Source organism: Microbispora sp. CSR-4, assembly GCF_008033685.1.
Lineage (GTDB): Bacteria > Actinomycetota > Actinomycetes > Streptosporangiales > Streptosporangiaceae > Microbispora.
The window spans coordinates 1-57,671 of record NZ_VJVX01000014.1 but is presented as its reverse complement, the minus strand read 5'-3'; the positions used below and the strand labels follow the sequence as shown (position 1 = coordinate 57,671).

The following is a 57,671-nucleotide window of genomic DNA, read 5'->3' as shown; positions in this document are numbered from 1 at the left end:
TCCAGGCGCCGACCAGGCGGTGCTGCGCGCGCGAGTCGTCACCGGGCCTCGGCGCGGCCGTACGCTGCGGGGCGGCCGCCGCCGCGAGCCCCCGGACGGCGGAGGGCGTGGCGGTCGCGGTGCGCGCGGCCGTGAGGGACTCCGCGTGGACCGGCGCCATGGGAAGCGCCACGGTCACGCCGCTGACGGCGAGGGCGAGAGCGGCCATGGTCAACCGGTGCGCCGGCCGTGCCATCCGGGATCCTCCATCTGGGTGTCGCTGGGGGCGGTCCGTCGCGGCCACGCTTCCGATCGCTCCGCCGAGCCCGTTGATCGAAAAGCGTCCGCGAGGCCATACATTACGGCTGTTTGGCGATGACCGGGTGAGAAGTTGACCGTCAGGGGTAAGAGTCGGCAGCTCGTCCGCCTTGGACGGGACTTTTAGGTCATTATCGGGATCGATGCGACGGATGGTGCAGATATTCACTCTGCACTCATTCTTCCGTCATAGCGGGCCGGTTAGGCTCGGCTCGATGAATGCATACGAGCGTTGGATCGTTCTGGAAGGCGCGGCGAACGTACGGGACCTCGGCGGCCTGCCCACGGTGGACGGCGGGACCACGGCGCCCGGCCGGATCCTGCGGGCCGACAACCTGCAGGGCCTGACCGACAATGACGTGGCGTTGCTCGTGGGCGACCTCAAGCTGCGGCACGTGGTCGACCTGCGGTCGCACACCGAGGTACGCCTGGAGGGGCCCGGTCCGCTGACCCGCCTGCCGGAGGTCGGCATCCACCACCACAGCCTGTTCGCGGAGGGCGGGCACCTCACCGACGTCGAGGCCGACACGGTCGACGAGCGGGCACTGCCGTGGCAGGGCGAGCGGGCCGAGGAGGACCTGGCCGAGCTCCGCGTGACCGGCTACTACTACGGATATCTGCGGGACCGGCCCGACTCGGTGGTGGCCGCCCTGCGGGTGCTCGCCCGTGACGACGGCATGGCCGTGGTCCACTGCGCGGCGGGCAAGGACCGCACCGGAGTGGTCTGCGCCCTGGCGCTCGCCGTCGCGGGCGCCACCCGGGAGGCGATCATCGAGGACTACGTCGCCACCGGCGAACGGCTGGAGGGCATCCTCGCCCGGCTGCGCGCCAGCCGCACCTACCGCGAGGACCTCGACTCGAAGCCGGCCGACAGCCACCTGCCGCGGCCCGAATACATGGGGCAGTTCCTGGCGACGCTGGACGACCGGTTCGGCGGCCCTCTCGACTGGCTGCGCGCCCACGGCTGGACCGACGCCGACACCGAGGCCCTGCGCGGCCGGCTGCGCGACTGACGGCCGGCGCGGGCGGGTTCAGACGAGGGTCTCGCCGCCGTCCACGGTGATGACCTGGCCGGTGACGTGGTTGTTGGCCATGAGGAAGACGGCCGTGGCGGCGGCCTCCTCGGCGGTGCCGAAGCGGCCGAGGGGGACGGACGTCCCGGCGGCGGCGACCGCGTCGTCGGAGTCCAGCCCCGGCAGCGAACGCAGGAGCGGGGTGTCGATCCGGCCGTAGCGTACGGCGTTCACGCGCACCCGTGCGGGGGCGAGCTCCACGGCGAGTGCCCTGGTGAGGGTCTCCACGGCGCCGGCGGCCGACAGCGGGACGGTCATCCCGGGAGCGGGGCGGACCACGAGGATGCCCGAGCTGAACGTGAGCGAGCCGCCCGCGGGAAGCCGGGTCGCCGCCGCGCGGGCGACCGTGAAGGCCGTCTGAAGGGAGCCCGAGCCGAGGGTCGTGCGGATGTCGTCGGCCGAGAGGGCGGCCAGCGGGCCGGCGCCGCTGATGCCGCCCGCGGTGACGTACACGTGGTCGACCCGGCCCGCCCGGTCGAACGCCTCCGCGAGGGTCCGCTCGTCGCCGCCGTCACCGGTGACGCCCAGCACGGCGTCGTCCGGGCCCGAGCCTCGCACCCGGGAGGCGGCGGCCTCCAGCCGGTCGGGGTCGCGGCCGACCAGCACGACGCGGGCGCCGATCGACCGCAGCAGGACGGCCGCCGCCAGCCCGATGCCCGAGCTTCCGCCGACGAGGACGACGGTCGCGCCGGAGAGCGCGCCGGGCAGCGGCGACCGTACGGGGATGGGTGTCGCAGTGCTCATGGGAGAGCCTCTCGGTGAAATAAACCATCTGGTTGTTTTATTGCCGACCCCGATACTGCCGCTCGTACGGGGCGGAGTCAACCGGATGGTTTAATTCGTCCATGGCCTACGACGCGGAGGACACCAGACGGAGGATCTTCGACGCCGCCATCGCCGAGTTCGCCGAGCACGGGCTGGCCGGGGCCAGGGTGGACCGCATCGCGACGGCCGCCAAGGCCAACAAGCAGGCCATCTACCTCTATTACGGCAGCAAGGAGAAGCTGTTCGCCGCCGTCGTGCGGGCGAAGCTGGAGGAGGTCCGCGCCTCCGTCTCCGTCGACCCCGGCGCGGTGGCAGAGTCGGTCGGGCAGATGTTCGACTGGTATCGGGAGCACCCGGAGCTGATCAGGCTGCTGCTGTGGGAGGCGCTGGAGGTGCGCGACGAGCCCGGCGAGAGCGAGCGGGAGCGGCGCGACGCCTTCCGCGAGAAGGCCGGTCAGCTCGCCGACGCGGGCCCGGCCGGCCACCTTCCCGAGGATGCGCGGGTCCGCGCGGCCCAAGATCTGCTGTTCACCGTCATGGGCCTGATCTCGTGGAACTTTGCGGTGCCCCGGATGTGCCGCCTCGTCCTGGACGAGGAGACCGAGGAGGCCGCGTTCGCCCGGCGGCGCGAGACGGTGATCGAGGCCGTCCGCAGGCTCGCCGCCGCCCCGCCCGTCCCGGACGCCGCGGCGGCGCGGCCCGCGGAGTGAGCGGGCGCCACTCCCTCCCCAGGCGACTTCGCCTTGCCGGCTGCTATTCCTCCCGGCCGGGGAGGCCGACCACCTGGCCGCGGGTCGCCGACAGGACGGCGGCCTCCAGCACGGCGATCGCGTCCACGGCGTCGTCCGGCTCGACCGGCGGCGGCGCGCCGTCCCGCAGGCAGGCCACGACTCCCTCATAGAACCGCTGGTAGGCCCCGGGCTCGGTGGGCACCCGGCGGCAGTCGCCCTCGGCTCCGAGCGTGCCCCAGCGCTCCGGGGCCTCCGCCCCCCATCCGGCTCCCGTACCCTCACCCGGGCCGCCGCCTGGGCCGAAGCCGGCGGCGTCCGGCCGCTCGCCCGCCCGCAGGCGTTCCTCCTGGGGGTCCAGGCCCCACTTCACGTAGGACGCGCGGGAGCCGAGCACGCGGAACCTCGGGCCGAGGTCGGCGGCCACCGCGCTCATCCACAGGTGCGACCGGGTCCCGTTCCGGTGGGTCAGCGCCACGAACGCGTCGTCGTCGTTGCGCACCCCGTCCCGCCTGACGTCGGTCTCCGCGTACACGTGGGAGACCGGGCCGAACAACCGCAGCGCCTGGTCCACCAGATGGCTGCCGAGGTCGTAGAGGGTGCCGCCGACCTCCTCCGGCCCGCCCGACTCGCGCCAGCCGCCCTTGGGCACCGGCCGCCACCGCTCGAACCGCGACTCGAACCGGTGGACCTCGCCCAGCTCGGGCAGCACGCGGCGCAGCGTCAGGAAGTCGCCGTCCCAGCGCCTGTTCTGGAAGACCGTCAGCATCAGCCCGCGGTCGCGCGCGAGCCGTACGAGGTCGCGGGCCTCCGCGGCGGCGCCGGCCAGCGGCTTGTCCACGACCACGGGAAGCCCGGCCTTGATCGCCTCGGTCGCCAGGGGCACGTGGGTGCGGTTCGGCGACGCGATCACCACGAGATCGCAGCGGTCCCACAGGTCGTCCGCGGCGGGGACGACGGCCGCGCCGGGATGGCCGGCACGGACCCGCTCGGCCCTGGAGGGGTCGCGGGTGACGACGGCGGCGAGGCGCAGCCCCGGCGTGGCGGCGATCAGCGGCGCGTGGAAGAAGGATCCGGCCGGACCGAAACCGACCAGTCCGACGCGGATTTCGGGGAAATCTGAGGGCGGCATGAGGCGCGGGAGTCCTTCGAACGGTTCAAGCGCGGCGGAGGGGCGGCTCAGGCGTCGCCCTCGTCCCGTTCGGCGAGGAACGCCTCGAACTGGGCGGCGAGCTCGTCGCCCGTGGGCATCTTCACCTCCTCGGCCAGCAGGCTCTCCCGTTCGGCGCCCGACTGGAACGCGTCGTACTGCTGCTCCAGGCCGCGGATGGCCCCGGCGAGCTCCTCGGACGCCGCGATCTGCTCCTCGATCTCGACGTTGGTCTTGTCGGCCGCGTCCCTGAGCGTGTCCATGGGGAAGACCAGCCCGGTGCCGCGGGTGACGGCCTCCAGCGCCGCCACGGCGGCCTGCGGATACTCCGCCTGGGCGAGGTAGTGGGGCACGTGGACGGCGTAGCCGAGCGCGTCGTGGCCCTTCGTCCCGAGGCGGAACTCGATGAGCGCGGCGAGGCTCCCCGGCACGCGGACCTTGCCGAAGGGGCTGGTCTGCCCGTTCACGAGGTCGGGGCGGGTGGCGTGGGCCGTCAGGCCGAGCGGCCGGGTGTGCGGGACGCCCATCGGGATGCCGTGGACGGTCACCAGCTTGCCGATGTTGAGCCGGGTCACCAGCATGCCGACGGCCTCGGTGAACAGCTCCCACTCCCGGTCGGGCTCCGGCCCGCTCAGGATGAGGAACGGCGTGCCCGTGACGTCCTTGGTCAGGTAGACGACCAGCTCAGGGGTGTCGTAGTCGCTCCAGTGATCGGTGTCGAAGGTCATCGCCGGGCGGCGGGACCGATAGTCGATCAGCCGGTCCACGTCGAAGGTCGCGATGACCCGGTGCTCCAGTTCGGCGAGGAGGTGCCCCAGGGCGAGCCGTCCGGCGGCGCCGGCGTCGACGAACCCCTCGAAGTGGTAGAGCAGCACCGGATCGGTCAGCTCGGGCAGGTCCCCGTCGAGCCGATAGAGATCCGTGGGGTCGGACACGTGTCCCAGCCTTTCTCACGAAGTCTTTACCTACTGAACCTACGGGACCCCCGGTCGATTCCGGAGGGGTAGCGGCGACCTTACCGTTGGACCATGGGGAACAAGGAGCCGGACCCTGAGATGGAGGAGTTCGCCACCAGGCTCTTCGACCTCGCGAGGTCGGGGCGGACCGAGGCGCTGTGCGCGTACGTCGACGCGGGCGTGCCCGTCGACCTGCGCAACCAGAAGGGCGACACGCTGCTCATGCTGGCGGCCTACCACGGCCACGCCGCCACCGTACGCGCCCTGGTCGAGCGGGGCGCGGACCCCGACCTCGCCAACGACCGCGGGCAGACCCCGCTCGCCGGTGCGGTGTTCAAGAAGGAGCCCGAGGTCGTGCGGGCGCTGCTGGAGCTGGGAGCCGATCGCTACGCCGGGACGCCGTCGGCCGTCGACGCCGCCCGCATGTTCGGCGACGCGGAGATCGTCGCTCTCATCGAGGACTCGTCCGGCTGAATGGATCTGTCTGGTTAGATCTGTATGGCCGGTGTGTCCGTAATTATGGCAAGGCTGGCGCCGATCATCTGGTGGGACCATGCTTGTCGGATGGCTACTGCGAAAGCGGATTCCCTGAGAGGGAGCCCCCTCCGCCTTCCCTCGCTCACCTGCCCCTTCCCGAGTGCGGTGAACCCGCACGTCGACGAGGTGAACCGGGACACTCTGGCCTGGCTGGCCGCCTCCGGCATGATCGCCGACGACGACCAGTTCGAGCGTTTCCGGCTCGCTCGCTACGGATGGCTCGGCGCCCGGACCTACCCGTACGCCTCCCGGGAGCTGTGCCAGCTCGTCACCGACTGGTGCGTGTGGCTGTTCGCGTTCGACGACGCCTACTGTGAGTCGGACCGGCGGGCGGCCGAGATCGCCCGTGCCCTGCCCCAGCTCTACACCGTGGTCGAGGACAACGAGGGTGACGAACCCGTCGAGAACGTCTTCGCCCGCGCACTGCTCGACATCAAGACGCGGATCAGGAGGAACGGCACCCCCGACCAGCTCGACCGGTGGCGGGCGACGGTCAAGGACTACCTGTTCGCCCAGGTCTGGGAGGCCGCCAACCGGGAGGACGACGTCGTCCCGACGATCGACGACTACATCTTCATGCGCCGCAGGACCGGTGCGATGCTCACCGTCTTCGCGCTGATCGACGTGGCCGCGGAGGTCTGCCTCACCACCGACGAGTGGCGGCATCCGGTGGTGCACGAGATGACCGAGCACGCCAACGACGTGGTCGTCTGGGACAACGACCTCATCTCGTACGCCAAGGAGCGGGATGAGGCCAACATCCGCAACAACCTCGTCAGCGTGCTTGTCGGGCACACCGGGTGCACGGTCCAGGAGGCGATGGACCGGATCGGCGCGATGCGCGACGAGGCGGTCGCCGCGATGGCGGCGCTCGCCCCGGCCGCCGAGGCGCTCGGCTCGCCCGCCGTCAGCGCGTACGTGCGGGGCCTGCAGTATTGGATCAGCGGCAGCGTGGACTACTCGCTGACCAGCTCCCGGTATTTCGGCGCCTGGCAGTGATCACCGCCGATCGGCGGCCCGGTCAGCCGAGGTGGAAGTCGTCGAGGTCGTCCAGCGCGTACTCGACGAGGTCGCCGAGGCTGAACCGGGTCCCGACGGCGTACGCCTCGTCGTAGGCGGCGTCGCCGATCAGCTTCTTGCACTCCTTGACGCACTGCTCGTGCTCGGTCGTGAAGAACGGCGACCCGAACTGGGGCAGCCCGAAGGTCCGCCAGTTGGCCTGGGCCGCCCCGAGGAGGGTCGCCGTCCGTTCCGGCTCGCCGGCCTCCAGGTTCAGCGTGGCGAGGTTGTCCACGCACAGGACGATCCCGAGCACGTCGTGGAAGTGCCGCTTGATGCGCAGCGCCTCCTTGCACGCCACCAGCGCCTCGTCGCGCCTGCCGGTCGCGCGGTGAACGAGGGAGGAGACATACCAGGCGTAGGACCGCAGCCACAGCTCGCCGCGCTCCTGGCAGACCTGCAGGCAGTCGGCCAGCAGCGTCTCCGCCTCCTCATAGTCGCCCTGCGCGAACAACACCATGGACAGCTCGACGATCGCCGGCAGCAGGCCCGGGTTCAGCTCCCGGCCGCCGCGGTGGAACTCGATCGCGACACCGAGCAGCGCCGTCGCCTTCTTCGCGTCGCCCTGCAGCATGGCCGCGGTGCCCTGCATCTTGGTGGCCAGCAGCACCGCGCCCGAGTCGCCCACGCGCACCGCGTCGGTGCTGCACTGCTCGGCCGCCGAGAGCGCGCCCGCCATGTCGCCCTGGGCGCTGCGGATGTAGGCCAGCACCCACAGGGCCTTGCAGCGCTCCTTGCTGGGCGAGGGACTGGTCTTTAGCGCGCGCTCCAGGTAGACCACGCCCTCGCGGGCGAAGCCGCAGGCCACCCACAGGAACCACAGGGCCGACAGCAGCTCGAGGCCGACGCGTTCCTCACCCGGCGTCGAGAGGCAGTAGTCGAGCGCGACGCGGATGTTGTCGTGCTCCTGGCGCATCCGCGTGTACCAGTGCACCTGGCGCGGCCCCGACCACGAGTGCTCGCTGCGCTCGGCGAGCTGCAGGTAGTAGTCGCGGTGGCGCTGCCGCAGGTCCTGCGTCTCGCCGAGCTTGTCGAGCCACTCGCCGCCGTACTGCCGCAGCGTGTCGATCAGCCGGTAGCGCTGTCCGGCCGGGGTGGGGAAGCTCAGCAGGACCGACTTGTCGACCAGGCCGCCGATCACGTCGAGGACCTGCTCGGCCGGCAGCGCCTCGCCGGCGCAGACGCTGCGGGCCGCGTCGAGGTCGAAGTCGCCGGCGAACACCGACAGCCGCGCCCACAGCAGCCGCTCGGCCGGCTCGCACAGCTCATGGCTCCACCCGATCGCCGCGCGCAGCGTCTGATGCCGCGGCAGCGCCGTACGGCTGGCCCCGGCGAGCAGGCTGAACCGGTCGGCGAGCAGCGCGAGGATCTGCTCGACCGACAGCGTGCGCAGGCGTACGGCGGCCAACTCGATGGCCAGCGGGATTCCGTCGAGACGGCGGCACAGCTCGGCCACGGCCGAGACGTTGTCCTCGTCCACCACGAAGTCGGGCACGACGGCGGAGGCCCGGATGCCGAACAGCTCGACGGCCTCGTTGGTGAACGGATTCTCCGACGGGTTGTCGCCGGGCACCGTCAGCGGCGGCACGGCGGCCGTGTACTCGCCCGGCGCGTTGAGCGACCGCCTGCTCGTCGCGAGGATGCGCAGGTGCGGCGCGGTGTTGAGCAGGTTCTGGGTGAGCTGGGCGCAGGCGTCGACCAGGTGTTCGCAGGTGTCCAGGATGAGCAGGAGCTCCCGGTCGGCCAGCCACTCGGTGAGGGTGGCCGACCCCTCCCGCGGTGACTGGTCGGCGATGCCCAGCGCGGCCGTGATCGTGTGGTAGACCATCGCGGGGTCCTGCAGCCGGGCCAGGTCGACGTACCAGACGCCGTCCCTGAACTGGCGCCGCACCTGGTGCGCGAGGCGCAGCGCGGTGCGCGACTTGCCGACCCCGCCGATGCCCGTGACGGTGATCAGCCGGTGCTCCTGCAGCTTCTGTCGCAGCGACGCGAGCAGCCGTGTGCGCCCGACGAAGCTCGTCAGCTCCACGGGCAGGTTGCCCTCTTGCCGCCATCCTGCTGGCGTTGCCATGCCGCCTCACGGGGGGTTCGTCCGGCGTGCTCCCTGCTCCCGCATCGTACCTTTGCGTGCGGTTGGCTGTCCGGTGGTACGGGCGTGACGTTTGCCCGGCGATGTGGCGGCGTGATCTCTCTTCGGGGGAAGGAGTCCCAGCGCCGCCCGGCAATCGCCCAAGACTCCCCGTTGTCCGGCTCGCGGGGCTCATGGGGCGCATGGGGCTCAAGCGGCCGGCGTGGCTTCGCGGCTCCGGAAGCAGCCAGTAGCATTGGCTGCGTGAGTGTGCAGCATCCGGATGACATGCGTCCGGTGGACCTCTTCGACGAGGGGCTGCCGGTGCTGCCCGACCAGACGAGCGACGACACCGACCTCGGGTGGGGCGACTGGCGCTCCGACTCCGACGTCTCCCGCCTGCTGGAGGAACGCCCGCCTCACTGGGACTGAGGTCGCGTCAGGACCCCGTCGCCAGCTCGAACCAGACGGCCTTTCCCCCGTTCGTCGGGCGTACGCCCCAGGAGCGGGCCAGGGAATCGACGATCAGCAGCCCCCGGCCGCCCTCGGCGTCGTGCGGTGACTCGCCGCGCGCCCGCACCGGAACGCGGGCCTCGTCCTCGACCTCGCACCGCAGGACGCCGTCCCACAGCGTGAGCGTGAGGACCGGTTCTCCCCGCCCGTGCAGCAGGGCGTTGGCGACCAGTTCGCTGACGAGGAGTTCGGCCACCTCGGCCACCTCGCCTTCCGTGCATCCCGTCCAGTCCCGCAGCGTGGCGCGGACGAGATCGCGCGCCCGGCACGTGGAGGCCGGGACCGCGGGGAGGCGCCAGGAGGACCGGCGCGTCTGCGGCACGCCGTCGTCGTCCGCGCCGTTCCGCACGGCGCGGGGCCGTTCCCCGGGGAGAGCGCTGAACGGCTGCCGGACCGCGAGGGCGAGCATGGTCGTGCTCATGGGCTCACGCGGCCTGTGCGTAGCGGGCTCGGTGGGGGAGGAGGCTCCGGCCGTCGGGCAGCAGTTCGCCGGTGTCGTCGAACACCACGACGCCGTTGCAGAGCAGCCCCCATCCCTGCTCGGGGTGGAAGGCCACGAGGCGGGCGGCGTCGCGGTCGGGGGCGTACGCGGGCGGACACGGCGGGGTGTGCGGGCACATGCGTGTCACCTCGATCCTTCGCGGGCGGCGGACAGTTCACGAAAAGCCGGTTCGGGCTGGTGACCTCATGAAGCCGACGTTCCCGCTTCACGGCCACCCGCTCGCATTTCACACAATTGCGGATAAAAGTCCCATTGTCAGCGCTGGAAGCCCCCATTGCGTCTGGATGCCCTCCGGACTTCGGGATGGCGGCTACCTGCAATGACCCGGGCGTGCCCCGATGCGACCCTGGAGATGTGGCCCTGCGGTGTCTCATCGTCGATGACAGCGATCACTTCAAGGAGGCCGCCCGCCGGATGCTGGAGGCGGACGGCATCGCTGTCGTGGGCATGGCGGCCACCTCCGCCGAGGCCCTCCGGTGGTTCCGCAGGCTGCGGCCGGATCTCGTGCTGGTCGACATCGACCTGGGCGAGGAGAACGGATTCGACGTGGTCAGGCGGCTCTCGGAAGAGGCAGGGGGCCGTCGCCCCCGGATCATCCTGATCTCCACGTACGACGAGCAGGACTACGCCGACATGATCGCGGCCAGCCCGGCCGTCGCCTTCCTGTCCAAGCCGAGCCTCTCGGGCCGGGCCATCGACGAGATCCTCCGGAAGTCCAGCGCCTGACCGGGCCGCACCGGTCAGGCGGACTCGGTCTCTGGTCGCCGCCGGTGAGTGAGCACTCCCAGCGCCTGGGCCGCTCGGCCGGTCTTTCTCGCTTCGGGCGGCGTCAGCGGGCGTCGAGGAACGTGAGCACGGCGAGCACGCGGCGGTGGTCGTCCTCCGTCTCCGGCAGCCGCATCCTCGACATGATGCTGCGCACGTGCTTTTCCACCGTGCCCTCCGTGATCCACAGTTTGTGCGCGATTCCCGCGTTCGAGCGGCCCTCCGCCATGAGGGCGAGCACCTCGCGCTCACGCTGGGTGAGCTGCTCCAGCGGATCCTGCCGTCGGCGGGCGTTGATCAGTTCCGCCACGAGGCTGGGGTCGACGACCGAGCCGCCGTCGACGATGCGTCTCAGTGACGCGACGAACTCGGACACCGCGGTCACCCGGGTCTTGAGCAGATAGCCGATGCGATGGCCGGCCGCGAGCAGCTCCATCGCCTGATCGACCTCGACGTGCGCCGACAGCAGCAGGATGCCCACCTCGGGGAACTCCGTGCGAATGACCTTGGCCGCCTCGACGCCCTCCGTGGTGTGCCGCGGAGGCATCCGGATGTCGACGATCGCGAGGTCGGGGCGGCAGCGCCGGACGAGGGCGATCAGCTCGGGCGCGTTCCCCGCCTGGCCGGCGACCTCGAACCCCGATCGCTCCAGCAGGCTCGCCATTCCCTCGCGCAACAAAACGTCGTCGTCCGCCAGGACCACTCGTGCCGAGGCCTCGTCCACCGTTCCGCCGCCTTTCAGGCGCGGTCACGCCGCGTAGGGACCGCCTCGATCGTGCCGGCGATCGGGTGGTCCCGCCATCTGCGGCCGACCAGCGCCTATGTGGTACATATGGCCGCGTACCGTTGGGTTATGCGCGCGCGATTGCTGTCGTCGCTGCTTCGTATGAGACGTCCGCCTCTGGCGCTGGGCGTCGTCGTCGGAGTCGTATGCGTGACGGCGGAGACGCTTCTGGCCCTCCCGCTGGCCCGGATGGCCTCCACGAGTCCCTTGGGCCTAGTTTATCTCCCTGGAATTCTCCTGGTTTCGTACTTCTGGGGTCTGCCGTTCGGCGTGGTGACCGCGCTGGGGAGTGGTCTGGTCTACGACCTCTTCCTGATCCCCCCGACACACCGGATCACGCTCTTCACCAGCTGGTCGTGGATCGCGCTGGTGGTCTTCCTGGTGGTCGCGCTGCTGGTCAGCGGTGCCGCGGCGCTGCTGCGAGCGCTGCTCCTGGAAGCCGACGAGCGCCGCTGCGAGGCCGACGTCAGCGCCGGCACGGCCCGTCTCCTCCTGCGTGCCGACCATCTGTGCGCGGTGCTGCCGGTCGTGGCCCGGCGTCTGGCCCGGGACCTCGGTCTGCCGTCCCTGGCGGTCAAATTCGGGCCGGTCGGCGACGACCGGAGCCACACCACGCTGCCCCTCAGCGACGAGGGCACCCGGTTCGGCTCGCTCGTCGTGCCCGCGGGTCTGCCGGAGACGACGCTGCGCCGCCTGCGAGAACGCGTGGTGCCCTCGCTGGAGGCGGCGCTGGTGGCGGCGCGTCATCGTGAGGCCGCCGCCTGCGCCCTTGCGGCGAGCCGGGACGAGCTCGCCAGGGTCGCCGAGGAGCAGGCCGCGCTGCGCCGGGTCGCGACACTGGTCGCGCGCGGAGTCCGCCCGACAGAGATCTTCGGCGCGGTCGCCCGTGAGATGGGCCTGATCGTGAACGCGGACCACACGGCGATCGAACGCTACGAGCCTGACCGGACGGTCGTCCTGATGAGCTCCTGGAGCGCGTCGGACGGCGGGCCCCCGCCTCCCGTGGGCCTGCGCCGGCGGCTTCACGAGGAGGGCCTGTCGGCCCTCGTCCTGCGAACCGGGCAACCGGAAATGATCATGGTGGACGAGACCACGGCCGGCGAGCTGGGCAGGTGGGCCAGAGACGAGGAGAACGGCGTCGCGATCGGCGGCCCCATCGTCGTCGAGGGACGCCTGTGGGGCGTGATGATCACCTTCTTCCGTGGCCTGGAGCGGCGACCGGAGGGCGTGGAGGAACGCATGCGGGACTTCACCGAGCTGGTCGTGACGGCCATCTCCAACGCACTGGCCCGCGACGAGCTCGCCGCCTCACGCGCCCGTGTGGTCGCCGCCTCGGACGAGACCCGGCACCGGATCGAACGCGACCTCCACGACGGGGCACAGCAGCGCCTCGTCTCTCTGGGGTTGCAGGTGCGCATGGCCGAGGCCGCCGTGCCGCCGGAGCTGCCTGAGCTGAGGCAGCAACTGTCCCACACGGCCGAGGGCCTGACGTTGGTGCTGGAGGACCTGCGGGAGCTGTCGCGCGGCATCCACCCGGCGATCCTGTCCAAGGGCGGTCTCGGACCCGCGCTGAAAATGCTCGCGCGCCGCTCGGCCGTCCCCGTCGACCTGAGAGTGCGCGTCGCGGAACGCCTGCCGGAGCGGGTCGAGGTGGCCGTCTACTACATCGTCTCGGAGTCGCTGACCAACGTGGCCAAGCACGCGCGAGCCTCCCTGGTGGGCGTCGACGTCCAGGCGACGGCCGAAGGCGCCACGGTCGTGATCCGCGACGACGGGGCAGGCGGCGCGGACCCGGCCAAGGGCTCCGGGCTCATCGGTCTCAGCGACCGCGTCCAGGCGCTCGACGGGACCATTGAGATAACCAGCCCGATCGGCCACGGCACCACGCTGACCGCCGTCATCCCGATCCGCGACGGCTGACAGGCGACGGTCACGGCCTCGGGTGTCCGTCCGCGGCCGGATGGGCGAGAGGTTCGGCGAGCGGCAGGCGGACGACGAAGCGCGCGCCGCCCTCCGGCGCGTCCTCCACACTGATGGTCCCGCCGTGGGCCCGCACGATCTCGCGTGCGATGGCGAGGCCGAGGCCGGAACCGCCCCGGCTGCGGCATCGGGACTCGTCCAGGCGGGTGAACGGCTCGAAGATCTTCTCCCGATCCGCTTCGGCGATGCCGTCACCGTCATCGGACACCGAGATCTCCGCGTGGGCGCCCTCCTGGCGCACCTCCACCAGCACCTTGCTTCTGGCGTGGCGCTGCGCGTTGTCCAGCAGATTGCCCAGCAGGCGGTGGATCTCGTTGTCGACAGCGTTGATCACCATTCCGGGGACGAGTTGGAACAGCGTCGGCATCCGGGGCGCCCGGCCGGCGACCTGCGTCAGGACCAGCTCGGACAGGTCGGCGAGCTGCGTCCCCTGAGAGGGCTTCGTCCCCGCCTTCTGGAGCGCCAGCAGGTCGGAGACCACCGTCTGGAGGCGGTCCACGTCGCGCAGCGTGTGGACGACGAGCTCGGTGAGATCGGTCTCCTCGGGGTGCAGCCGGGCCTCCTCCAACTGGGCCCGCAGTCCGGCGAGAGGCGTGAGCAGTTCGTGGGACGCGTCGGCCATGAAACGGCGTTGCCGGTCGGCCGCCCGCTTCAGCTCGCTCCTGGCGTCGGCGAGCTCCCTCAGCACGCTCTCGGCGGCGTCGGCCGACAGGGAGATCGCGGTTTCGCCGTGCGAATCGTGGGTGCGGCCGGCCGGGTCGCCGACGGCTGGGTGAACGTGTCGGCACATGACGTTCATCGCGGTGTCGCCGGGTCGGGCGTGACCGTCGTCGCCGTGTGGTGTCCGGAGCGGGGCGGCGGCGCCGGCGCGGGGCGGCGCGGGGACGGTCCCGTCCGCCCGTGCAGGGAGGGCGGCGTGGCGCGGAGGTGCCGGGCCGGCGACATGACCGGTATCCGGAACGACGCGGTTCCCGCTGGTCGTACGACAATCTGCATCAGGCACCTCCGGCTACACAGTCGCGTTCCGCGGCAGCGGCGGTCTCGTACATCCGTCCGGGGTGCGCCGTGCCCTGTCGGCAGGCCGGCCCGGCGCGGGTGAGGGCGCCGTTGGGGCCTGTCACACCACCATGGCCCAGCCGGCCCAATGCTGTCTGCCGTGGCAGCCGCCATCGTGCCCTGCTGCCAGCCATGCCTGGGCATTCCGGCTAGCTGGAATGCCAGGCCGTACGCCGCCCGCGCGGCCGGAAGGCGGCGGTGAGCCCGGGTGCCGGTCAGGGCCGGTCAGGAGACGACGTCGCGGCGGCGGAAGCGGCGGAAGGCCAGAGCGATGAGGACCACCGAGTAGGTCACGGAGACCGCCACACCCTTGATCATGCCGCTGTAGTCGGGCTCCGGCGCGAGGGCGTCGAGCCACGCGGAGTTCCAGAAGGTCGGAAGGAACTCGCGCAGCGAGCCCAGCGCCTCGACCGCCTGCAGGATGCTGCTGACGATCACCAGGCCGACCGCGCCGCCGACCGCGCCGAGCGGGGAGTCGGTGCCGACCGACAGCAGGAAGGCGACCGCGGCGACCACCAGCTGGCTGACCAGGGCGTAGCCGATGACGATGGCGAACTTGGGCAGCACGTCGGCGGCGGGGATCACCTCGCCGGTTCCCGGCACGGTGATGTCGTTCCACCCGAAGGCCAGTGTGCCGGCGAGCAGGGCCATCAGCGGCAGCGCGGTCACCGCGGCGGCCGAATAGGCCAGCGCCACCACCAGCTTCTGGCGCAGCAGCCGGTCGCGGGGGACCGGCGCGGCCAGCAGGTAGCGCAGCGACGACCAGCTCGCCTCGCTCGCCACCGTGTCACCGCAGAACAGCGCCACGGCGACGACCAGCAGGAAGCTGGCCGACACCGACAGGGCGAACGCCGCGAAGTTGAGCCCGCCCGCCGTGGCCAGGTCCGACAGCCGCAGGCTGTTCTGGCCCCGCCCGGCCGGCCCGAACTGGAACGCCACCACGAGCACCCACGGCAGGGCGAGCAGCACGCCGAACATCGCCATGGTCCGGCGCCGCCGCAGTTGCCGTACGAACTCCACCCGCAGCGGCAGCGTGCGTCCCGGAGCGTAGCCGGGCGCCTGGCCTCCCAGGTCGTCCGCGCGCCGGTCCGATTCGTCCAGGGCGACCGGCGTGGCCCGTCCGCCGCCGGGGACGGGTCCGGTCGGGTCCGGGGCAGGTCGCTTCGCCGGGCTCAACGGCTCTCTCCGATCAGGTCGAGGAACACGTCCTCAAGGCGGGGGCCGGCGCCGTTGGCGGCCGGTGCGGCGCCGAGCAGGTCACCGACCGGCCCGGCCGACACCAGCCGTCCACGGTGCATGACGACCACGTGGGTGCAGGTCTGCTCGACCTCGGCGAGCAGGTGGCTGGAGACGATGACGGTGCGCCCTTGCTCGGCGTACGCCTTGAGCACCCGGCGCATCTCCGCGATCTGCGGCGGGTCGAGGCCGTTGGTCGGCTCGTCCAGCACGAGCAGGTCGGGGAGGCCGAGCATGGCCTGCGCGATGGCCAGGCGCTGGCGCATGCCCTGCGAATAGGTGCGCACCGCGCGCTCCAGGGCCGCGCCGAGCCCGGCGATCTCCAGGGCCTCCTCCATGTGGGCGTCCTGCGGCGGCCGTCCCGTGGCCTGCCAGTAGAGCTCCAGGTTGGCCCGGCCGGACAGGTGCGGCAGGAACCCCGGCCCTTCGACGAACGACCCGAGCCGTGACAGCACCGGCGCCCCCGGCCGCACCCGGGTGCCGAAGATCCGGATCTCGCCCTCGTCGGGGTGGATGAGACCCATCAGCATGCGCATGGTGGTGGTCTTGCCCGCGCCGTTCGGCCCGAGCAGGCCGAGCACCTGGCCCTTCTCGACCCGGAACGAGAGGCCGTCGACGGCCTTCTCGCCGTTGCGGTAGCGCTTGCCCAGCCCGCTGATCACCAAGGGCACCCCGGCCGACTCGGAGTCCGTCACCAGGTCGTCGCCGGCCTCGCCGCGGCGCCTGACCCTGCCGGTCAGCAGGAGCACGGCCGCGACCAGGATCGCGGCGAGCGGCATGGCCCACGTCCACCACGCGGGGCCGGTGGCGGGCGTCCGCAGCGCCGCGTCCACCGGCAGCTCCAGGGTGGGGGAGTCCAGCGCTACCTGATAGACGGCGGGGGCGGCGGGCGTGGCGTATCCGAGGTCGGTGGTGGACACCACCAGCCGCATCCGGTGCCCGGCGTCGAAGCGCCTGTCGATGGCCGGAAGCGTCACGGTGACCGGAGTGCCCGCCTCGCTCGCGGTGACCCGCAGCGGCGAGACCAGGCTCGACGGGAGCACCGGAAGCGACCCTCCGGAGACGTCGTAGAGCTTGGCGAACAGCGTGGCCTCGCCCGTGCCGTACACCTTGATCGTGACGGTCGGGCTGCCGGTGACCTGCGTGGGTTTCGTCAGCGGGGCGGATTCGAAGACGGCCGCCTGACCGGGCATGTCCAGCGCGAGCGACGCGCCGCCGCCGTTGCCGCCGAGCAGCCCGCCGAGGCCGGGGACCGCCGAGATCGAGGACGGCGATCCGCCCGCCGGGTTGGCGATCGGCTGCCGTGGGCCGTTGAGCGTGACCGTGGTGCGCTCCGTGCCCGCCACGCCGGGGTAGCGGCCCGCGGTGGCGTGGAGGAGCACGGGACGGCGTGTGCCCGGGTCGCGTCCGCCGTCCCTGGTCACGGTGAACGCCGCCGAGTCGCCCCCGCCCGCGGGGGCACCCTTGAGGTAGTGGTCGAACCAGCCGGTCGTGCGGTCGTACAGCCAGTCGGCCTCGCCGTCGCCGCCGTCGTGGCCGCCGTTGAACCAGGCGACCTCGACCGGGGCGCCGGTGGCGGCGACGGCGCGGGCGTTGGCGTCGGCGTGGGAGAGCGGGAACAGCGAGTCGCGCTCACCCTGGAGCAGCAGCGTCGGCACCTTGATCCGGCCGGGCACCGAGATCGGGCTCGACCGCCGCAGGAGATCGACCGCCTCCTTGGTGGCCCGGCCGGTCTCGGCGACCTTCTGGTACATGTCGCAGATCTGCGGCAGGAACCGCCCGCACTGGACCTGCTCGGCCCCCGGGATCCGCCCTGAGTCAGGGCCCCCGGACGCGTCGCCACCCGGCGATGTGGTCGGGCCGGCCGCCGGAGTGGCAGGTGTGGTCGCTCCCGGGCTCTGCGGGGTGTTGTTCTGCCCGGTGGTGTCCTGCCCGGTGGTGCCGCCCGCCGAGCCGGAGCCCGTGACCGCACCCGTGAGCCCGGCCAGGCCTCCCGCGCCGGCGCCGCCGTCCGGGGCCAGCCGTTCGGCGGCGGAGCTGAAGAAGATGCCGGCCCACATCTTCTTGAAGACGCCGTTGAGCGGGCCCTTGCCCGAGGCGTCGGGGAAGAGCGCGTCGGCGAGGTCGTACCAGGTGATCTGCGGGACGATCGCGTCGACGCGGTTGTCGTAGGCCGCGGTCATCAGCGCGATCGCCCCGCCGTACGAGCCGCCGGCGATCCCGACGCGCGGGTCGCCAGGGGCGTCGAGTCGCACTTCAGGTTGTTCGGCGAGCCAGTCGATCAGCTGCCGTACGTCCTTGACCTCGTAGTCGGGGGAGTTGAGTGCGATCTGCCCGGTCGAGCGGCCGAAGCCGCGGGCCGACCAGATCAGCACTGCGTAGCCCTGCTGCGAGAGCCGCCCCGCCTCCTCGCGCATGCCCTGCTTGCTGCCGCCGAAGCCGTGGGCGAGCAGCACAGCAGGAGCCCTGCCGCCGGAGGCCGGGGGATAGAAGGTGGCGTCGAGATCGACGCGCTGGTCGTCGGCTGGTCCGTCCATGACCGAAATGACCAGGTCACGCCCCTTCACCACGGGGTCGGAGGGCCACAGTGCCCACGTCACGCCTCCGGCCACCAGGATGACCAGCGTGACAACGATCGCGAGGGCACGCCGCCCACCCGGAAACGCCATGTCGCGATGCTACTTGTCTCCGCTGAGAGACCGCTGAGGAGCCGCCCCGCCTGTGGATAACCACCGCTACGGCGCACGCCGACGCGATCCGGGCACGAATCGTGATGATGCATCGGGGTAATCCCTGATTGCGCCCCACCATGGGGAACGGCATCATTTCGCGCGTGAATGGAACGCCGCTCAAGCAGATCCCCGCTCGCGCTATCGAGTGGGCTCTTCCGTACTGGACGCGGGGGGAGGCGGGCAGGCAGACGCCGCAGGACCTCTTCCGGGTGCTCTACCTGGGCTGGCTCGCGGCGTTCGTCCTCAAGGTGCTCGGATCGAGCTGGGACGTGTCGTGGCACTTCAAATGGCTGCGCGACGACCTGGCCCCGCCGCACCTGCTCAACACGGTCGGCACCGTGATCGCCGTGGCGCTGACGATCGTGCACTGGTACACCGGCTACGGGGTGGACCGCACGGCCTCCCGCCTGATCGTGTGGGGCACCGGGGTCTTCCTCATCGCCATCCCGCTCGACCTGATCAACCACCGGGTCAACGGCATCGACATCACCGCGTGGAGCCCCTCCCACGCGCTGCTGTACATCGGCACCGCGCTGATGCTCGCCGGAGCGATCCGCGGCTGGTACCTCGGTTCGGGTCGCTACGCCGAGATCAGCCGCAGACGGCGCACGCTGGTGCTGGGCGGCCTGTTCGCGTTCTTCCTGGAGAACGCGCACTTCCCCGAGCTGCAGCAGGAATACGGCGTGCTGGAGCTGGCGTCCTGGGACCGCGGGCAGCCGTACGCCGAGCCGACGCTGCTCGAGTTCGCGGCCAACCAGATGGGCAGGGCCGTCGACCGCGCCATGGTGCTCAAGTTCTCGCTGCCGATCCCGGACATCGTCTACGCGATGTACGCGGGGGTGCTGGGCGTCGCGATCCTGGTCTTCGCCCGTGTCATGGTCGGCCGCCGCTACACCGCCACCGCGATCGCCGGGGTGTACGTCGCCTACCGGTGCCTGATCTGGCCGCTGCTCGTCGGTGGCGGGTTCCCGCCCTCGACCGTCCCGTTCTTCTTCCTGCTCGCCGGGATCGGCGTCGACCTGGCCTTCCTGGTGCCGATCAAGCACATCCGGCCGCTCGTGGGCGCGGCGCTCGCCACCGCCGGTGTGTACGGCGGGCTGTTGGTGCAGGACCGGGTGCTCGAAGCCCCGCCGTACGCGGCGGAGGCCTGGCCGATCGGGCTCGTCGCGCTGGCCGTCGTGTGGTACGCGCTGGAGTGGTTCGCCGGCCGCAGGGGGCTGACGGCCGCCGCCGCGGAGGACCGGACCGCCGCGGAGGACCGGATCGCCGCGGAGAGCCGGACCGCCGGGGATGCTCGCCCCGGGGAGCCGGAGATCACGGCCGAGCCGGGCGCGCCGCGCCCCGCAGGGCCGGAAGCGACGTCTGAGACGACCTCCGCGTCCGCTGCGGTGTCCGAGCAGTCGGACGAGGTGACGCCCGCGTCCGCCGCCGTGTCCAAGCCGACGTCCTGATCATCCCCACCACGCGCTCACCCGCCTCTCCGAGAGCCGCTCCCTTGCCGGGGGGCGGCTCTCGGCGTCTCTGAGGGGGCCCGGCACGGCAATACGGCCAGCGAGCCGGGTGGTGCTGCCCGGCTGGCGGGACGGCAGGGCGGGCAGCCGGCCGGCGCTGGGGGCATGGCGGTGTGGCCCGGTCGGCGGGACGGGCAGGGGGGGGCGGCCTGGGTGCGGCGGTGCGGGACGGGCTGGTGCGGCCCGGCCGATGAGACGGGGCGGGCCGCCGACGGAGCGCGTGGGATCTTGGTGGGTCAGGTGACCGGCCGGGCGCGTGGGTCGTGGTGGGTCAGGCGACCGGGGTCTTGGTCAGCGTCACCGCGACGCCGTACGCGAGGCCCATCACGGTGAGTTCCAGGGCCGCCCAGGCCGCGAACGCGGTCGGGGCCTGACGCGTGATCGCGGGCAGCAGCCGCCAGCGGATGTTGCCCCCCAGCAGCGCGATCAGTGCGGTGAACACCGCCTTGGCGATCACGAGCCGGCCGTACCCTGTGGTGAACAGCGACGCGGGGAAACTCTCGCCGGGCGTGAGCAGAAGCTCCACCAGGCCGTTGAAGAACCCGGACAGCCCCACGACGACCAGTGCGTACGTCGCCAGCCGGGAGAACCGGGGCAGCGTGCGGGCGAGCAGGTCGCGATGGCGCGGCAGCAGGACGGCGAGCGCGACCAGGCCGCCCACCCAGGCGCAGGCCCCGATGACGTGCAGCTCCATCGAGACCATGCTGAGGTCGTGCCAGTACCAGTTCGAGGCGTGGCCGGTGACCGGGAGCGGCAGCAGCCCGAATCCGGCGACGAGCACCCGCAGCTCGGCGGGCACCTTCTCGCCGAACCGCACCGCGAGCATCCCCACGGCGGCGCTGGCCAGGGCGCACGACGCGCTCACGATCATGCCCTGACCCGCGCCGATGCCGTCTACGTACGCCGCCACGTCGGGAAACGCGCCGGGAGTGACTTCGGCGGCGCTGAGGACGGCCGACACCAGCGCGGCGGCACACCAGACCAGGGAGAACATCACGGCCCAGTGCCGGGCCCTGGCCGCGATCGGCTCGGTCCGGTCCGGGTCGTCGAAGCCGAGGAGCTTGGGGAGCAGGCTGAGCCCGATGGTCGCGGTGGCGGCCAGGTCGAGCACGAGCCGCACGACCGGCAGGCCATACTCCACGATCGTGCCGGGCATGGGCAGCCCCGGCACGTTTCCGGGCAGCGTGAGCCAGGTCGCGATCACGACCGCGAGCAGGGCTCCGGCGGTCAGCCCCGCCGCGGGGATCCGGGCGCGGGCATGCTCGGTGCCGGTGCCGGTGCCGCTTCCGGTGCCGGACCGGCCCGCCGAGACGTGGGGTTCCGAGGTCGTGGTCATGCGGCGCCGCCCGAGGCCGGGGAGCTTCCGGCGCCGGTCCCGGCGGCGGTGGAGCGCCCGGTGGCCGGGCCGTCCGCGCCGGAGTCCGCCGCCGACGTGCCGGCCGCCCCTGCCGCTGACCCGGGCGCGCCCGACGCCTCAGTGCCCGGAGCCTCAGTGCGCGACGGCTCTTCGCCTGACGGCTCGGCGCTCGACGGCTCTGTGCCGGAAGGGGCTGTGCCCGACGGCTGTCTACCTGACGGCCCGGCGCTCGACGGGGCTGTGCTGGACGGCTCTGTGCTGGACGGCTCTGTGCCGGAAGGGGCTGTGCCCGACGGGGCTGTGCTGGACGGTACTGTGTTCGACGAGTCCGGGATGCCCGCAGAGGCCGCTCGCGGCGTCCCGGCGGCCGGGGGAGCCGGGATCGTCCCGTCGCGCAGGCGACGGTCGTGCCGTACGAGCACGCGCGTGCACAGCGCCAGCAGGGCCGCGGTGATGGCCAGCAGCCCCCACACCCAGCTTCCGCTGCTCTGGCCGACCGTCCCCGTGCCGGTCGTCCCTGCGCCGGAGTTCGCCGTGCCGGTCGCGGAAGCGGCCGTCGGCGCGGTGACCGCGCCGGGGGCCGCGCCCCCGCCGGTCACGGTGAACTTCACGGCGCCGGTGACCGGGTGACCGTCGTTCGACACGATCCGGTAGCCGATCGCGTAGTCCCCCGACGGTGTGCCCGTGCGTACGCCGATGGAGACGTTCCTGCCGTCGACCGTGATCTCGCCCTGCTCGTAGTGCGCGCCGTCCGGCCCGGTGACGGCCATCCGCGCGAAGTCGCGGCGTACGGCCTGGTCGAAGGTGAGCGTCACGGTGGAGGGCATGGTGCCGAGGACCGCGCCGTCCTTGGGGTCGCTGCCGACGAGCACGTCGTGGGCCTGCGCGGGCGTCGCGATCAGCAGCACCGAGAGCAGGGCCAGCAGCGGCATGGCCAGCACCCGCAGGCGGCGGCGTGGTGCGGCGAGCGCGCCAGTGGGGCCGTGCGGTGCGGCGAGCACCCGTAGACGACGGCGACCGCCGTGCGTAGGTGGGGTGTCCTTGTCCATCCGGGCGACCTGGTCCACCTGCCTTGCCTTCCTTTTTGCCGGGCGCCGACCCAGCCATGGTCCCACTGATCGGGGCCCGCCCATGCCGCGAGGCCACCCGGCGACGGCTGCGGACCGTGCCGGGATGACCGTTTCGAGTGATCTTTCGGGTGGCGTACGCATTTCCCTGATTGAGTGGACGACGGCCGCATCGGCATTCGGCGCCGTGCCGACGTCCTGGCCACCGCCGCTGAGGAGGAGCTGATGACCCCCGACCGGACCGTGGGCGGATCCGGGCGCGACGAGGCGCCAGTGCGGCGCTCGCCGTGGCTGACGATCATCGTCATCTACCTCACCGGCGTGGTGGCGGCGATGAGCTACGGCAAGTTCTCCGCGGTCGGGCCGTCGATGGCCGATGAGCTCGGGCTGTCGCTGTCGCAACTGGGCTGGGCGATCTCGGCGGTGGTCGGGGTGGGCGCCGTCGCCGGGCTGCCGGCCGGCTATCTGGTCCGCCGGTTCGGCGCGGGCAGGTCGCTGATCGCCGCGCTGGCGCTGATGGTGGCGGCGAGCGCGCTGAGCACGGCCGCGGGGAGCTTCGGGTGGTTGCTGGCCGCCCGCGTCGCCGAAGGGGTCGGCTATCTCGTGGTCACCGTCGCCTGCCCGGCGCTGGTCCTCCACCTCGCCGAGGAACGGGACAGGGGATTGGCGCTGTCGATCTGGGCGACGTTCGTCCCGGTGGGCATCGGTGTGAGCACCCTCGTGGGCGGCGTCGCCGGCGAGGCGCTCGGCTGGCGCGGCTGGGTGCTGCTGATCGCGGGGCTGACGGTGCTGATGACGGTGGCCGTCCGGACGCGGCTGCCGCGGACGTCCGCGTCCGAGGCGGCCGCCGGGCCCGTGCCCGGTGCGCGGGCGCTGGCGTGGCCCGCCCTGCTCACCGCGTCTTTCTGCCTGATGGTGCTGGTGACGATGCCGGTGGTCGTGCTGCTGCCCACGCTCCTGATCGACGAGCACGCGAGCTCGGCGGGAGCCGCGGGCGCGCTGACCTCGGCGATCTCGTTCGTCGGCGTCCTCGGCGGGCTGTCGGTGGGAGTCCTGCTCCGGCGGGGCGTGCCGCTCGCCGTGCTCGCCCTGTCAGGGCTGCTGGTCGTGCCGGCCGCCTGGCTCGCCTACGGCGCGGACGCGCCGCTGGCCGCCGCGGCGACCGGCGCGGGGATCGTCTCCCTGGAGAACGGGCTGCTGGGCGCCTTCGCCTTCGCCGCGCTTCCCCTCGTGCTCGAACGCCTCGACCACGCCGACGTGGGCACCGGGATGGTGGCCCAGATGGGCAGCGTGGGCGCGCTCGTCGGGCCTCCGCTGTTCGGCCTCGTCGCCGGGGCCTCCGGGTTCGGCGCGGTCGTGCCGGTCGTCGCCGCCGGCATGCTGGCCTCGGTCGGCGGGATGCTGCTGGTGACCAGGCACGTCGCCCGTCGTGGCCGGGGTCTCGCCACGAAGGGATGCACGAAGGGATGAGCGCGTCGCGGGCGCGCGCGACGCCCGGCGGTCTCCCGATTCGTGATCGGACGAGACCGCCGGGGCGCCGGCTCCGGGCCGCGCCGGTGTCACCGGTCCGGTACGGCCCGGAGGCTGTGCCGTACGCCCGGGCGAGTCGCCTCGGGACGTCCGTACGTGGGTCAGAGCCTGGTCCGGAGGGCGGGGACGCCGGGCGGCTCCCAGCCCGCCAGGGCGGTGTGCGGCTGCCTGCGCCGGCAGGCCGTGCCGCCGTAGGTCACCCGGTCACCCGACGATGATCTCGACAAGCGCACAGCGATGCCTCCGCCGATCCTGCCTCCTGGGGTTCTGATCGGAACGTAAGCCGCCGGACCAGCCGCGTCAACGCTCTCTATAAAGAAACTTTCCTTTTAATCGACCCTTAAGGCGGGCTTGATCAAGACAGCAGCCAGCCGTACAGCCAGGCGAGGAGCGCGAGGCCGGTCAGGGCGGGGACGATCCGGGCGGCGGCGGCGTTCAGCCGGAACGCCTCGATGATCGACAGCGCTGTGGAGACCAGGGCCAGCAGGCCATACCAGGCCAGGGCGTGCGGCACCCCGATCGCGAACGACGTCCAGTCGCGGACCCCCGACAGGCTCAGCGCCGACAGCCCACCCAGCGCGACCCCCGCCAGGCCCGCGAGCGCGCTCAGCCCGCCGCCGCGCCTGCGCAGCAGGGAGACCAGGCCCGCGACGAGCTGGACGGCCGACACGAGCAGGAACGCCGCGGGGACCGCCAGCGGGATCGGCGACCGCGACAGCCGGTAGGCCGACGACGTGAGGAGCAGGTCGCCCGGACGCACGACGGGGTACGGCGCCGCGCCGGGGTCGCACACGGGCCGCGTCGCGGCCGGGTCGTCGAGGAACGCGGCGATGGTCTGGCGGCCGCAGGCACTCGACAGGAAGACGGCGTGCCCGGCCCCGGCGAACTCGGCGAACCGCGCGCCCGGCACCGCCGACACCGCCTTCTGCGCGGCCTCCGGCGGGGTGGTGGGGTCATACTGGCCGCCCAGGACCAGGACCGGCGGCGTCGCCCCCTCCGACGTGGCGCCTTCCGGCGACGCGCCCTCGGACGGCGTGTCCTCCGGTGCCGCCCCGTCCGATGACGTGTCTTCCGGCGTCGTCTCCTCTGATGATGCTGCCGGTGTCGCTCCGTCCGACGAGGCGGAGTTCGACGAGGCCGGGTTCGACGAGGCCGGGGTGGTGACCGACGTGTGCGAGGTCAGCAGGTCGGGTTCGGTCCGTGCGGCGGGCAGGCCCCAGGCGTCGCAGACCGCCTCGTCGACGACCCCTGTGAACAGCCGGGGGCTCCGCGCGTTCCGGAAGGTGTTGTACGGCGTCTCGTCCTGGCACTGGACGGCGTAGTAGAGGCCCCACTCGTACGAGGTCAGCGCGTCGCCGGCCGCGTCCACCAGAGGCTGCAGCAGCTCGGTGCGCCCGGAGGCGAGCCCGTCCACCAGGGCGGGCACGATCGCGGCCACGTCGGCCTCGTGCAGCGACTCGCCGAGGATCGTCGCGACGTCGTCCCCGTTGAGCTGCACCGTCAGCCGCTCCCGGGTGAGCGGGTCGCGGGTCTCGTACGTCGCGGGGTGCGCGTTGAGCGCCTTCACCACGGCGTCGAACCGGGCGGCGACTCCCAGCTTGGTCATCGTCGCCGAGAGCGCGGCGGACGACTCGTCGTACCAGCGGGAGCCCGAGGGAAGCAGCGAGTCGAGCACGATCCCTCGGGTGCCTTGCGGGTCGCGCTCCGCCGCCAGCAGCATCGGGCGGGTGGAGTAGCTGACGCCGAACAGGTACCAGCCCGGGTAGCCGAGCGCGGCTCGCAGGTCCACGACGTCGGCCGCGATCTCGGAGGTGTTGTAGCCGCGCAGGTCGACGTGCTCGGCCTCCAGGCGCGACTGGCAGGCCATCGCCTGCCGGGCGAGCGGGGCGGTCTCCGCCGACGCGGGCCCGGGCGTGCTCAGGGTGCCCACGACCCCGCGGACGATCTCGGGGCAGCTCAGCCTGGGCTCGGAGTAGCGCCCGCCGCGTTGTTCGAGGACGACCACGTCACGGCCGGGGAACATCCGGGTGAGGAACCCGGTGAGCTGGAGCGAGGCCGATCCCGGCCCGCCGCTCATGTAGACGACGGGGTCGGCCGCCTGGCCCGCGGCCGGTGACGCCCGGTGCACCGCGTAGCCGACCTTGATGGTTCTGCTGTTGGGGACGTCACGCCGCTCGGGGGCGAGAAGATATCCGCAGGTCGTGCCGGACGGCACGGCCACCGGGCAGGGCTGCTCCTCGACCGGCGGCTCCTCCGCCGCTCCGGCCGTCCGCCTGCCGGGATCCGCGGCCGCCAGGGTGGTCAGCCGCTCACCGGGAACGACCGATGCCAGGGTGGTCGACGATGCGCCCGGAACAGCCGACGCCGACGCGTGCTCCGCGCCTCGCTGTGGCGTGGTCCACGCCGAGGCCCGCGCCGTCCCGACCTGCGCCGTCCCGACCTGCGCCGTCCCGATCTGCGCCGTTCCGGCTCGCGCCGTCGCGGCACCGTCGCGGACCGGCGCCGCGAGGGCCGCCGACCCGGAACCTCCCAGAAGCATGAGCGCCGCGGCGAATGCCGTGACGGCCGCTCCACGCGAACTCCGCAACCGTCAGCCCCGTCCCGCGAACCCGGCGATATCCGCAGAAACCTTAGCGTGTTCGTCGGTCATCCCGCCCCCATTCGTCCAAGCCCTCCCATTTTGGACGATCATGGGGGCGTCTCGGCCTCACCGGGGCCGTGCGGTGCTCTCCCGGACCACCAGGTCGGTGGACAGCTCGACGCGGCGGGCCTCGGTGTTCTCGCCCCGGCCCATGGCGAGGACCATCCGCGCCGCCAGCGCGGCCATCTCCTCCAGGGGCTGGCGTACGGTGGTCAGCGGCGGCCACGCGGACCGGGACAGCGGCAGGTCGTCGAAGCCGACCACGCTGAGGTCCTCGGGCACCCGCAGGCCCCGCTGCCGGGCCGCCTCGAACACGCCGAACGCCTGCATGTCGCTGCCGGCGAAGATGGCGGTCGGGGGGTTGTCCAGCGACAGCAGCGCGTGACCGGCGTCGTGGCCCGAGTTGACCAGGAAGTCGCCGTAGCGGATGAGCTCGGGGTCGATGGACACCCCGGCGGTCTCCAGCGCGGCGCGGTAGCCGTCGATCCTGGCCCGGCTGCACAACATGTCGGGCGGTCCGCCGATCATGCCGATCCGGGTGTGGCCGAGGTCGAGAAGGTGGCGCGTGGCCGCGAGGCCGCCGTGCCAGTTGGTCGCGCCGACCGACGCCACGCCGGGCGGCGGCTCGCCCTCGGGGTCGACGACGACGAAGGGGATCGATCGGGCGCTGAGCTGCCCCTGCTGGCGCACGGAGAGCCGGGAGCTGACGATGATCACACCGTCGGTGCGCCGCGCCGCGATGCGCTCCAGCCAGTCACGGCCGGGGCCCGCGTGTGTGTGCAGCACGGAGATCACGACGCTCGCGGCGGCCTCGTGCGCGGCCTGTTCGGCCCCGCGCACCAGCTCCATGGCCCACGGGCTCTCGATTTCGGCGAAGACCAGGTCCAGTAAACCGACCGGGCCATCGCCCTGCCCCGTCCTGCGCTGGTAGCCGTGCTTCTGCAGGAGGCGTTCCACCCGCTGACGGGTCTCGGGCGCCACTTCGGGACGGCCGTTGATCACCTTGGACACGGTCGGAACGGAGACTCCGGCCTCCTCCGCTATCTGGGCGATGGTCACCCGCCTCTTCACTGGCATGATGCTGATCGTAGCCGAAACTTTCGGGATACCTGAACCGGTTACCCCTGATAAGACGCCAGACCGCTCTGATCAAGCCGTGAGCGCCCTTGACGCTTAACCTCAGCTTTACTTATTCTCCGGACCACGAAACATTCGGATATTGACCGAAACTTTCAGCACGACTGCCGACGGCGGGTGGCGGGGGAGGAGACGGGGCGGACGCCCTCCGGCCGCGCCGCCCGAACTCGAGGATCCGCCGGTTTCGAGGATTGAGGAGAGCACGATGACGCTGCTGCGCGTGTCCGGATCCCGGCTGGTGGACGAGGCGGGCAACACGGTCAGGCTGCGGGGAACCGGCCTGGGCGGCTGGCTCAACATGGAGAACTTCATCACCGGATATCCGGCCGACGAGTCCTCGATGCGCGCGGCGGTGCGGGGGGTGCTCGGCGAGGACCGCTATGAGATGTTCTTCGACCGTTTCCTGACTTCGTTCTTCACTGAGGCGGATGCCGACCTTCTGCGGGAGGTCGGCGTCAACTGCGTGCGGATCCCGGTGAACTACCGCCACTTCGAGGCGGACGACCGGCCGATGGAGATCAACGAGCGCGGCTTCCGCCACCTCGACCGGGTCATCGGGATTCTCGGGGAGCGGGGCGTCTACAGCGTCATCGACCTGCACGCGCTGCCGGGGGCCCAGAACCAGCACTGGCATTCCGACAACCCCACCCACGTCGCCGCCTTCTGGCAGCACCGGCACTTCCAGGACCGGGCGGTCCACCTGTGGGAGGCGATGGCCGACCGCTACAAGGACAACCCGTGGGTGGCGGGCTACAACCCGATCAACGAGCCGGCCGACCCGAGCGGCCAGGTGGTCGGGCCCTTCTACGACCGGCTGGTCAAGGCGCTGCGCGCCGTCGACCCCGCCCACGTGCTGTTCCTCGACGGGAACACCTACTCGACCGACTTCTCGGTGTTCCGCGAGGTCTACGAGAACACCGTGTTCGTCTGCCACGACTACGCGCTGGCCGGCTTCGCCCACGGCGGGCCGTACCCCGGGTACACGCGCGGCGAGTGGTGCGACCGCGAGGAGCTGGAGCGCGCCTTCGCCCGCCGCACCGCCTTCCAGCGGGAGACCGGCACGCCGATCTGGGTCGGCGAGTTCGGGCCCGTCTACTCCGGCGACCCCCTGGTGGACGAGCAGCGCTACCAGATCCTGCGCGACCAGCTGGAGATCTACGACGCGCACGAGGCCGGGTGGTCCATCTGGACCTACAAGGACGTCGGACTGCAGGGCCTGGTCTGCGCGGGCGGGTCCTACATGGAGCGGTTCGGGCCGTTCATGGCGAAGAAGAAGCGGCTCGGCGCCGACCGGTGGGGCTCCACGATGGAGGAGACGGCGAGCGAGCTGGCGCCGCTGCACCGGTTGATCGACACGGAGTTCCCTTCCTGGGACCCCTACCCGTGGGGCGCCCGCTACCAGACCGACGACCTCGTCCGGCACATCCTGATCGCCCAGGCTCTGCTGCCCGAGTATGCCGAGCTGTTCCGCGGGCTGGACGACGACGAGCTGCTCGCGCTCGCCGACTCTTTCGCCCTGTCCAACTGCACCCGGCGTGAGCCCCTCATCCGGCTTCTCGCCGACAACCTGGCCGCGCGCTAGCGTGGAACGAGGAGACCTCCCGATGCGCAGCCTCCTTCGCCGGGCGGCCGCGGTGGTCCTGTGCCTGTTCACGGGATTACCGGCGGTCGCGGCGAGTGCGACAGCCGCTCACGCCGCGGCCGTGCAGGTCGCGAAGTACGACTTCGAAGACGGCACCACCCAGGGATGGGGGCCCAGAGGCGACGGGGTCGAGGTCGGCGCGACCTCGGACGCCGCGCATTCGGGGTCTCGCTCCCTGCTCACCTCCGGCCGCACCGCAACCTGGCATGGGGCGTCCATCACCCCGCCCTTCGAGAAGGGCGTCACGTACCAGGTCACGGCGTACGCCCGGATGGTGAGCGGGGAGCCGCCGAGCACGATCGCCCTGACCATGCAGCGCACACCCGACGGTGGCGAGACCACCTACGAGCGGGTGGCCGCCGCGACCGTCACCGACGGCGGCTGGGCCGAGCTGTCGGGCACCTACGCCTTCAGCGCCGACTCGACCGGCCTGCAGCTCTACGCCGAGAGCTCCGAGGCCACCGCCGCCTACTACATCGACGACATCGTCATCACCTCCGACACCGATCCCACGCGCTCGGGCCTGAGCACCGACTTCGAGACCGGCACGGCGCAGGGCTGGTCGCCGCGCGCCTCGGCGTCCCTGACGGCCACGACCGACGTCGCGCACGGCGGCGCCAACAGTCTCGCGGTGACGAACCGGGCGGACTTCTGGGACGGCCCGGCGATCAGCGTGCTCGGCAAGATGGCCAAGGGGTCGAAGTACACGCTGTCGGCCTGGGTGCGGCTCGGCCCTGACACGTCCTCGGGCAACCTCGGCCTGTCGATCGAGCGCCGGACGAACGGCACCCCCAGCTACGAGCGGGTGGCCGCGCCCAAGGCGATACCGGCGGGGCAGTGGGTGGAGCTCACCGGCACCTACACGCTCGCGTACGATGTGGACTTCCTCAGCGTCTACGTGGAGTCCGACGCCGGCACGTTCCCCTTCTACCTGGACGACTTCGCCCTGACGTACGTCGAGCCCAAGCCGATCCAGACGGACATCCCCTCGGCCAAGGACGAGGTGCCGTTCACGCTGGGCGCCGCGATCTCCCGCGCGCAGACGATCGGCGAACACAGCGACCTGCTGCTCAAGCACTTCAGCGGGGTCACCCCCGGCAACGCCCTCAAGTGGGACGCGACCGAGCCGAGCGAGGGCGAGTTCACCTTCGGCGAGGGCGACTACCTGGTGGACTACGCCGTCGAGCACGGCCTCACGTTCCGCGGCCACACGCTCGCCTGGCACAGCCAGACGCCCGACTGGGTGTTCAAGGACGGCGACCGCGACCTCACCGCCTCGCCGGCGGACAAGGCGCTGCTGCTGACACGGCTGACGAACCACGTGAGGACGCTGGTCGGCCGCTACAAGGGCAAGATCGCGGTCTGGGACGTGGTCAACGAGGTGGTGGACGAGAACCAGCCCGACGGCCTGCGCCGGTCGAAGTGGTTCCAGATCACCGGCCTCGACTTCATCCGCACGGCCTTCCGCGTCGCGCACGAGACCGACCCGGCCGCCAAGCTGTTCATCAACGACTACAACACCGAGTTCCCGCGCAAGCGGGAGGCGCTGTACGCCCTGGTGAAGAAGCTGAAGGCCGAGGGCGTGCCCATCGACGGCGTCGGCCACCAGCTTCACCTCAACATCGAGCAGCCGCCGGCCTCCGAGGTCGAGGCCACCATCGAGAAGTTCGCGACGCTCCACGTGGACCAGCAGATCACCGAGCTGGACGTGAGCGTCTACCCCGACTTCGTCTCCACGTACGACGAGGTGCCGGCCGAGGTGCTCGCCGAGCAGGGCTACCGCTACAAGGAGCTGTTCGACGTCTTCCGCAGGCACAAGAGCCAGATCAGCTCGGTCACGGTCTGGGGTCTGGCCGACGACGACACCTGGCTGTCGACCTTCCCGATCACCCGGCTGAACGCCCCGCTGCTGTTCGACGACGAACTCCAGGCCAAGCCGGCCTACTGGGGCGTCGTGGATCCGGCGAAGCTGCCGCCCCTGGTGCGCAGGCTGGAGGCCCCCGCGGCCAATCCGAAGGTGGACGGCAAGCGCGAGCTCGAATGGGACCTGCTGCCCGACGTTCCCATCGCCCGGGTCGGCGACGTGTCCGCCACGTTCCAGGCCCGCTCGTCGGCCACGAGCCTGTACGTCCTGGCCGAGGTGCGCGACCCGAGCGCCGACCGCGGAGACACGGTGACGTTCACCGTGGGCGGCAGGACGTACACCGTCCGGCGCGAGGACGGCCACCCGCACGGCCCCGACACGGCCGTGGAGAAGACGCCCGGCGGCTACCGGGTGGAGGCGCGGTTCCCGACGGGGCCCCCTGCGGTACCCGGCACCCACGTCACCCACGTCACCGACGTCACCGTGGCGGTCGCGGACGCCTCCGGCGGCTCGCAGACCTCCTGGACGGGCAAGGTCACGTCGACGCCCGCGGTGAAGCTGACCACCGCCCCCAACCGCCGGCCGGTGGTCGACGGAGTCGTCGACCCGGCCTGGGCGCCGGCGCCGGAGATCCGCACCGCCACCTGGATCCAGGGCACGTCGGGGGCGACCGCCCGGGCCCGGGCCCTGTGGAACGGCGACACGCTCTATCTGCTGGCGCAGGTCGCCGACCCCATGCTCAGCGAGGAGTCGGCCAACCCGTGGGAGCAGGACTCCGTCGAGTTCTTCGTGGACCCCGGCAACGACAAGACCAGGGGCTATGGCGACGACGACGGGCAGTACCGGATCGGCTTCTCGGGCAGGACGTCCGTCGGCGGCCCGCTCGACCCCGCCGCCATCGCGGGCAACCTGACGGCCGCCGCCAAGGTCGTCCCCGGCGGCTACGTGATCGAGGCCGCCGTGAAGCTGCCCACGGCCACGCTGCGGGACGGCACGCTGCTCGGCTTCGACGTCCAGGTCAACGACGCCACGGGCGCCGCCAGGACCGGCGCGGTCACCTGGAGCGACGCCACCGGGCAGGGATACCGGGACACGAGCCACTGGGGGGTGCTCCAACTGCGGCACTGAACCTTACAGAGCTCGCACACCTGAGCTCCGGCACGGGACGCAAGCCCGGAGCCCGGCAGACGGGGCCTGGCGCAGGGAGGCCCCGCACTGAAAGGCTCTGGCGCATCGTGCCGGTGCCGGACGGCCCGGTTCCCCGCTCGGGGAACCGGGCCCGTCACGTTCGAGGAAGGGACGAATGATCGACGAAGTCGGCGGGTGGGAGTACCGGAACCCCGTCATCCCCGGGTTCCACCCCGACCCATCGGTGTGCCGGGTGGGCGACGACTACTACCTCGTGACCTCCAGCTTCGAGTGGTTCCCCGGAGTGCCCGTCTTCCACAGCCGCGACCTGGTCAACTGGCGGCAGCTCGGGCACGTGCTCGACCGCCCGTCCCAGCTCGACCTGGACGGCGTGCGCCCCTCGGGCGGCGTCTACGCCGCCACCATCCGCCACCACGACGGCCTCTTCTACGTCGTCACCACCCTGGTGGACGGGCGGGGCAACTTCGTCGTCACCGCCGCCGACCCCGCGGGCCCCTGGAGCGAACCCCGATGGCTGCCGGGCACCCCTGGCATAGACCCCTCGCTGCTGTTCGACGACGACGGCCGGCTCTGGTTCACCGCCACCAGGGAGAAGAAGGCGGCCCGCTACCCCGGCGAGACCGAGGTCTACCTTCTGGAGCTCGACCCGGCCACGCTGGAGCCGCGCGGCGAGGAGCACGTCATCTGGGAGGCCGTCCAGCGGGGCGCCGTGTGGTGCGAGGGACCACACCTGTACAAGATCGGCGGCAGGTACTACCTGCTGACCTCCGAGGGCGGCACGTCGTACGACCACGCGGTCGTGGTGGCCAGGGCCGACCACGTCACCGGGCCGTACGTGCCGAATCCGCGCAACCCGATCCTCACCCACCGGCATCTCGGCCTCGGGCATCCCATCGCGTGCACGGGCCACGCCGACCTGGTGGAGACCCAGAACGGCGAGTGGTGGATGGTGCTGCTGGCCACGCGCCCGTACGGCACGCCGGGCGACCTCGGCCCCGGCAACCTGAGGGGCGACAACCTGGGCAGGGAGACGTTCCTCACCCGGGTCCACTGGGAGGACGGCTGGCCGGTCGCCGCGCAGGTCGAGCCCGTGGCCGTCGCACCGGCGCTGCCCGAGCACCGCTGGCCCGCCGTCCCCGCCTGCGACCACTTCGACGCCGACCGGCTCTCGCCCGTCTGGAACCACCTGCGCACGCCGCGCACGCCCTACTGGAGCCTCGGCGACAGCCGCCTGCGGCTGCGGCTGCGGCCCGAGACATTGGCCCAGCGGGCCAATCCGAGCCTGGTCGTCCGCAGGCAGCAGCACATGGACTTCGCCGTCCACGCCGCGCTCGACTTCCTGCCCGGGGCCGGGGAGTGCGCCGGTCTCGCGCTGGTGCAGAACGACGACCACCACGTGCTGCTCGTGCGCACCGCGCGCGGCCTGGAGCTCGTCCGCAGGAAGGCGGGCGGCGACGACCTGCTCGCCTCCGTACGGGTGCCCGGCCACCGTAGGCTGTATCTCGGCGTGGAGGCGCGCGGGCAGGCCTACCAGGCCAGGTACGCCGTGGCGGCGGGGGAGTGGATCGACCTCGGCGACCCGGTGGACGGCAGGATCCTCAGCAGCGCCGTGGCCGGCGGCTTCACCGGCGCCTACGTCGGCATGTACGCCAGCTCCAACGGCCGTCCCAGCTCCAACGTCGCCGCGTTCGACTGGTTCGAGTATCTGCCGCTCGGCCCGTGAACCGGCCGTACACGGCCGCGGAGACCCGGCCACGACGCGGCGCCTGACGCGGCCGTGTTCCGGCCGCGCTTCAGCGCATGACGCGGCGGAAGGCGGAGCCGGCCGCCCGCACCGCCAGGGCGGGCGAGAGCCGTACGGCCCGCCACGTGGCGCGGGCGGACGCGGGCGCGACGATGAGCGCCTGGTTCCTGGCCACGCCGCGCAGCACGTCGTCGGCGAGCGACTCCACGGGATACAGGCGCCCCTGGGCCCGTACGGCCACCGTGCGGGCGCGCAGCCCGATCTCGGTCTGCGGCAGCCCGGGGTTGGCGTTGTCCAGCAGTGGAGTGTCGGTGAAACCGGGGCAGACCACGCTGACCCGCACGCCGTGCGCCGCCGCCTCGGCCCGCAGCGCGAGCGACAGCCCGACGACGGCGTGCTTGGTGGCCGTGTAGGGCAGCATCATGGGCGCGGGGGTCAGCCCGGCCAGCGACGCGGTGTTGACGATGTGCCCGTAGCCCTGCTCGACCATGAGGGGGTACGCCGCGTGCACGCCGTGGACCACCCCGCGCAGATTCACGTCGATCGTCCGGTTCCAGTGGTCGAGCGTGAACTCCTCGGCACGGCCGCCCACCGCGATGCCGGCGTTGTTGAACAGGAAGTCGAGCCGCCCGTGCTCGGCGGCCACCCCGGTGACGAGGTCCCGCACGGCCTGCGCGTCGGAGACGTCGCACACGACTCCCGCGCAGCCGAGCTCCCCGGCGGCGTCCTCGGCTCCCCGGACGTCGGCGATCGTGACGTGGACGCCGCGCCGTACGAGCCCGGCGGCGACGGCCCGCCCGATCCCCGACGCTCCGCCCGTGACGACGGCGGTCTTCCTCACGCGCTTCCCCTCGCTTGAGCCTTCGGCTCATCCCGGATGCCCATCGACCGCCACGAACGGCGGCTGATCGGTTCATCATGCCCAGATCGCGGCAAAGCTCTCATGCCGCCGAATCGCAGGTATGCGCGGCCGTCTCCGGCCGCCGAAGCAGACCTCGCGCCCGAATTTCACGCCCGAACCGCGCGCCCGAACCGCGCGCCCGAACCTCGCGTACGACCGAGCGGCCCGGGTGCGGATCTTCCTTGCGGAGCGGCAGATCCAATAAGTCGGGAAGGAGAAGCGCGGCGCGATCGGGATCTGCGCGCCGCCAAGATTTTTGCGCGGTAGAGTTCGGCGAGGTCACCCGTGTGTGGCCTTCATGAACGGCCCTCCCTCGCCTACTGTCGAAGCGAGGGGACGGCGAATTGGAGCCCGCGTGCCTGAATCCTGTGACGTCGTGATCATCGGTGGTGGCGTGATCGGCTGCGCGATCGCGCACAGGCTCGCCCAGCGCGGCACGAGCGTGGTCCTCGTGGACGCGGGGCAGCGTCTCGGGCTCGGGGCCTCGGACGGCGCGATGGGCGGCATCCTGACCCAGACGGAGCGCTCCTGCCTCGGCCCGCTCAGCAGCGTCATCAAGCGCAGCCGCGACGCCTACCCGCAGTGGCTGGAGGAGATCCACGCCGCCTCGGGCGTCGAGGTCCCGGTGCTGGACGGCGGTGACATCCAGGTCGCGCTGGACGATGCCGAGATGGAGCGCCTGGAGACCAAGGTGCTGCCGCAGTGGAAGAACTCGCCGTTCGCCGTCGAGCGGCTGACGGCCACCGACGCCAGGAGCCTCGAACCACTGCTGAGCGAGCGCGTCGTCGGCGGATTCCTGCTGCCCGAGGAGCTCGCGCTCGACCCGAGGGTGCTCATGGCCGCCCTGGCGACGGCCGTTCTGTCGGGGAGCACGCCGATCCGGGTGCTCAGCGCGGTGCGCGCCACCGGCCTGCGGACCGGCCCCCGCGGTGTCGAGGTGGAGCTCCACGACGGCCGCCGGGTGTCGGCGGAGCAGGCCGTCGTCGCGGCCGGTCACCTGAGCGGGGTCTTCCTGCCGCGCCACCGCGACCACCTGTTCCCCATCAAGGGCGTGGCCTTCGACGTCCGGCCGTCCGGCGCCGTCACCTACCCGCTGCGCCACCACATCTTCGCTGAGATCACGGAGGACGGCCGGGAGTACTTTCCCTACCTCGTCCCCCGTCACGACGGCAGGGTGGCCGTCGGCGTCACCTACGAGGAGAACGTGGGGGACGTGACGGTGACCGCCGCGGCGATCGAGGAGATCCGGCGGGGCGTCGCCGCTCTGATGCCCAAGGCGGCCACCTGGCCCGTCGGCCGGCGCTGGGCCGGACTGCGGCCGGGCAGCGCCGACCACATGCCCATCATCGGCCACGTGGACGACCACGGCCGGGTCGTGGCGGCGACCGGTCACAGCGGCCTCGGCGTGACGCTCGCCCCCGTCACGGCGGAACTGGTGGCGACCCTGGTCGGCGGCACCGCCGGCGACCGCGAGAAGGAACTGCTCGCCGTCGTCCGTCCCGACCGCCCCTTCTCGCCCGCGCCGGCTCCGTCCGCGTAAGCGTCGCCCACGCCACTGGTGCCGCCCGCGCGGGCTCCGTCCGCGTAAGCGTCGCCGACGCCACCGGCCCCGCTACGCCGGTCTCGCCCGCCCCCGCGTCGGGTACGTGCCGGCTACGCCGCCGGTGTCGCGGCCTCCCAGAGCTCGGCGAACCGTTCGGCCCGCTCGCGCACCCGCTCCTGGTCCTGTGCGAGAACCGTGCTGTGGATCACCGGGGCGATGCCGTCGCCGACCTGCGGGGCGGGATTGGACTCGTAGTAGACGACCCCGTCGAACAGGATGAAGTCGGACAGCGAGCCGCGCAGCAGAGGCGGCGCGTCGGAGAGCAGCAGCGTGCGCACCTCGATCCCGACCGTGGTCTGCCACTTCCACACGCGGCGGAACGCCTCGGAGTCGAGCCGCTCGGAACGATCCACCACGAACACGCGGCGCACCCGCGCCCCCCGCTGGACGAGGTCGCGCTGGAGCTTGACGTAGCGCTGCCCGAGGTCGGTGTGCCAGAAGCCGCCCTCGAACTCGGTGTCGCGGGCGTCCACGCTGGTCAGGCTGATGGCGTCGAGACTGACCCGGGCGTTGCGCGCGAGCGCGAGCAGCCAGTCGCGGTCCTCGCCCTCGTACAGCGCGTATCTGCCGTCGGACAGCTCGCCGAGGAACTTCGCCATCCGGGTGACCTCGTGGTGCACCAGGCTCTTGACGAGGTCGGGCATGTCGTCACGGATCTTGGCGGCGTTCTGCACCAGCTCGGCCACACCCCTGGTCTCCAGCGCGGACATCTCCACGACGCCGAACAGCTTGCTCGCCTCGTTGATCTTGGAGAAGCTGTCGGCCACCAGGTTGTGGGTCTTCGTGTGCTGCCTGCGCTGCTCCTGCAGCACGGTTTCGAGCTGGTCGTCCACGTCCGCGAGGAACTGCACGACGAAGACGACGCCGCTGATGAACGTCGCGAGCAGCAGACTCCACAGGTCCTCGTTCGGCCCCTGGATGAGCGCGTTGCTCATCAGATAGCTCACGCCGCCCACGAGCACCGTCACGAGGACCTTGCGCACAACCCTCGGGACGAGCGACGGGGAGGGTTCGGGTGTTGCTCCGGTCACGGTGACCTCCGTCCGGCTTCGGCGGTCGCACTCAGCAGGGCAAGGGTGTTCATCGCGACCTGGTCGCGGACCCGGTCGACCAGGGAACGCCACTGCCGGGTGAACCCCGGCCGCCGCTCCAGGCTCTCCCAGAACGGCGTCAGCCACTCCTCGACCCGGGCGGCGGGCATCCACAGGTGCATGAGGTGGTCGATGGCCGGCGCCAGGCGGGCCACGGCCTGGGCTCCCGGAGTGCCGCCGATCCGCGCCCGCTCGACGATGACCAGCAGCGACGTCAGCAGCCAGTCGTGCGTCGCCAGGTCTTCGCACAGGTCGACCACGGCGGGGGTGAACGGGCCGGGATGCGTCAGGCGCAGCGTCCGCTCCTGCTCTGCGTGCAGGGTGAAGCGGATCGACGGCTCGCCGGTCTCGGCCACCCACCGCAGGCTCGTACGCGGGATCTTGAAGGGGGCCCGCCGGTCCAGCAGCGGGGACTGCTGCACGAGGTCGAGGAAGCGGCCGCTGACGGCGCCCAGGTCGAGGCAGGCGCCATCGGGGCGGCCGGGCATGGTGTCGCCGGTGAACCCTTCGACGAGGTCGGCCGCCTTCACCTTCCCCAGAACCTCCACGACCCCCGGCCGGGCCAGGTAGTGCGACCAGGGGAGCCTGCGGTCGGCCTCCGAGCGCACCACCCGGACGTACGACGACCCCTGGGCCACCCGGCCCCCGGTCACCGCGCAGCGGGACACCACCGTGCCGACGGCCCTGACCCGGGAACGCGACGCGGTGGGCAGGGCGCAGTCCACCCCGGTCAGCCGCTCGGGCGACAGCGCGTGGACGATGGGACGGCGGGAGACGCGCACGGTCTCCCCGGCCATGAGCCCGAGCACCTGACGGCACGTCGACTCGGAGATCTCACCGGAGTTCTGCAGCAGCCCGGTGTGGACCTCCCCCATCACCAGCATCGGGCCGTCCTCACAATCGCAACCCCTCAGACGAAGACGTAGGAAATGCGGTCGACGAGCTCCTCTTCGAGCCGGATTCCCTCGCCCTCGCTCCGGGTTGCGACCTGCCGCAGGACCTCGTCGTCCACGGCGAACTGGCTCAGGATCGTGCGTACGGCCAGCTCGACGGGCAGGAACCGGGGGGAGAGGACGGACAGTGTGGTGTACGCGCTGAACGGCGCGGCCTGGGGGTTGAGCCGGACGACCGCGGGCAGTTCGTCCCAGTCGCGGGGCCAGTCGCCGTCGAGGGCGACCGGCGGGAGGGGCACGCGGCCGTCGCTGCGCAGCAGCCCAAGCCGCAGGAGCTGCCAGACGGCCGCGAGAAAGGGGCAGGACCAGGTGCGCCGCGGCCCCTTCTCGTCCCACAGCTCGACGTCCACGAAGATCGAGTGGCCGCGTTTGGCGTTCTGCGCGGGCGGCTCCCACGGCCGGACCTTCCCCATCGCCTGCATCGGCGCGGTGCGGGGCGAGCGCGAGCCGTTGCACAGCCAGCCCGTCTCCTTGACCGGAGGGCGCGATCCGTCGGTCTCCGGCGGCGGGTCGTCCACGAGCCGGTCCTCCACCAGCCGGGCCAGCTCGACGCCGCCGGACTGGGCGCAGGCCGACTCGCGGGCCAGGTAGTCGATGGTCAGGTCGTGCTCGGCCGCCGCCTCCAGGACCATCGGGACCAGCTCGGCCGGGGTGCTGAAGCGGCTGAAGTAGTCGTCCACGAGAAAGCAGGTGCTCACGCGGGCCCGGCCCCCCGGCACCCGCTCCTGCCACATGGAGCGGACCGTGGCGAGCCACGGCGCGACCCTGCGGAACTGCTCGCGTAGCCGGTCGGGGCCCGCCTCGTAGTCCTCCATGTAGAGGTGCCCGAGCTCGACGGACACGTGGGAGAGAGGTACGGAGGCGATCCTGCGCTCCGCCGCCACCTCGCCGAACGTCGCGTGCACCGGCGTCACAAGCCCTCCCACGCGCTGTCGTCGACGATCTTCTTGGCCAGCTCCTCGAACGCGGTGGCGGTCTCCGCGTTCGCGATCTTGCTGGCCAGCACGTCCTCGTCGGTGATCAGTTGCTCGCGCCACTGGAGGACCGGGTCGAGCGGGATCTTGCCGAGCATGGCCGTACGGCCGACGCCGTGGCGGCCGGCCAGCTCGCGCAGCTCGCTGTCGCACGCGCTCAGCCAGGCCCGCTGCTCGTCGCGCAGCCCGACGAGCTCCGCCGCGTCCGGTTCGAGCACGGCCGTGCGCACGAAGCGGATGCGGTCGCGCAGGTCGTCGGCGTCGTGGCCGAACCGGGTGCCGACGTCGAGCAGCCCGTCGGCGCCGGTGACGAGCCCGTCGGCCGCGATGATGTGCTGGCGCGTCCAGCGGTGGAAGACCAGCCACCGGAACGGGATCGCGGGCATCCGCACGGTCGCCGCGAGAACCAGCTCCGCGGTGAACGACCGGCCCGCGCTGACGTCGATCATGCAGAGGTCGAACTCCTCGTCCAGCCGCCCGAGAAGCTGGACGCAGCGGCCGACGACCTCGTCGGTGAGGGCCGACAGCTCGCCGCCGCCCTCGCTGCCCGGCAGCAGCACGAGCCGCCCCGCGCCGGGCGGGCGGGTGCGCAGCCCCTCACGGTCGGACTCGGCCCACACGTCCACCCGCCGCGGCTGCGGGCACTCGCCCCGCAGGTAGTGGTGCAGGCCGTTCTCCCGGGTGCCGCGGGCCACCGCGCTGACGCTGAAGATGGCCCCCGCGGTCGGCGAGCCGAAGTCGAAGTCGAGATAGCAGACGTCGTTGCCCTGCAGGGCATGGCGATACACGATGTTGGTGCCGGTGACCGAGCGCCCGGTGCCGCCCTTGTCGGAGATCGCGAAGACGAGCATCTCAGATCGCCTCCGACGCGCTGTCGCGGGCGGCGGACAGCCGTTCGAGGCCGAGCAGCGCGTCGTTGATCAGCGCCTGGGCGGTGGCCGGCCGGTCGCTGACGATCGCCCTGGCCCGCTGCAGCGACGCCTGGATCGAGCGCAGCTTGGGCTGGATCGTCTGCCCGCCGGCCAGAGGCCGGGTGACCAGCTCCTGGTCGAGCAGGTGCTCGGCCTCACCGAGCATCTGGAGCGCCAGCTCGACGAGCTGGGGGCTGCGCAGCGGCGGCTCCCCGCTGGAGGACGCGGCGGCGACGAGGAACTCGACGACCCGCTCGCTGAAATACCAGGACGGCTCCTCGTCGCGCGCCTCGATGTCGGCGAAGACGTTGCCCGGCTGGTCCCACAGGCCGGCGGCCGGGCCGTCGGCGTGGCGGCGCAGCATGATGTGCCGCCAGATCTGGTCGGCGAGGGTGAGCAGCCGCTCGCGCATCCGCGTGTTCTGCGCGATGGAGGCGGCCCAGATGGTGCGTTTCAGCAGCGTGATGGCGAAGTCGGAGACGACCCAGAGCAGGTGGGGGCCGAGCGCGTCGCTGCCGTGCAGGTTGATCGGGACGCCGGGGGAGTGCATGAGCACGGGCGGGTCGCCCGCCACCGCCCTGCGGGTGATCCTCGCCCGGATCGCCAGCTCCTCCAGCACGCCGGCCACCCGGCCGAGGTCCACGTCGGCCGCCCGGTTGTTGACCAGGCTCTGCACGACCATGGCGGTGACGCCGAGGCTGTAGTAGTCGGACTCCTTCTCGTCGACCGTCCGCCAGGGGATGTCCTCCAGCGGCCAGGTGCCCCGCCCGAACGTCGCGATGGTGCGCCAGTAGGACTGGGTGAGGTCCCAGCGGCGCTGGATGGCCTGGGCGAGGGTGATCTGGTCGTCGTTGAGCAGGCTCAGGACGCGGGTGCGTTCGGAGAACAGGTCGGCGATGCCGACGAGGGCGTTGACGGTGAAGTACAGGAACGGCGTGTCGGCGGCGACGCCCTTCGGCTGCGGGCCGATGTCGAGCGGCGTGACGACGTCGGGCGCGTCCTTCACGATGCCCCACGTCCAGCCGCACTCGAACAGCAGGTTGTCGTTGTCCAGGTCCACCTGGCTGCCCGAGCCGATCGTCAGGTCGCGCAGGCCGGCCCGCACCGGCTCCAGCGCGCGGCGCAGATCGTCGAGCACGCGGCGCTCGGGCGCGCCGGTCTGGTTCACCGTGCGCAGCAGCGCGCGGCCCGCGGTGGAGCCGGGGTCGAACGCGTTGACCGTGAAGCTGCGCAGCAGGCCCGTCATCGCGGCCGACAGCCGCTTGCTGGCCAGCTCCTCCAGCTCGCGGATCTCACGGCGGATCGCCTCGCGCCGCACGCTCTGCCGGAAGACCTTGAGAAAGCCGAGCGTGCCGAGCGTGAGCGTGACCGACATCGAGAACGAGTCGACGACGTCGAGCTGGAGCTGCTCGGGAGTGACCTTCGCCTCGTCGTCCACCGGCCGGAAGTAGGTGCCGCCGGAGAACAGGGGCCGCCCGTCCTCGGCGGTGTAGGTGCGCAGATACTGGCCGATCACCCGCAGCAGCAGCTTGGGGATCTGCACCGAGTCGCCGAGGGCCACGAGCGCGGCCAGCACGTCGTCGGCCGTCTCGTCCGGAGTGTCCAGGCGGAAGCCCGGCAGTTCGGAGGCCGGATACATGAAGCACAGAAGCTGCTCGGCGTCGGAGATGGAGTTCGACCCGTCGCGGCCGCCCCACGTCCAGACACCGTCCCGGTAGGAGGCGCGCGCTGCCGCCTCCCAAAGCTCCAGAAGCTGCTGTCGCGGCTGGAGTTTCATCCGTGGCCCTCTCTGCGCTGCGCCGTGCGCGCCTTCTCCGTGCTGCCGTGGAGAAAAAGCACGCTCGTGTGGCCGGGCGGGACCGAGGCCGGGGTCCCCAGACCCTCCCTAGGGGTTTCCTTTTCCAATTCAGGTGGAGACGGAACCACCACAACCCTTATACCATTGGATTCCTGCTCCGTCGCCTGGACCATCCGTGGTATTTCGTGCACCGCCTGGTTGTCGTGGTTTCAGAGATACCACAGAGAAAAACAGACATATATGTCCTAAGTCTGAAAGATATTTGAAATGTCCCAAACTGCGGCTCCAAGGGATATAACGGACTATTGTCCCGCGCGGCCGCTGGCGGCGGCCGGAGCGGAGCTGAGGGGTGGGACGGTCCTCGTGACCGGCGCCGGCATCGACCCGGCGCTACTGGAGCCGCTCGCCAGGCAGGGGCTCACGGTGCGGCGGCGCGAGGCGCCGCTGACCGAGGACCTGCTCACGCGAGAGCTCCGGGGAGCGGTCGCCTACCTCCACGGAGGCGAGGAACGCGCGACCGCCCGGGTGCTGCGCGCGGCGCGCGAGACGCTGAAGGTCGTGGCCTTCCTCGGCGTCGGCTACGAGAACTTCGTCGACGTGGCGGCGGCCGACCGGCTGGGCATCGCCGTCACGAACACACGGGGCGCGGCCGTCGATGCGGTCGCGACGTTCACGGTCGCCCAGATCATCAACGCCGCCCTGGACATCCCCCGGCATCTGGGCGAGCGGGTCCCCGGTTGGCAGGGCTCCGACGAACTGCCCCACGAGCTCGCCGCCCGCAGCGTCGGCATCATCGGCATGGGCGCCAACGGCCGGCGGATCGCGGAGATCCTGCGGCGGGGCTTCGGCGTTCGCGTGTCCTACTACAGCCGCACCCGCAGGCCGGACGTCGAAAGCGACCTCGGCATCTCCTGCCTGCCCCTGCTCGACCTGGCCGCGGCCAGCGACATCCTCGTGGTCATGGTGCCGGAGACGGACGAGACCAGGTCGATGATCGACTCGTCGGTGATCGGCCGGATGCCGGAGGGCGCGATCCTCGTCAACACCGCACGCCCGGCCATCGTCAGTCCCGGCGCCCTTTACGCCGGCCTGGAGAAGGGCCGCGTCAGCATGGCCGTCTTCGACGGCTTCTACGGCGCGGAATGCGCGGAGGCCGCAGAATTGCGGCGGGATTTTCCCGACCGTCTCCTGGTCCCCGGACACATCGCCTCCCACACCGCCGAGACGATGCACCGCATGGTGCGCCAGGCCGTCAAGTCCATTGAGAATGTGCTGACCCGCGGATCGGACGAACACGAGGTGGGAACGCGTCCCCGTCCCCGCTTCTGAAAAATCGGCACGCGGACGGTAGGGCGGCGCGTGGAATGGGAACGCATTTCAGGAAACCACAAGGAAACTCCCTCCACTCTCTCCCCGGGAAGTGATACGTGGACGGCCATGACCCGATGCCCTCTGCGGCGACGATCACGACGCCCACGGGGGCGCGCGCCCTGGTCGAGGCGCTGAGGCTGCACGGCGTCGACACGATCTTCGGCATTCCGGGCACCCACAACCTGGCGATCTACGAGGAGCTCGACCGGTCGGGCGTGCGCTGCGTGACGCCCCGGCACGAGCAGGGCGCGGGATACGCCGCCGACGGATATGCCAGGGTGACCGGCAGGCCGGGCGTCGTCGTCACCACCACGGGACCCGGCGTGGTCAACGCGGCCACGGCCCTCGGGCAGGCCTACTCCGACTCCTCCCCGGTCCTGCTCGTCTCACCGGGCGTCCCCACCGGCCATCCCCGCGACGGCCGCGGCTACCTGCACGAGAGCAGGGACCAGACGCGGGCGATCGACGCGCTGTGCGCCTGGAGCCACCGCGTGACGACCGTGCGGGAGATTCCCGCCGCCGTCGCCCGCGCCTTCGGCCGCTTCACCGAGGGACGGCCCCGGCCGGTGCACATCGAGATCCCCTTCGACCTGCTCGACCTGACGAGCCCGGTCAAGATCGTCCCGCCGTACCGGATCATCCGCCGCGAGCCCGATCCCGCCGCTCTCGACGCGGCGGCCGGGCTGCTGCGCACGGCGCGCCGTCCGGGGTTCGTGCTCGGCGGCGGGGCCCAATGCCCGGGTGAACAGCGCTCGGGTGAGCGGCCCAAGGGCGAGGACGAGCCCCCTGCGGGGCGCCTGGCGATGCGCCTCGCCGAACGGCTGGGCGCGCGGGTCGTGACCACGGTCAACGGCAAGGGCACAGTGCCGGAGAGCCACCTGCTGGCGCTCGGCGCCACGCTGCACCTGGCGGCCGTCCGCCGGTGGCTCGCCGCGTGCGACGTCGTGCTGGCCGTCGGCACCGAGCTGGGCCCCGCCGACCTGTGGGACGACGCCTTCACCCTCTCCGGCCGCCTCGTACGCGTCGACATCGACCCGGGGCAGATGCACGGCGACCACGTGGCAGACGTGGCGATCGTCGCGGACGCGGAGCTCGCCCTGCGCGGGCTGGCCGAACGGCTCGACCGGCAGGGCGCCGTGCCGCGTCCCCGCCGGGAGCCGGAGCCCGGCCCCGGCCACGAGGCGGAGCTCGCGGAGCTCACCCGCAGGTGGTCGGGCCAGCTCGCGGCGCTGCGCCGGGCCCTGCCGCCGGAGAGCGTCGTGGTGGGCGACAACTCGATGTGCGTCTATCACGGCGCGCTCGTCGGCATGCCGATGGACCCGCCCGGGCGGTTCCTGTTCCCCACCGGGTTCGGCACGCTCGGCTTCGCGCTGCCCGCCGCCATCGGCGCCAAGCTCGGCCGGCCGCACCTCCCCGTGGTCGCGCTGGCCGGCGACGGGGCGTTCCAGTTCAGCCTCCAGGAGCTGGCGACGGCGGTGGAGCTGGAGCTGAGCCTGCCGGTCGTCGTCTTCGCCAACGGCGGCTTCGGGGAGATCCGCGAGGAGATGCGGGTGCGGGGCATGCGGCCGATCGCCGTCGACCTGCACGCGCCGGACTTCCCCGCGCTCGCCGTCGCGTACGGCGCGCGGGGTTGTGCCGTGAAGACGCCGGGGGAGCTGGAGGAGGCGGTCACCGAGGCCCTGCGCGTCCCGGTCCCCACGGTGATCGTGGTGCCCGAGGACGACTGACCCGTCACCGAGAGCCGGCGTCGCGAGCGGTCGTACCGCTGCTGCCCCAGATGCCGGCGAAGACGGCGGTGAGCGCGGCCAGGACCGCTCCCAGCCACATCACCCCGGAGATCGACAGACCGTCCACGACCCGGCCGCCGGCGAACGAGCCGAGCGCGACGGAGACGTTGAACGCGCCGACGAACAGCGCGGTGCCGAGCTCGCCGCCGCCCGTCCTCATGATCCATAGCTGCAGGGCGACGCCCACGCCGCCGTACCCGAGGCCCCACACGACCAGCATGACCAGAGGAAGGCCGGTCAGCGCGAGCGCGGCGGTGGCCACGGCGATCAGCACGGCCCGCGCGATCAGCACCGGCTTCGGGTTCCTGGCCGCTCGCGCGCCCCCGGCGAAGTTGCCGACCACCGCGGCGGCGCCGTAGACGAGCAGCGCGGTGCTGACGAGCCCGGGACCGGCGTGCGCGGCCTGCTCCAGGTAGGGCCGGACATAGGTGTAGGCGGCGAAGTGCCCGGTGATGATCAGCACGGTGGTGACCAGGACCACCTTGAGCGGTCCCGACCACGCGCCGCGGAAGCCGTCTCCACCCTCTTCTGCGGGCATCGGCGGCAGCACCGCGGCCAGCACCGCGAGCAGGATCAACGCCAGAGCGCCCAGGGCCGCGAACGCCGTGCGCCACCCCGCGTACGAGGCGACCAGCGCCGCCGCGGGGACGCCGAGCACCGACGCCACAGACACCCCGCTCAGGATGACAGAGGTGGCCCTGCCGACCGCCTCCTCGGGCACCAGGCGTGTGCCCAGACCGGCGGCGAAGGCCCAGAAGCCGCCGATGCTCACGCCGGTCAGCACCCGGGCGGCCAGCATGACGGGGAGGCTCGGAGCGAGCGCGCCCGCCAGATTGGCCGCCGCCAGCAGCGCCATCAGGCCGAGCAGCGGGACTCGCCGGTCGAGGCGGCGGGTGCTCAGGGCGATCACGGGGGCGGAGACGGCGGCGACCAGTCCGGGAAGGGAGACCATCAGCCCGGCGGTGCCGTCGGAGACCTTCAAGGAGGAGGCGATCGAGGTCAGCAGCCCGACGGGCAGCATCTCGCTGGTGACGATGGCGAAGGTGCCCATGGCGACGGTGGCGACGGCCGCCCAGCGCGCCCGGATCACGGGAGAGACGACGTTTACGGTCATGCTCCTCAGCCTTGTGATCGGCATTTCCCGGAACAATGACGAGGTTCGAAGGCTTGGTTTAGGTGAGCTAAGCGATCGAGGAGGAGCGAGATGGAGTTCAGGGAGCTGGAGTGCTTCATCGTGCTCAGCGAGGAGCTGCATTTCGCCCGTACCGCCGAGCGGCTGTACCTGTCTCCCGGCCGGGTGAGCCAGCTCATCGGGTCGCTGGAAGGCAGGATCGGCGGCCGGCTGTTCGACCGTACGAGCAGGCGGGTGTGCCTGACCCCCTTGGGTGAGCGCTTCCTCGCCGACCTGCGTCCCGCCTACGAGGGGCTCGCGGAGGCGGTGGCGCGTGCGACGGCCTCGGCCCGGGAGGTGGAGGGCGTGCTGCGGGTCGGGTTCCTGGCCACGCCCACGGAGATCGTCACCCAGAGCGTGGCCGCGTTCGAGCGGACGTATCCCGGCTGCGCGGTGGAGCTGATCGAGGTGCCTCTTTCCGACCCCTTCGGCAAGTTGCGTGAGGGGCGTGTGGACATCGCCTTCACACTGCTGCCACTGGAGGAACCGGACCTGGTGAGCGGGGCCGAGCTGAACCGCTGCCCGGTCGAGCTGGGGCTCTCGGTGCGGCATCCGCTGGCACGGCGCAAGAGCATCGACGCCGAGGAGCTGGCCTCACTCGCGCTGATCGGCCTGGACGAGCCCGCGCCGCGCCGCTGGCGGGAGCATGTGGCGCCCTCCTTCACCCCTTCCGGACGGCCGATTCCCAAGGCCGCGACGGTGGCCACCACGCAGGAGGGCCTGACCCAGGTGGCGTTGAACCGCGGCGGCATGCTGCTCTGCCGGCCGAGTGCGGAGCACCACCGGCGGCCGGACCTCGCGTTCGTGCCGGTCACCGGCCTGCCGCCCTCGACGCTCGGCCTGGCCTGGCTGCGCTCCCGGGAGACGGCGGCCATCCGCGCGTTCGACGACCTCGCGACGGGCCCGGCGCGGTGGCGTGGAACAGTGGCCGCCTAAGAACCTGTGGCCGCCTGAGGAAGCGTGGCCGCCTGAGGAAGCGTGGCCGCCTGAGGAAGCGTGGCCGCCTGAGGGACGCTGGCGCCTGACGGACGGCGGGCGGCTGATCCCTCAGTGGCCGGGGGCGAGCGGGATGCGCGCCACGAAGCGGGCACCTTGGTCGCTGTCCTCGATCGTGAGCGTCCCCTTGTGCGCCTGGGCGATCTGACGGGCGATGGACAGCCCGAGACCGGTGCCTCCGGCGTCCTTCGTACGGGCGGCGTCGAGCCGGGTGAAGCGCTGGAAGACCAGCTCCCGCTGGTCGGGCGGGATGCCCGCGCCGTCGTCGAGCACCTCCAGCACGCCCTTGCCGTCCTCCCGCCGCACGGTCACGGTGATCCGGGACACCGCGTGCCGCTCGGCGTTGTCGAGCAGGTTGTTGAGCAGGCGCGCCAGGGCCAGCCGGTCGCCGATGACGACCACGCGGGGCTCCAGGTGCCGCACCACCTCCACCTTGCGCGACCTGCGGTCGAGCTCGCGGGCGACGAGCGTGCCGAGGTCGACGGGCTCACAGGGGGGCGGCGCGGCCGAGTCGAGCTGGGCGAGCTGGAGCAGGTCGGTCACGAGCGCCTGCAGGCGGTCGCAACTGGCCAGCAGGGCGTGCCCGGTGGCCGGCCAGTCCGCCTCCTCGCTGTGCAGCAACGCCTCCTCGATCTCCGTACGCATCGCGGTCAGCGGGCTGCGCAGATCGTGAGAGGCGTCGGAGGCGAAGCGCCGCTGCCGCTCGACGGCCGCCTCCGCTCGGTCGAGGGTCTGGTTGGCGGTCTCGGCGAGCCGCCGGATCTCGTCGTGATATTTCGGCACCGGCACGCGCTGGCTCAGGTCGGTCGCGGTGATCCTGGCCAGCTTGCTCGTGATCGCCTCCACCGGCATGAGCGCCTTGCGCACGGTCTGGTAGGTGCCGAGCGCGGTGAGCATGATCAGCAGGAGCGAACCGCCGAGCAGCGCAGCCAGCAGCGGGCCGTTGACGTACCACGGCACGGTGTCGTCGGCTGCGTAGATCGTCCACAGGCCGCCGTCGTTGTGGAAGCGGAACGCGACGATGATCATGCACCGGTCCGGGAACGCCGGGGAGTCGCACATCACCTTGCTCGTCTCCGGTGTCGTCAGCTCCGGCCGGAACGCGGCCATGCGCGGGCGGCCGACCAGGGTGTCGCTGCCCGAGACGATCTTGCCGGAGTTGTCGATCACCTGCACGCCGGCCACGCCCGGGTCGAGCAGCACCGGAGGCAGCCGGTCGCGTTTCGCCTGGTAGGCGAGGCGTACGGCGTTGGCGGAGATCTCGTCGATCTTGTAGCGCTCGGCGGTGCCGTGCAGCACGCCGAGGACCAGCAGCACGGCGACGGCGCACAGCAGCGCCATCACCGCGCTCGCCAGCACCGTCAAGCGAATCCGCACCGAGGATCCCCGCCACCTGCTCATCTGATTCCCCCCGGTAATCAGATGATCAATAAGGCCACGTGGCCGCCGCCCGGCGTCACTACCCGGCTCACCTGGCACGTTACCTCCGCCGGTGATCGCCGCCGTGACCGGGACGCCGCCGTCCGATCCGATCCCTACCCAGTCCGGCCCCTCAGCAGCGCCCCGCCGGCGTCACCCGTCTCACCGCGATCTCATCCTGCCCGTCTCACTCTGCGGCGGGGGAGCGCCGCTCGACGACGTAGCAGCCGTCGGCGAAGCCCGTCACCGCGCGGCCCCGCGCCATCAGCCCGCCCAGCACCTCGCGTACGGCGTGCCGCCAGGCCTTGGCCGTCTCCGGGGCGGTGCGGCGCAGGGTCTCCACGTCGGCGGGTGCGGCGACGAGCACGGCCGGGCCGTCCGCGGGCAGGGTCACCGGCCGCCCGTCCCGCTCGGTGAGCACGGCCACCGCGCCGTCCGCGGCAGCGGGCCGGAACGGCAGGCCGTCGCATGCTCGCGCCACCTGTGGATCGCCCAGCCGCCACGCCATGAGGACCCGGTCGGACTCGTCGCCGGCGTTCAGCGCGTCGCCCATCGGGCCGTAGAAGTCGGGCAGGTACTCCTCCGGCAGGGCGGCCAGCTTGGCCAGGTTGAAGTGGGCGTTGCGGCGCACGAGGGGATCGAAGGTCCAGGTGATCCGGCTCAGCCCGCGCTCCACAGCCCAGGCCCGCTGGTGCAGCTTGAGCGCGAAGCCGGCGCCGGGCCGTACGGCGCCCGTCACGTGCGAGTGCAGCGCCTGGCCCGCCGGAGCGGCGAGGAAGGCGACGGCGGCCCCGACGAGGTCCCCGCCGTCGAACGCCCCGGCGACGTATCCGCCCGCGTGCGACAGCGCCCGCATCAGCTCCACCGTGATCGGCGGGTTCCACGGCTCCGGACGCCAGATGTCGTCGAACAGCCGCACCACCCGCTCGAACTCGGCGATCGTGCGCAGCTCGGCGACCCGCAGACCGTGCCGCCCGGCCGCTCGGGCCGCCTGGCCCCACGCGGCGACGGGGTCCCGCGCGGCGACGGGGTCGCACGGGTTCACGTGGTCTCCCCGGCGGCCGGTCTCAGGTCCTGCGGCGCGGTGTCGATGCCGCCGTTGACGGGCCTGCCGTTGACGGGCCCGCCCGACAGCACATACTCGGCCAGCGCCGCGACCAGGCGGGCGCGGGCCGGCATCTCGGCGACCAGCACGTGCTCGTTCGCGGCGTGCGCGCCGCCTCCCACCGCGCCGAGGCCGTCGAGTGTCGGGCAGCCCACCCCGGCGGTGAAGTTGCCGTCCGAGCCGCCGCCGACCGACGCCCCGCGCAGCGGCGCCATGCCCAGCTCGGCGGCGAGCCGTACGGCGACCTCGAAGAGCCCGGCGGAGGCGGCGGGGTCGAGGGGCGGGCGGTTCGGCCCGCCGCGCAGCTCCAGCCGGACGCCCGGGGTGCGCGGGGTCAGCGCGCGCATCAGCTCGTCCACCCGGCGCTGCGCCGCGCGGTCCGGCACGCGGACGTCGACCGCCACCCGGCCCCGGGCCGGCACCGTGTTGGTGCTCGTCCCCGCCGTCAGCATGGTGGGGGTCACCGACGTCGCCCCCGCCCTGGACGACGAGTCGACCTGGGCGGCGATGCCCGCGATGGCCAGCACCTGGTGGGCCAGCTCGACGCCGGCGTTGGCCCCCAGCTCGGGTTCGAGACCGGCGTGCGCGGCCCGGCCGTGCACGGTCAGCTCGTAGCGCGAGATGCCCTTGCGCGCCGTCTTCAGCGCGCCGCCGTCCGCGCTGGCCTCCAGCACGAACGCGGCGGCGCACCGCGACGCGATCGACTCGATCAGCGGGCGGGAGGTCGGCGAGCCGAGCTCCTCGTCGCCGACGACGAGCACGGTCAGCCCGTCGGGGGACGGCAGCGAGGCGACCGCGTGGAAGAGCTGCACGAGACCGGCCTTCATGTCGAACACGCCCGGCCCCCGCGCCACCCCGTCCCGCACCGACCAGGGGTGCTCGCGCAGCGTGCCGATCGGCCAGACCGTGTCGTGGTGGCCGAGCAGCAGGACCCGCGGCCGGCCGAACGACCAGCGCAGATGGGTGACCCCGTCGATGACGAGGGTCTCCGGCTCGGCCCCCAGCAGCCTGCGGCCCAACGCCCCCACGACGCGGGCGCTGCGCGCCACCGCCTCGTGGTCGGTGGAGTAGGACTCGCAGAGCACCAGCTCCTCAAGGTCGGCCAGCATGGCCTCCAGGTTCACGGTCGCGGCCGTTCCGGTTCGGGTCGTTCCCGGCCCTCGACCGGCCCGTCCTGGGCGAGCCCGTGAGCGGGCCTGTCATGGGCGGGGCGGCCCAGCTCGGCGCGGAACAGGCGCATCACGTTGGCGCCCAGGATCTTCTGGATCTCCTCCTCGGAGAATCCCCGCTTGACCAGCGCGTCGGTCACCAGCGGCAGGCCGCGCGGGCCCTCCAGCCCGGGGACGGCGGCGTTGGAGTCGATCCCGGAATAGCTGAAGCCCTCGCAGCACGGCGGGGTGAGGTCCTCGTTCACCTCGCGCATGAAGTCGGGGCCGAGGCCCACGTGGTCGATGCCGGCGACGCCCGCGATGTGCTCGATGTGGTCCACGAGATGGTCGATCGTGGCCGAGCGGGCGTCCTCGGTGAGGAAGGCGGCGAGGAAGTTCACGCACACGACGCCGCCGCCCGCGGCGACGCCCCTGAGCTGCTCGTCCGTGAGGTTCCTGTGATGGTCGCGCAGGGCGCGGGCGGAGGAGTGGGTCGCGATGACGGGCCGGGTCGCGATCTCCAGCACGTGCGCGACGCCCGTGGCGCCCAGGTGCGAGATGTCGAAGAGCATGCCGAGCCGCTCCATCTCGCGCAGCGCCTCGACGCCGTGGCTGGTGAGCCTGGAGCCGGTGCCGTCCTGGCCGCTGCCGTCGGCGAGAGCCGTACGGCCCCAGTGGGCGATCGAGGCGACCCGGACTCCGAGGCGGTGCAGGGTCGGGATCAGCTCGACGCTCTCGTCGATCCCCGGCATGCTCTCCAGCGCGAGCACGAGGGCGATCCTGCCGAGGGCGAGGGCCTCGTCGATCTGCTGCCCGTCGTGGCACAGCGCGACCGCGTCGGGGCTGCCCTCGGCCAGCACGTGGGCGCACTCGATCATCCGCAGGGTCTGGCGCAGCGCGCCCTCCGGGCGGAACTGGCTCTCCACGAACACGGGCAGCACCTGCACGTCGACGCCGCCATCGACGAGCTGCGGGAGCCACCGCTCGCGGAAGAACGAGGCCCACATCGCGGGCGGCCGGGCCGAGACGGCCATGAGCAGGTCGTTGTGGGTCTCGGCCACCACGGACCTGACGTGCAGGCTCTGCTGATCAACGGGCACGGTGTCGACGGGCACGCGGGGAATCCTTCCTGACGGCGGGGTCAATGGGGACGTTACTCTTTCCGGATCGTTCCGCCAGCAGGCTGTAGTGTGCGCGGGTGGAATCGATCTCCTGCACCCTCGCCGAGGTGGTCGAGTGCCTGGAGGCGCTGTACGACCCCTCGTGGGCCGAGTCCTGGGACGCGGTGGGCCTCGTCTGCGGCGACCCGGAGCAGGCCGTACGGAAGGTCCTGTTCGCGGTCGACCCGGTCGCCGTGGTCGTGGACGAGGCCCTCGGCTGGGGGGCCGACCTCGTCGTGACCCACCACCCGCTCTATCTGCGCGGCACCACGAGCGTCGCCGCCACCACCTTCAAGGGCCGGGTCGTGCACCGGCTCATCCGCGGCGGCGCCGCGCTCTACGCCGCGCACACCAACGCCGACGTCGCCGATCCCGGGGTCTCCGACGCGCTCGCGCGGGCCGTCGGCCTGACCGGGGATCTGCGGCCCCTCCAGCCCTCCGCCGACGACCCGCGGCGCGGGCTCGGCCGGATCGGCGACCTGCCCGCTCCGATGCCGCTGGGGGAGTTCGCGGCGCTGGCCGCCTCGGGCCTGCCCCGTACGGCGGGGCCGCTGCGGGTCGCGGGAGATCCCGGCAGGCCGGTGCGGACCGTCGCCGTCTGCGGCGGCGCGGGCGACTCCCTGCTGGGCACGGCCAGGGCCGCGGGCGTGGACGTCTTCCTCACGGCCGATCTGCGGCACCACCCGGCGAGCGAGCACATGGAGGCGGACGGGCCCGCGCTGGTCGACGCCTCCCACTGGGCCACCGAATGGCCGTGGCTGGCCGACGCCGCCCGGCGGCTGACGTCAGCGTTGGCGGCCAGGGGCATTACTGTTGAGGCGCGCGTCTCGGACGCCGTCACCGACGCCTGGACGGCGACGACCACCGACTTGGACCCCCGAGCATCTTGAGGGATTTGGGATGAAGGCCGCACCTGAAGCACAGAAGCGTCTGCTCGATCTCGCTGAGCTCGACACCGGACTCGACCGGCTGCGGCACCGCCGCCGCAACCTGCCGGAGCTCGCCGAGATCGACGAGCTGTCCAAGAGGCTGGCCCAGGTCTCCACGCAGATCATCGCCGCCGAGACCGAGGCCGGCGATCTCGCCCGCGACCAGGCCAAGGCCGAGTCGGACGTGGACGCCGTACGCGTCCGGGTCGAGCGCGACCAGAAGCGCCTCGACTCCGGGCAGGTCTCCTCGCCCAAGGACCTGGCGAGCCTCCAGTCCGAGATCGTCTCCCTGCGGCGCAGGCAGTCGGACCTGGAGGAGGTCGTGCTGGAGATCATGGAGCGCCGGGAGGCGGCCGACGCCCGGGTCACCACCCTCAAGGCCGAGCGCGAAGAGGTCACCGGCACGCTGCGCGCCGCCGAGGACCGCAGGGACGCGGCGTTCGCCGAGATCGACAAGGAGGCCGGCGAGCTGACGTCCGGCCGGTCCGCGATCACCGCCGACGTCCCCTCCGACCTGCTCGGGCTCTACGAGAAGATGCGCGAGCAGACCGGCGTCGGCGCCGCCATGCTGCACGGCGGCCGGTGCCTCGGCTGCCGTACGAGCCTGTCGATCGCCGACCTCAACCGGATCCGGGCCGCCGCCCACGACGAGGTGGTCCGCTGCGAGGAGTGCCGCCGGATCCTGGTGCGTACGGCCGAGTCGGGTCTGTGACGGCGGCGATGGGCGCCACCGGGGGGTTCATCGTCGAGGCCGACGGCGGGGCGCGGGGCAACCCGGGCCCGGCCGGATACGGCGCGGTGGTCAAGGACGACGCCGGCCAGGTGCTCGCCGAGGTGGCCGAGTCGATCGGCACCGCGACCAACAACGTGGCCGAATATCGCGGCCTGATCGCCGGGCTCCGGGCGCTGCTCGCGCTCGGCGCCGAGGGCGCGCGGGTCGAGGTGCGGATGGACTCCAAGCTGGTCATCGAGCAGATGGCCGGCCGGTGGAAGGTCAAGCACGAGGGCCTGCGACCGCTCGCCCTGGAGGCGGCGGGCCTGGCCCGGCGGTTCCGGGTGACCTGGACGTGGGTTCCGCGCGAGCGCAACAGCCACGCCGACCGGCTCGCCAACGAGGCGATGGACGCGGCGGCCCGCGGGGAGACCTGGCAGGCGAGCGAGATCACCTCCGCGCCGGGGTCCGCCACTGCCGTCGAGCCGCCTAACACCGACGCGCCCACGCTGTTCGACCCGCCCTCCGCTGGCCCTGGTCCTGCCGCCCCTGGTCCTGCCGCCCCTGGTCCTGCCGCGCCTGCTTCGGGCGCTTCCGCTCCCGCCGTGTCCGCTTCACCCGGCTCCGCCTCGCCCGGCGCTGTTTCGGCCGCGCCTGCTTCGCCCGGCTACGCTTCGACCGGCTCTGCTCTGGCCGGCGCCGGCGGGCGTACGGGGTCTCCCGGCGCGGCCGGTGCGCGGGCCGTCGGCGGAGACGCGGGCACAGCGGCCGGAACCGCCACGTCCCACGACCGGCGCGGGCACGGATGGATGCCGCGCGCCACCCGTGTCGCCACGTCGCTGCTCCTGCTCAGGCACGGACAGACGCCGCTGTCGGTGGAGAAGCGGTTCTCCGGGCTCGGAGACCCGTCGCTCACCCCTACTGGCCTCGCGCAGGCCGAGGCCGCCGCCCTGCGCCTGTCGCGGGAGCCGTACGAGGTCGAGGTGATCGTCACCTCCCCGCTCGCCCGCGCCCGGCAGACGGCCGAGGCGGTCGCCGCCCGTACGGGCCTGCAGGTGCTGGTCGACGACGACCTCCGCGAGACCGACTTCGGCGACTGGGAGGGGCACACGTTCGCGGAGATCCAGCAGCGCTGGCCCCGCGAACTGGCGGCCTGGCTGGCCGACCCCGACGTCGCGCCGCCCGGTGGGGAGAGCTTCGCGTCGACCGCCCGGAGGGTCGAGCAGGCGAGGGACCGCATCGTGAAGGCCCACGAGGGCCGCAGCGTCGTCGTGGTCTCGCACGTGACCCCGATCAAGATGCTGGTCCGCTTCGCGCTGGGCGCTCCGCCCGAGGCCCTGTATCGGATGCACCTCGACCTGGCCTGCCTGTCGGCGATCGACTACTACGCCGACGGCCCGGCCGTCGTACGGGCGCTCAACGACACCGCCCACCTCACCTGACGCCGTCCCGCTCAAGGGGACTGAACGCCGCGGGATCGCACGCTTGAAGCCGTGCCCCCGCGGCGTCGGCGTTTTCCGGCCCGGACGAGCCGTCGCCGTACGTCGAGGGCCTGAAGTCGATAGTTGAGGGTTTTCTCCTCTTATCCTGGCGATTCGCCGGATAAGTCTTCATTCGAGTGTTCAACGATACCGTTGAAGGTATGGATATCGGCATCAAGGACGCCGTTCACGCCGTCGAGGCCGCCTCCGTGATGAGGCTGCTCCCAGGCCGGCCGCGGCTGCTCGCCCTGGGCGAGCCCACTCACGGCGAAGACCTCCTGCTCGACGTACGCAACGAGCTCTTCCGGCAGCTCGTGGAGCAGGAGGGCTACCGGACGATCGGCATCGAGAGCGACTGCCTCATGGGCCTGGTCGTGGACGACTACGTCACCTCGGGCACGGGCAGCCTCGACGAGGTCATGGAACGCGGCTTCAGCCACGGGTGGGGAGCCTCCGCGGCCAACCGGGAGCTGGTGCGCTGGATGCGCGCGTACAACGAGGACAGGCCCGCGTCCGAGCGGCTGCGCTTCGCCGGTCTCGACGGTCCGCTGGAGATCGGCCACGCGGCGAGCCCCCGGCAGGCCCTCACCGCCCTCCACGGCTATCTCGCGGCCCACGTGGACACGGATCTGCTCCCCTGCGACGTGGAGACGCTCGACCGCCTGCTCGGCTCCGACGACCGCTGGGCCAATCCCGCCACGATGATGGATCCGTCCCAGTCGGTGGGGCAGTCGGCCGAGGCCAGGCGGCTTCGACTGCTCGCCGACGATCTCGTCGCGCTGCTCGACGCGGAGACGCCGCAGCTGATCGCCCGATCCTCCCGGGACGACTGGGAGCGGGCACGCCTGTACGGCCGCGCCACCACCGGCCTGCTCCGCTACCACCACTGGATGGCCGACACCTCGCCCGGCCGGATGTCACGGCTGCTGGGCCTGCGGAGCTCGATGATCGCCGCCAACATGCTCGCCGTCGCCGAGCGGGGCCCGGCGCTGGTCCTCGCCCACAACGCGCACTTCCAGCGGGACAAGAGCTCGATGCGGATGGGCGACCTGCCGTTCGAGTGGTGGAGCTCGGGCGCGATCGTGAGAGCCCACCTGGGTGAGGAGTTCGCCTTCCTGGCCACGGCCCTCGGCACGATCCGGCACCAGGGCGTGGACGCCCCGCCCCCGGACACCCTCGAAGGGCTCCTCTACACGCTCCCCGACGACGGCTACGTCATCGACGCCCGCCGCCTGGCCGCCGCCCTGGGCGACGCGCGGCCCGCCCCCCGTGTGTCCCCCTGGTTCGGCTATGCCCCGCTCGACCCGGCCCACCTCGCCGCGTACGACGGGCTCGTGTTCGTCAAGGACGTCACCCGCAGCTGACCGCGCGTGCGCCGGGGAAGCCCTCACATGATCCTCGGCCGGTCCGGGGAATGTTTCGGCAGCCGCTAGGCTTATCTTCACGGTGGACGAGCCGGCCGGGCGGCCGCGTCAGGGCCTCACGGCCCTGCCGAGGAAGGTCCGGGCTCCACAGGGCAGGGTGGTCGGTAACGCCGACCCGGGGCGACCCGCGGGACAGTGCCACAGAAAACAGACCGCCCCCTCGCGGGGGTAAGGGTGAAACGGTGGTGTAAGAGACCACCAGCGCCCACGGTGACGTGGGCGGCTCGGTAAACCCCACCCGGAGCAAGGTCAAGAAGGGACGTTCTCCGGAACGTCCCGCGCGCGACGTTCGAGGGCTGCCCGCCCGAGCCGCGCGGGTAGACCGCTTGAGGCCGCCGGCAACGGCGGTCCTAGATGGATGGCCGCCGGTCAGCCTTCACGGCTGATCACAGAACCCGGCCTACAGGCCGACTCGTCCACCTTCAGCCCCTCTGACCTGGTCCTACTTCCGGATCACTCCTGCTCGGGGCACATCGAGCTCCGAATCGCGATCGTGTTGCGACTTCGCCTACGTCTTCAAACGGCCTTCGGCGTATTGCTGTGAGGAGAGGTCCGGCGGGGACTATTCAGGATGCCGGTCGTGCATCACGCGTACGGACCTCCCGCCTACCGCCTCGTACTCCCGCCGGTTTGGCCGCGCCTCGGGTGCCCTCTCAGCACCGTTTGTCGGGATGAGATCACTTTAATGTGCAGGGACGAAGGGAAGGACGCAAGCACAAGAGGGGCGGCAGGCTCGGCGATTCAGAGCAGAAGGCGGGCCACCAAGGAGGAGGACCCGCCGGGGAAGGGATCGGCGAGGTTGTCCCGTAGCTCGTAGAACTTGAAGTGGCGGTCCCCGCCCCGGGCCCTACCTGGTGGTAGGTCTCGAGCAATCGCCAAATCACTCCGAGTAAG

General features: G+C 72.2%; 47 protein-coding genes and 1 other RNA gene (1 of these 48 running past the window's edge). 21 read left to right on the top strand and 27 right to left on the bottom strand.

The features are described 5' to 3' along the window. Positions 1-235, bottom strand: partial view of an SGNH/GDSL hydrolase family protein gene (locus FLV34_RS13315; RefSeq protein ID WP_147943225.1) — the beginning only. It extends 1,079 nt beyond the left edge of the window; the window shows 235 of its 1,314 coding nt (coding positions 1-235); its start codon is at positions 233-235; its stop codon lies off the left edge, out of view. A gap of 277 nt (positions 236-512) precedes the next feature. On the opposite strand from FLV34_RS13315, the gene FLV34_RS13310 reads away from it, so the two are divergent. Beyond that, complete coding sequence (locus FLV34_RS13310) at positions 513-1,310, top strand: tyrosine-protein phosphatase (protein ID WP_147943224.1); 798 nt, start codon at positions 513-515, stop codon at positions 1,308-1,310. 18 nt (positions 1,311-1,328) lie between these two features. On the opposite strand, the gene FLV34_RS13305 is transcribed toward FLV34_RS13310, so the two are convergent. Continuing rightward, a complete protein-coding gene (locus FLV34_RS13305) occupies positions 1,329-2,114 on the bottom strand; it encodes an SDR family oxidoreductase (protein ID WP_142645610.1) in 786 nt (261 codons plus the stop codon). A 101-nt stretch (positions 2,115-2,215) separates the two neighbouring features. Between FLV34_RS13305 and FLV34_RS13300 the strand changes: the two genes are divergently transcribed. Next, a complete protein-coding gene (locus FLV34_RS13300) occupies positions 2,216-2,845 on the top strand; it encodes a TetR family transcriptional regulator (protein WP_147943223.1) in 630 nt (209 codons plus the stop codon). Between the two features lie 43 nt (positions 2,846-2,888). On the opposite strand, the gene FLV34_RS13295 is transcribed toward FLV34_RS13300, so the two are convergent. Together FLV34_RS13295 and FLV34_RS13290 are read right to left on the bottom strand one after the other, a co-directional pair. Then, entirely contained in the window at positions 2,889-3,995 is a 1,107-nt protein-coding gene (locus FLV34_RS13295; protein WP_147943222.1) for a Gfo/Idh/MocA family oxidoreductase, read from the bottom strand. 47 nt (positions 3,996-4,042) lie between these two features. Then, positions 4,043-4,948 (bottom strand): proteasome assembly chaperone family protein, encoded by a 906-nt coding sequence (locus FLV34_RS13290; protein ID WP_147943221.1) that lies wholly within the window; start codon positions 4,946-4,948, stop codon positions 4,043-4,045. A 93-nt stretch (positions 4,949-5,041) separates the two neighbouring features. Between FLV34_RS13290 and FLV34_RS13285 the strand changes: the two genes are divergently transcribed. Both FLV34_RS13285 and FLV34_RS13280 read left to right on the top strand, forming a co-directional pair. Beyond that, on the top strand, positions 5,042-5,443 hold the full coding sequence (locus FLV34_RS13285; RefSeq protein ID WP_142645606.1) for an ankyrin repeat domain-containing protein: 402 nt from the start codon (positions 5,042-5,044) through the stop codon (positions 5,441-5,443). 168 nt (positions 5,444-5,611) lie between these two features. Next, the gene (locus FLV34_RS13280) at positions 5,612-6,505 is read left to right on the top strand and encodes a 4-epi-cubebol synthase (RefSeq protein WP_142645605.1); all 894 of its coding nucleotides are present in this window, start codon (positions 5,612-5,614) and stop codon (positions 6,503-6,505) included. Positions 6,506-6,527: 22 nt separating this feature from the next. On the opposite strand, the gene FLV34_RS13275 is transcribed toward FLV34_RS13280, so the two are convergent. Next, on the bottom strand, positions 6,528-8,636 hold the full coding sequence (locus tag FLV34_RS13275) for a tetratricopeptide repeat protein (RefSeq protein WP_142645604.1): 2,109 nt from the start codon (positions 8,634-8,636) through the stop codon (positions 6,528-6,530). 261 nt (positions 8,637-8,897) lie between these two features. On the opposite strand from FLV34_RS13275, the gene FLV34_RS40415 reads away from it, so the two are divergent. After that, positions 8,898-9,065: a hypothetical protein gene (locus FLV34_RS40415; RefSeq protein ID WP_167530435.1), complete on the top strand. Its 168-nt coding sequence runs from the start codon at positions 8,898-8,900 to the stop codon at positions 9,063-9,065. Positions 9,066-9,072: 7 nt separating this feature from the next. Here the strand turns inward: FLV34_RS40415 and FLV34_RS13270 are convergent, their stop codons facing one another. After that, positions 9,073-9,567 carry an ATP-binding protein gene (locus FLV34_RS13270; RefSeq protein WP_222709493.1) on the bottom strand — a complete coding sequence of 165 codons (495 nt, stop codon included), beginning with the start codon at positions 9,565-9,567 and terminating at the stop codon, positions 9,073-9,075. A 4-nt stretch (positions 9,568-9,571) separates the two neighbouring features. Continuing rightward, positions 9,572-9,766 (bottom strand): DUF5999 family protein, encoded by a 195-nt coding sequence (locus tag FLV34_RS13265; protein WP_142645856.1) that lies wholly within the window; start codon positions 9,764-9,766, stop codon positions 9,572-9,574. Between the two features lie 236 nt (positions 9,767-10,002). Between FLV34_RS13265 and FLV34_RS13260 the strand changes: the two genes are divergently transcribed. Further along, positions 10,003-10,374, top strand: a complete 372-nt coding sequence (locus FLV34_RS13260; protein WP_222709492.1) for a response regulator transcription factor — start codon at positions 10,003-10,005, stop codon at positions 10,372-10,374. 103 nt (positions 10,375-10,477) lie between these two features. Here FLV34_RS13260 and FLV34_RS13255 read toward each other — a convergent pair whose 3' ends face one another. Further along, the gene (locus FLV34_RS13255) at positions 10,478-11,137 is read right to left on the bottom strand and encodes a response regulator transcription factor (protein ID WP_260617113.1); all 660 of its coding nucleotides are present in this window, start codon (positions 11,135-11,137) and stop codon (positions 10,478-10,480) included. Positions 11,138-11,266: 129 nt separating this feature from the next. Here FLV34_RS13255 and FLV34_RS13250 point away from each other — a divergent pair, with 129 nt between their 5' ends. Continuing rightward, positions 11,267-13,117 carry a DUF4118 domain-containing protein gene (locus FLV34_RS13250; protein WP_222709491.1) on the top strand — a complete coding sequence of 617 codons (1,851 nt, stop codon included), beginning with the start codon at positions 11,267-11,269 and terminating at the stop codon, positions 13,115-13,117. A gap of 10 nt (positions 13,118-13,127) precedes the next feature. On the opposite strand, the gene FLV34_RS13245 is transcribed toward FLV34_RS13250, so the two are convergent. The 3 genes from FLV34_RS13245 to FLV34_RS13235 all read right to left on the bottom strand — a co-directional run bounded on the left by FLV34_RS13245 (position 13,128) and on the right by FLV34_RS13235 (position 18,138). Beyond that, positions 13,128-13,967, bottom strand: a complete 840-nt coding sequence (locus tag FLV34_RS13245; protein WP_168065653.1) for a cell wall metabolism sensor histidine kinase WalK — start codon at positions 13,965-13,967, stop codon at positions 13,128-13,130. A 491-nt stretch (positions 13,968-14,458) separates the two neighbouring features. After that, complete coding sequence (locus tag FLV34_RS13240) at positions 14,459-15,409, bottom strand: ABC transporter permease (RefSeq protein WP_315985187.1); 951 nt, start codon at positions 15,407-15,409, stop codon at positions 14,459-14,461. Further along, positions 15,406-18,138, bottom strand: a complete 2,733-nt coding sequence (locus FLV34_RS13235) for an alpha/beta fold hydrolase (RefSeq protein ID WP_147943219.1) — start codon at positions 18,136-18,138, stop codon at positions 15,406-15,408. The genes FLV34_RS13240 and FLV34_RS13235 overlap by 4 nt, the downstream gene beginning before the upstream one ends. A 164-nt stretch (positions 18,139-18,302) precedes the next feature. On the opposite strand from FLV34_RS13235, the gene FLV34_RS13230 reads away from it, so the two are divergent. Beyond that, complete coding sequence (locus tag FLV34_RS13230) at positions 18,303-19,652, top strand: hypothetical protein (protein WP_185948916.1); 1,350 nt, start codon at positions 18,303-18,305, stop codon at positions 19,650-19,652. A 331-nt stretch (positions 19,653-19,983) separates the two neighbouring features. Here the strand turns inward: FLV34_RS13230 and FLV34_RS13225 are convergent, their stop codons facing one another. Continuing rightward, on the bottom strand, positions 19,984-21,048 hold the full coding sequence (locus tag FLV34_RS13225) for a copper resistance D family protein (protein WP_147943218.1): 1,065 nt from the start codon (positions 21,046-21,048) through the stop codon (positions 19,984-19,986). After that, positions 21,045-22,136, bottom strand: a complete 1,092-nt coding sequence (locus FLV34_RS13220) for a copper resistance protein CopC (protein ID WP_261985764.1) — start codon at positions 22,134-22,136, stop codon at positions 21,045-21,047. The genes FLV34_RS13225 and FLV34_RS13220 overlap by 4 nt, the downstream gene beginning before the upstream one ends. Positions 22,137-22,292: 156 nt before the next feature. Here FLV34_RS13220 and FLV34_RS13215 point away from each other — a divergent pair, with 156 nt between their 5' ends. Further along, complete coding sequence (locus FLV34_RS13215) at positions 22,293-23,606, top strand: CynX/NimT family MFS transporter (RefSeq protein ID WP_142645597.1); 1,314 nt, start codon at positions 22,293-22,295, stop codon at positions 23,604-23,606. Between the two features lie 161 nt (positions 23,607-23,767). Here FLV34_RS13215 and FLV34_RS42380 read toward each other — a convergent pair whose 3' ends face one another. The 3 genes from FLV34_RS42380 to FLV34_RS13200 form a co-directional block, all read right to left on the bottom strand. Then, positions 23,768-23,893: a carbohydrate-binding protein gene (locus tag FLV34_RS42380; RefSeq protein WP_261985763.1), complete on the bottom strand. Its 126-nt coding sequence runs from the start codon at positions 23,891-23,893 to the stop codon at positions 23,768-23,770. Positions 23,894-24,021: 128 nt separating this feature from the next. After that, a complete protein-coding gene (locus tag FLV34_RS13205) occupies positions 24,022-26,205 on the bottom strand; it encodes an alpha/beta fold hydrolase (RefSeq protein WP_147943217.1) in 2,184 nt (727 codons plus the stop codon). A gap of 168 nt (positions 26,206-26,373) precedes the next feature. Beyond that, the gene (locus FLV34_RS13200) at positions 26,374-27,384 is read right to left on the bottom strand and encodes a LacI family DNA-binding transcriptional regulator (RefSeq protein ID WP_079316791.1); all 1,011 of its coding nucleotides are present in this window, start codon (positions 27,382-27,384) and stop codon (positions 26,374-26,376) included. Positions 27,385-27,649: 265 nt separating this feature from the next. Here FLV34_RS13200 and FLV34_RS13195 point away from each other — a divergent pair, with 265 nt between their 5' ends. From FLV34_RS13195 to FLV34_RS13185, 3 genes are all read left to right on the top strand, one after another. Continuing rightward, a complete protein-coding gene (locus FLV34_RS13195) occupies positions 27,650-29,026 on the top strand; it encodes a glycoside hydrolase family 5 protein (RefSeq protein ID WP_142645595.1) in 1,377 nt (458 codons plus the stop codon). A 22-nt stretch (positions 29,027-29,048) separates the two neighbouring features. Next, entirely contained in the window at positions 29,049-32,078 is a 3,030-nt protein-coding gene (locus FLV34_RS13190; RefSeq protein ID WP_187280625.1) for an endo-1,4-beta-xylanase, read from the top strand. Positions 32,079-32,253: 175 nt separating this feature from the next. After that, complete coding sequence (locus FLV34_RS13185) at positions 32,254-33,822, top strand: glycoside hydrolase family 43 protein (protein WP_142645593.1); 1,569 nt, start codon at positions 32,254-32,256, stop codon at positions 33,820-33,822. A 70-nt stretch (positions 33,823-33,892) separates the two neighbouring features. On the opposite strand, the gene FLV34_RS13180 is transcribed toward FLV34_RS13185, so the two are convergent. Beyond that, positions 33,893-34,684: an SDR family oxidoreductase gene (locus FLV34_RS13180; protein ID WP_147943215.1), complete on the bottom strand. Its 792-nt coding sequence runs from the start codon at positions 34,682-34,684 to the stop codon at positions 33,893-33,895. 415 nt (positions 34,685-35,099) lie between these two features. Here FLV34_RS13180 and FLV34_RS13175 point away from each other — a divergent pair, with 415 nt between their 5' ends. Next, positions 35,100-36,284 carry an FAD-binding oxidoreductase gene (locus FLV34_RS13175; RefSeq protein WP_187280624.1) on the top strand — a complete coding sequence of 395 codons (1,185 nt, stop codon included), beginning with the start codon at positions 35,100-35,102 and terminating at the stop codon, positions 36,282-36,284. 113 nt (positions 36,285-36,397) lie between these two features. On the opposite strand, the gene FLV34_RS13170 is transcribed toward FLV34_RS13175, so the two are convergent. From FLV34_RS13170 to FLV34_RS13145, 5 genes are read right to left on the bottom strand one after another with little or no spacing between them, the layout of a single operon-like run. After that, positions 36,398-37,378 carry a phosphatidylserine/phosphatidylglycerophosphate/cardiolipin synthase family protein gene (locus FLV34_RS13170; protein ID WP_142645590.1) on the bottom strand — a complete coding sequence of 327 codons (981 nt, stop codon included), beginning with the start codon at positions 37,376-37,378 and terminating at the stop codon, positions 36,398-36,400. Then, on the bottom strand, positions 37,375-38,322 hold the full coding sequence (locus FLV34_RS40410; RefSeq protein ID WP_168065647.1) for an SCO2521 family protein: 948 nt from the start codon (positions 38,320-38,322) through the stop codon (positions 37,375-37,377). The genes FLV34_RS13170 and FLV34_RS40410 overlap by 4 nt, the downstream gene beginning before the upstream one ends. 26 nt (positions 38,323-38,348) lie before the next feature. Continuing rightward, positions 38,349-39,305, bottom strand: coding sequence for an SCO2522 family protein (locus FLV34_RS13155; RefSeq protein WP_142645588.1), 957 nt, complete (start codon positions 39,303-39,305; stop codon positions 38,349-38,351). Continuing rightward, positions 39,302-40,216 carry an SCO2523 family variant P-loop protein gene (locus tag FLV34_RS13150; protein ID WP_142645587.1) on the bottom strand — a complete coding sequence of 305 codons (915 nt, stop codon included), beginning with the start codon at positions 40,214-40,216 and terminating at the stop codon, positions 39,302-39,304. Before FLV34_RS13150 ends, FLV34_RS13155 begins: the two co-directional genes overlap by 4 nt. Position 40,217: 1 nt before the next feature. After that, positions 40,218-42,053, bottom strand: coding sequence for an SCO2524 family protein (locus FLV34_RS13145; protein WP_142645586.1), 1,836 nt, complete (start codon positions 42,051-42,053; stop codon positions 40,218-40,220). A gap of 384 nt (positions 42,054-42,437) precedes the next feature. Between FLV34_RS13145 and FLV34_RS13140 the strand changes: the two genes are divergently transcribed. Further along, the gene (locus FLV34_RS13140; RefSeq protein ID WP_187280623.1) at positions 42,438-43,403 is read left to right on the top strand and encodes a 2-hydroxyacid dehydrogenase; all 966 of its coding nucleotides are present in this window, start codon (positions 42,438-42,440) and stop codon (positions 43,401-43,403) included. A 98-nt stretch (positions 43,404-43,501) separates the two neighbouring features. Continuing rightward, entirely contained in the window at positions 43,502-45,172 is a 1,671-nt protein-coding gene (locus FLV34_RS13135; protein ID WP_222709490.1) for a thiamine pyrophosphate-binding protein, read from the top strand. Positions 45,173-45,176: 4 nt separating this feature from the next. Here FLV34_RS13135 and FLV34_RS13130 read toward each other — a convergent pair whose 3' ends face one another. Further along, complete coding sequence (locus FLV34_RS13130) at positions 45,177-46,346, bottom strand: MFS transporter (protein WP_142645584.1); 1,170 nt, start codon at positions 46,344-46,346, stop codon at positions 45,177-45,179. A gap of 90 nt (positions 46,347-46,436) precedes the next feature. Between FLV34_RS13130 and FLV34_RS13125 the strand changes: the two genes are divergently transcribed. Beyond that, a complete protein-coding gene (locus tag FLV34_RS13125; RefSeq protein WP_142645583.1) occupies positions 46,437-47,339 on the top strand; it encodes a LysR family transcriptional regulator in 903 nt (300 codons plus the stop codon). Positions 47,340-47,450: 111 nt separating this feature from the next. On the opposite strand, the gene FLV34_RS13120 is transcribed toward FLV34_RS13125, so the two are convergent. From FLV34_RS13120 to FLV34_RS13105, 4 genes are all read right to left on the bottom strand, one after another. Next, positions 47,451-48,776: a HAMP domain-containing sensor histidine kinase gene (locus tag FLV34_RS13120; protein WP_261985762.1), complete on the bottom strand. Its 1,326-nt coding sequence runs from the start codon at positions 48,774-48,776 to the stop codon at positions 47,451-47,453. Between the two features lie 229 nt (positions 48,777-49,005). Further along, entirely contained in the window at positions 49,006-49,863 is an 858-nt protein-coding gene (locus FLV34_RS13115; RefSeq protein WP_168065643.1) for a GNAT family N-acetyltransferase, read from the bottom strand. Beyond that, a complete protein-coding gene (locus FLV34_RS13110) occupies positions 49,860-51,032 on the bottom strand; it encodes a M20/M25/M40 family metallo-hydrolase (RefSeq protein WP_142645582.1) in 1,173 nt (390 codons plus the stop codon). The genes FLV34_RS13115 and FLV34_RS13110 overlap by 4 nt, the downstream gene beginning before the upstream one ends. An 11-nt stretch (positions 51,033-51,043) precedes the next feature. Next, on the bottom strand, positions 51,044-52,186 hold the full coding sequence (locus FLV34_RS13105) for a dipeptidase (protein WP_261985761.1): 1,143 nt from the start codon (positions 52,184-52,186) through the stop codon (positions 51,044-51,046). A gap of 83 nt (positions 52,187-52,269) precedes the next feature. On the opposite strand from FLV34_RS13105, the gene FLV34_RS13100 reads away from it, so the two are divergent. The 5 genes from FLV34_RS13100 to rnpB all read left to right on the top strand — a co-directional run bounded on the left by FLV34_RS13100 (position 52,270) and on the right by rnpB (position 57,196). Further along, positions 52,270-53,121 carry a Nif3-like dinuclear metal center hexameric protein gene (locus FLV34_RS13100; protein WP_147943212.1) on the top strand — a complete coding sequence of 284 codons (852 nt, stop codon included), beginning with the start codon at positions 52,270-52,272 and terminating at the stop codon, positions 53,119-53,121. A 10-nt stretch (positions 53,122-53,131) separates the two neighbouring features. Next, positions 53,132-53,872 carry a zinc ribbon domain-containing protein gene (locus tag FLV34_RS13095; protein ID WP_142645580.1) on the top strand — a complete coding sequence of 247 codons (741 nt, stop codon included), beginning with the start codon at positions 53,132-53,134 and terminating at the stop codon, positions 53,870-53,872. After that, entirely contained in the window at positions 53,869-55,314 is a 1,446-nt protein-coding gene (locus FLV34_RS13090; RefSeq protein WP_261985760.1) for a bifunctional RNase H/acid phosphatase, read from the top strand. Before FLV34_RS13095 ends, FLV34_RS13090 begins: the two co-directional genes overlap by 4 nt. 200 nt (positions 55,315-55,514) lie before the next feature. Further along, positions 55,515-56,717, top strand: a complete 1,203-nt coding sequence (locus FLV34_RS13085) for an erythromycin esterase family protein (RefSeq protein ID WP_147943211.1) — start codon at positions 55,515-55,517, stop codon at positions 56,715-56,717. 87 nt (positions 56,718-56,804) lie between these two features. After that, an RNA gene (gene rnpB / locus FLV34_RS13080) (RNase P RNA component class A) lies at positions 56,805-57,196 on the top strand. The last annotated feature ends 475 nt before the right edge of the window (positions 57,197-57,671 follow it).

Coding starts and splice junctions, on each gene's coding strand:
- FLV34_RS13150 (WP_142645587.1), bottom strand. CDS start 40,216: ATGCTCGTCTTCGCGATCTCCGACAAGGGCGGCACCGGGCGCTCGGTC.
- FLV34_RS13310 (WP_147943224.1), top strand. CDS start 513: ATGAATGCATACGAGCGTTGGATCGTTCTGGAAGGCGCGGCGAACGTA.
- FLV34_RS13305 (WP_142645610.1), bottom strand. CDS start 2,114: ATGAGCACTGCGACACCCATCCCCGTACGGTCGCCGCTGCCCGGCGCG.
- FLV34_RS13285 (WP_142645606.1), top strand. CDS start 5,042: ATGGGGAACAAGGAGCCGGACCCTGAGATGGAGGAGTTCGCCACCAGG.
- FLV34_RS13185 (WP_142645593.1), top strand. CDS start 32,254: ATGATCGACGAAGTCGGCGGGTGGGAGTACCGGAACCCCGTCATCCCC.
- FLV34_RS13275 (WP_142645604.1), bottom strand. CDS start 8,636: ATGGCAACGCCAGCAGGATGGCGGCAAGAGGGCAACCTGCCCGTGGAG.
- FLV34_RS13250 (WP_222709491.1), top strand. CDS start 11,267: ATGCGCGCGCGATTGCTGTCGTCGCTGCTTCGTATGAGACGTCCGCCT.
- FLV34_RS13235 (WP_147943219.1), bottom strand. CDS start 18,138: ATGGCGTTTCCGGGTGGGCGGCGTGCCCTCGCGATCGTTGTCACGCTG.
- FLV34_RS13245 (WP_168065653.1), bottom strand. CDS start 13,967: ATGTGCCGACACGTTCACCCAGCCGTCGGCGACCCGGCCGGCCGCACC.
- FLV34_RS13300 (WP_147943223.1), top strand. CDS start 2,216: ATGGCCTACGACGCGGAGGACACCAGACGGAGGATCTTCGACGCCGCC.
- FLV34_RS13145 (WP_142645586.1), bottom strand. CDS start 42,053: ATGAAACTCCAGCCGCGACAGCAGCTTCTGGAGCTTTGGGAGGCGGCA.
- FLV34_RS13270 (WP_222709493.1), bottom strand. CDS start 9,567: ATGAGCACGACCATGCTCGCCCTCGCGGTCCGGCAGCCGTTCAGCGCT.
- FLV34_RS13205 (WP_147943217.1), bottom strand. CDS start 26,205: ATGCTTCTGGGAGGTTCCGGGTCGGCGGCCCTCGCGGCGCCGGTCCGC.
- FLV34_RS13225 (WP_147943218.1), bottom strand. CDS start 21,048: ATGACCACGACCTCGGAACCCCACGTCTCGGCGGGCCGGTCCGGCACC.
- FLV34_RS13130 (WP_142645584.1), bottom strand. CDS start 46,346: ATGACCGTAAACGTCGTCTCTCCCGTGATCCGGGCGCGCTGGGCGGCC.
- FLV34_RS13085 (WP_147943211.1), top strand. CDS start 55,515: ATGGATATCGGCATCAAGGACGCCGTTCACGCCGTCGAGGCCGCCTCC.
- FLV34_RS13200 (WP_079316791.1), bottom strand. CDS start 27,384: ATGCCAGTGAAGAGGCGGGTGACCATCGCCCAGATAGCGGAGGAGGCC.
- FLV34_RS13125 (WP_142645583.1), top strand. CDS start 46,437: ATGGAGTTCAGGGAGCTGGAGTGCTTCATCGTGCTCAGCGAGGAGCTG.
- FLV34_RS13195 (WP_142645595.1), top strand. CDS start 27,650: ATGACGCTGCTGCGCGTGTCCGGATCCCGGCTGGTGGACGAGGCGGGC.
- FLV34_RS13110 (WP_142645582.1), bottom strand. CDS start 51,032: ATGCTGGCCGACCTTGAGGAGCTGGTGCTCTGCGAGTCCTACTCCACC.
- FLV34_RS13265 (WP_142645856.1), bottom strand. CDS start 9,766: ATGTGCCCGCACACCCCGCCGTGTCCGCCCGCGTACGCCCCCGACCGC.
- FLV34_RS13095 (WP_142645580.1), top strand. CDS start 53,132: ATGAAGGCCGCACCTGAAGCACAGAAGCGTCTGCTCGATCTCGCTGAG.
- FLV34_RS40410 (WP_168065647.1), bottom strand. CDS start 38,322: ATGCTGGTGATGGGGGAGGTCCACACCGGGCTGCTGCAGAACTCCGGT.
- FLV34_RS13190 (WP_187280625.1), top strand. CDS start 29,049: ATGCGCAGCCTCCTTCGCCGGGCGGCCGCGGTGGTCCTGTGCCTGTTC.
- FLV34_RS13295 (WP_147943222.1), bottom strand. CDS start 3,995: ATGCCGCCCTCAGATTTCCCCGAAATCCGCGTCGGACTGGTCGGTTTC.